Here is a 55,095-nt window from a genome sequence, read left to right as displayed (position 1 = left end):
CGGCCGGCTGGGAGACGGTGGCGTCGATCTTCCCCTCCCGGATGGCGTCCAGTTCCTCGGGGATGCCGTCGTTGGAGATGATCGTGATGTGCCCCGGGGTGCCGGGCGCCTTGAGCAGCTTCTTCTGCTCCAGCAGCGCCAGCGTCGGCTGCAGGAAGACGCCGCCCGCCTGCATGTAGATGCCGTTGATGTCGGGGTGCGCGGCGAGCGTGGACTGGAGCTTGGCCGACGCGACGTCACCCTTCCAGTCGGTGGCCAGCTCGAAGACCCTGATGCCGGGGAACTTCTGCTCCATGCAGGACTTGAACGCCTCGGAGCGGTCACGGCCGTTGATGGAGGAGAGGTCGCCCTGGAACTCGACGACCTTGCCCTTGCCCTTGAGCTGCTCGCCCAGGTACTGGCAGGCCTTCTCGCCGTACGCGCGGTTGTCGGCCCGTACGACCATGTAGACGTCGCCCTTGTCGGGCCGGGTGTCCACGCTGATGACGGGGATCTTCTTCTCGCTCAGCGTCTGGAGCGTCTCGGCTATCGCCCCGGTGTCCTGCGGGGCCATGATGACGGCCTTGGCGCCCTGGTCGGTGAAGACCTGGACATTGGAGACGAGCTTTCCGATGTCGTTCTGCGAGTTGGTCAGTGAGAGCGCGTCGACCTCACCGGCCTTGACGCCCTTCTCGACGTACTGCTGGTACGAGTTCCAGAAGTCGCTGTCGCTGCGCGGCAGGTCGATACCGACCTTGCCGCCGCCCGCGGCCCCGCTCTCCTGTTCACGGTTGCAGCCCGCCAGGGCCGTGACGGCCAGCAGCACGGCACAGGCCGAGGCGCTCGTCGTACGGAGTCGGCGGAGTGGGGGGCGCCCCACGGTCTGTCGCGGCATGGATGTCCCGTCCTTCAAAGGTGAGTGTCGGCTCAGCGTGCTCTCAGGTGGCGGGGCGCAGGCGCAGTCCCTGCATTCCGCCGTCGACCGCGAGCGCCGTTCCCGTGACGGCGGCCGCGGCGGGGCTTGCGAGATAGGCGACGGCCGCGGCGACCTCGCCGGCGCCGACCAGCCGTCCCGTGGGCTGGCGGGCTTCGAGCGCGGCCCGTTCGGCCGCCGGGTCCTGGGCCTGATCGAGCAGGCGGCCGACCCAGGGGGTGTCGGCGGTACCGGGGTTGACGCAGTTGACGCGGATGCCCTCGCGGACATGGTCGGCGGCCATCGCCAGGGTCAGCGACAGGATCGCGCCCTTGCTCGCGCTGTACAGGGCGCGCTGCGGCAGCCCGGCGGTGGCGGCGATGGAACAGGTCTGGGTGATCGAGACACAGCCCGGCCGGTCGGCTGCGGAGCGGCGCAGATGGGGCAGGGCGTGGCGGGCGGTGCGGACCATGCCGAGGACATTGATGTCGAGAACGCGCCGCCACTCCTCGTCGGGGTTGTCCAGGACGGTGCCGATGGCGCCGACGCCCGCGTTGGAGACGACCGTGTGCAGCCCGCCGAACTCGGCGGCCGCCGCGTCCACCGCCGCCCGTACCGCCGCGTCGTCGGTGACGTCGGCCGTGAGCGCCAGCGTCCCGGCGGGTGCTCCCGCGGTCTCCCGGTCCAGTACGGCGACCCGGGCGCCCCGCTCCAGCAGCAGGGTCGCGATGGCCGCGCCGATGCCCGAGGCGCCTCCGGTCACCAGGGCGCCGAGCCCCTCGAAGTCCCGTACCTGTGGTGCCGTCATGCGCCGGTCTCCTCGGTGGTGCGGCGGGCCTGCCAGACGGGCCCGTCCGGATAGCTGTGTTCGGCGATCGACTCGGGGAGCATCCGGGCGGAGAAGCCCGGCGCGCTCGGGGTGACGTACCGTCCGGAGTCGATCACCACGGGGTCGGCGAAGTGTTCGTGGAGGTGGTCGACGTACTCGATGACCCGGTCCTCCCAGCTGCCGGAGACGGCGACGTAGTCGAACATCGAGAGATGCTGGACGAGTTCGCAGAGTCCGACGCCGCCGGCGTGCGGGCAGACGGGCACGCCGAACTTGGCCGCGAGCAGCAGGATCGCCAGATTCTCGTTGACGCCGGCCACCCGGGCCGCGTCGATCTGGACGAAGTCGACGGCTTCGGCCTGGAGCAGCTGCTTGAAGACGACCCGGTTGGCGACATGCTCGCCGGTGGCCACCTTGACCGGCTGGCCGGCCCGGATGGCGGCATGGCCGAGGATGTCGTCGGGGCTGGTCGGCTCCTCGATCCAGTGCGGTTCGTACGGGGCGAGGGCGGACATCCAGCGCAGCGCGTCGGCCACGTCCCAGCGCTGGTTGGCGTCGACGGCGATCCGGATGCCGGGGCCGACGGCGGCGCGCGCCAGCTTCATCCGCCGTACGTCGTCGTGGAGATCGCCGCCGACCTTGAGCTTGATCTGGCGGAAACCGTCGGCGACCGCCTGCTCGGCGAGCGTGACCAGCTTGGTGTCGTCGTAGCCGAGCCAGCCGGGTGAGGTGGTGTACGCGGGATAGCCCTCGGCCCGCAGCCGGGCGGCGCGCTCGGCCCGGCCCGGCTGCGCGGCGCGCAGGATGGCCAGCGCCTCGTCCGGGGTGAGGGCGTCGGTCAGATAGCGGAAGTCGACCAGCGAGACGAGTTCCTCGGGTGTCATCGCGGCGAGGAACTCCCAGACCGGCTGGGACGCGCTCTTGGCGGCCAGGTCCCAGGCGGCGTTGATGACGGCGCCCGCCGCCATGTGCATCACGCCCTTCTCCGGGCCGAGCCAGCGCAGCTGCGAGTCATGGGTCAGCTCGATGTGGAGCGCGGCAAGATCGGCCGCGGTGCGCGGGGCCGGGCGCCCGACGACATAGGGGCGCAGTGCCTCGATGGCGGCGGCGGTGACCTCGTTGCCGCGGCCGATGGTGAAGCAGAAGCCGTGGCCCTCGGCGCCGTCCTCGGTACGCAGGACGACATAGGCGGCCGAGTAGTCGGGATCCGGGTTCATGGCGTCGGAGCCGTCGAGCTGTTCCGAGGTGGGAAAACGGATGTCGTGAACCTCGAACCCCGTGACGGTCTGACTCATGCACGCCCCCCTGTGAAGAACATCGGACCTCTTCCGGTCATCCGATGTATAGCGCCGTTGACGCCGGATCGTCCAGGGCCGAGACGAAATTCAAGGTCACAGCTCGGATGAATCTGCTTCCGGATGGATCAGTTCTCGGACCTATGCCCCACTACGGCGAAGTTCACCCGGGCGGGCACGCGACTGCGGGCGGGCACCGGGAAAGCCGTAAGGTTGGTGCGTACGAAAGGGAACTTCGGAAGGAGGCACTGGGTGATCGAGCTCGAGGGGGTTCCCGAGCTGATCGACCCGGTCATGGTGGCCGCGTTCGAGGGCTGGAACGACGCGGGCGACGCAGCCTCCACCGCGGTGGCGCACCTGGACCGGGAGTGGAAGGGCGAGGTGTTCGCGGCGCTCGACGCCGAGGACTACTACGACTTCCAGGTCAACCGGCCCACGGTGTGGCTGGACGGCGGCACGCGGAAGATCACCTGGCCGACCACCCGGCTCTCCGTGGTGCGGGTCGGCGGGGAGAAGCCCCGTGACCTGGTGCTGGTCCGCGGTATCGAGCCGTCCATGCGCTGGCGCTCGTTCTGCAACGAGATCCTGGGCTTCGCCCATGAGCTGGGCGTGGAGATGGTGGTCATCCTGGGCGCGCTGCTCGGTGACACCCCGCACACCCGGCCGGTGCCGGTCAGCGGGATCACCTCGGACGCGGACCTGGCCAGGACGATGGACCTGGAGGAGACCCGGTACGAGGGGCCGACCGGCATCGTCGGCGTCCTCCAGGAGGCGTGCACGCACGCCGGCGTACCGGCGGTGAGCCTGTGGGCCGCCGTACCGCACTATGTGTCGCAGCCGCCCAACCCCAAGGCGACGCTGGCGCTCCTCAACCGCCTGGAGGACCTCATCGGCCTGCGGATCCCGCTGGGTGAGCTGGCGGAGGACGCGCGGGCCTGGCAGCTGGGGGTCGACCAACTGGCCGCCGAGGACAGCGAGGTGGCGGAGTACGTCCAGTCGCTGGAGGAGGCGCGGGACACCGCCGAGCTTCCGGAGGCGTCCGGCGAGGCCATCGCCCGGGAGTTCGAGCGGTATCTGCGCCGGCGCGACGGCGGTCCCGGCCAGCCGCCGGGGGGCCATGCCACGGAGAGCGGTGACGGACCGTCGTATCTGCGCGACGCCTCGGGCGGCCGCGGCAGACCCCAGCGGCCGCCGCGCGGCCCCGAGGCGGGTACGGACCCCGAGCAGGGGCCAGGTCCCGACCCGGGTGACGAGGAAGATTCATCCGAGGACTGACCCGGAAGACCGGAAGGGAAGCGGGGCGACGCCATTGGGCGCCGCCCCGCTTCCGCGCTCGGGCGGTCCGTCCGGCCGGCCGACGCGGGTCGTCGTGTCCGGCGCCGGCCCACGGCACACCGGCGCTCACACTCCCTCACACCGCCCGCGGCCGCGTGGTGTTCGGCCGCAGAGTCTCCGGCCCGGCCGAACACGGACATGTGGGTCCGTGACCGGCCGGGCCCGAAACTCCGCGGCCGGCCGGGGAGTCTCCGGGATCGCTAGCGGGCCGCCGGGATCGCTACAGGGCGACGCCGAGGAGCGCGTCGACCGCGCGCGACGCCACACCCGGCGCCCCCTCGTCCGTACCGCCCGTGGAGCCCTGCAGAGCCGCCCAGCGGTCGACGGCCGCGAGGGCCGCCGGGGCGTCCAGATCGTCCGACAGCGCCTCGCGGATCTCCTCCACGAGCGCGTCGGCCGAAGGACCGTCGGGCCGCGACACCGCGGCCCGCCAGCGCGCCAGCCGCTCCACGGCGTCCTGGAGCACCTGGTCCGTCCACTCCCAGTCGGAGCGGTAGTGGTGCGCGAGCAGCGCGAGACGGATCGCCGCCGGGTCCACGCCGTCGCGGCGCAGCGCGGACACGAAGACCAGATTGCCCTTGGACTTGGACATCTTCTCGCCGTCCAGGGCGACCATGCCGGCGTGCACATAGGCCCGGGCGAACGGATGCTCACCGGTCAGCGCCTGGGCGTGCGAGGCGCCCATCTCGTGGTGCGGGAAGGCCAGATCGCTGCCGCCGCCCTGGACGTCGAAGCCCATGCCCAGATGGTCGAGGGCGATGGCCACACACTCGATGTGCCAGCCGGGCCGGCCGCGACCGAGGGTGCCGCCGTCCCAGCTCGGCTCGCCCGGACGGGCGGCCAGCCAGAGGATCGGGTCGAGCGGGTTCTTCTTGCCGGGGCGGTCGGGGTCGCCGCCGCGCTCGGCCGAGAGCAGCCGCATGGCTTCGGCGTCGAGGCGGGAGACCTCGCCGAAGTGCGGATCGGCCGCCACGGAGAAGTAGACGTCGCCTTCGAGGTCGTACGCGGCTCCGGTCTCGCGCAGCCGCTCCACCAGCGGCACGATGCCCGGTATCGACTCGACGGCGCCGATGTAGTGCTGGGGCGGCAGCATCCGCAGCGCGGTCATGTCCTCCCGGAAGAGCGCCGTCTCGCGCTCCGCGAGCCCGACCCAGTCCTCTCCGTCGCGCTGCGCCCGCTCCAGCAGCGGATCGTCGACGTCGGTCACGTTCTGGACGTAGTGAACCTGCCGCTTCGTGTCGAGCCACACGCGCTGAACGAGGTCGAACGCGTTATAGGTCGCCGCGTGACCCATATGGGTCGCGTCGTACGGCGTGATGCCGCAGACGTAGATACGGGCGACGGGACCGGGCTCGAGGGTGACTCGGCCATCGGTCGAGGTGTCGTGAATCCTGAGGTCGCGGCCTTTGCCAGGCAGGGCGGGGACCTCGGAAGCGGGCCAGGCATGCATGCCATGAGCGTAACCGGATGGATGTTCCGGATACGAACCGGATGGGAGGTCCTGGCCGGTTGGGCCCTCTTGCGCGACCGGCCGCGAGCTGGTTCACGCTCTTGGAGCGGTTCTCAGACGGGGGGCCAGGGGATGGCGGGCCACTGGCCGGAGGGCTCAGGATGGCGGCCCGTACCGCGCAGCGCGCGGACCCTGGCCCGTACGGCCTCGGTCTCGGCCGCGGTGATGAGTTCGGCCAGTCGGGTGGCGAGCGGCGTGCCCTCCGCCAGTGCGCCGTCCAGGCGGGCCAGCACCGCCAGCACCTCGGCGCTGAGGGGTTCACCCGCCCACCCCCAGAGCAGGGTGCGCAGCTTGTCCTCCACATTGAAGGTGACGCCGTGATCAATGGCGTACAACCGCCCCTCGGGCGCCGGCAGCAGATGGCCGCCCTTGCGGTCACCGTTGTTGATCACCGCGTCGAGTACGGCGAGGCGGCGCAGCCGCTCGTCGTCGGCGTGCACCAGCAGCGCCGTACGCCCCTCGCCCACCTCGGCGAAGCCGACCGCCTTCCAGCCCTCGCCCGGCTCCTCGTCCTCGACGAGCGCCAGCAGTTGGGCCGCGTCGTCGCCGGTCTCCGCCTCGATCCAGAGCTGGCACATGCCCTGCCCGTACGGACCGTCCCGCAGCACGGTCGGCGGCACCAGCTCCCAGCCGGTCGCCTCGGAGATCTCGTAGGCGGCCACCTCGCGCTGGGCGAGCGTCCCGTCGGGGAAGTCCCACAGGGGCTGCTCCCCCGCGACGGGCTTGTAGACGCAGTGGGCCTCCAGGCCCTCGTACGAGACGGAGCAGTAGAGCACCGCGTTGGACGCCTGACGGATCCGTCCGCGCACGGTCAGCTCACCCTTGGCGAGCAGATCGGCGACGCTCACGCTCCCCGGCGGTATCCGTTCTGGCGCGGGCATACGTGTCCTTCCGGATCGAGCGGCAGGCTGCACAGCGGACACGGCGGCCGCCCGGCGTTGACCACGTCCAGGGCGCGCTTGGCGAAGGCACGGGCCTGGGCCCCGGACAGCCGGACGCGGAGCATCGGCGGGCCGTTCTCCTCGTCCTGGAGCAGCCGCTCCTCGGCCTCGGCGAGATCCTCGTCCGTGTCGGCGTCCAGCTCGACGAGCGCCTGCGCCTCGACGATCATGCGCTGCTCGTCACCGTCCCAGGCGAGCGCCATGGTGCCGACCCGGAACTCCTCCTCCACGGGGGCGTCGAGCGGGGCGGCGTCACCGTTGTCGGAGGGCGCCACGGCCGGGACCGGGGCATTGCCGCCGGTGCGGCGTACGACTTCGTCGAGCAGCTCGTCGATCCGCTCGGCGAGCGCGGCCACCTGGGTCTTCTCCAGGGCGACGCTGGTGACGCGCCCTGCGGCGGAGGCCTGCAGGAAGAACGTACGGCGTCCAGGCAGCCCGACCGTACCGGCCACGAAGCGGTCCGGTGGGTCGTAGAGGTACACCTGACGGGACACGTCCTGTCTCCCTTGGGAATCGGCGGAAACAAAATAGGGCGGGCCGGGAGTCCTGGGAGGTTCCCCGGGATCGCGCGGACGGCGCGTCCACCCTACTGCGCTGAGCGATCACGGTGCTCCCGCGCCGCCCCCTACGACACCGGTCCCGCCGCTCGCGCTCTCACGCGGCGCCAGTCCGCCGAGATCGCCCGTGTCGCCGAGCCGCACCAGAAAGGGGCGCAGGCGCGTGTAACGGACGGCTGTCACCGAACACGGGTCGACATGGATCCGCTGAAAGAGATCTAGATGCATCCCTAGGGCGTCCGCGACGAGCGCCTTGATGATGTCCCCGTGCGAGCACATGAGAAAGACGGCGTCCTCGCCGTGCTCCTCCTCGACGCGCGTGTTCCACTCCCGTACGGCTTCCACGGCGCGCGCCTGCATCGCGCGCATGGACTCGCCGCCCGGGAACGCGGCGGCGGAGGGGTGCTGCTGCACGACCGTCATCAGGGGCTCGTCGGCCAGTTCGGCGAGCTTGCGGCCCGACCAGTCGCCGTAGTGGCACTCCCCGATCCGCTCGTCGGTGTGCGCCTCCAGACCGGGCCGGGCGTCGAGCAGCGGCCGCAGGGTCTCCTGGCAGCGCTGCAGCGGGCTGGTGACGACGGCGGCGAGCGGCACCCCGGCCAGCCGGCCCGGCAGCGCGGCGGCCTGCTCGGCGCCGCGCTCGTCCAGGGCGACCCCCGGTGTCCAGCCCGCGAGGAGCCCGGCGGTGTTGGCGGTGGACCGCCCATGACGTACGAGGATCAACGTGGCCATGCCCGCCAGCGTAACGGCCCGGTGCGCGAGAGGCGGTGGCCGTCCGAAGGTGCGTACGGGGCCCGGAAGGGGGCAGAATGCCCGCCGTGATCGTGGACTGTGCTATTTACCGCGACGGGCGCCGCACCGACGGGCCCGCCGATTTCTCCGATGCCCTGGACGAGGCGCGCGCGGAAGGGGACGCCTTCCTCTGGATCGGCCTGCACGAGCCGACGGAGAAGGAGTTCGGACTGGTGAGCGACGAGTTCGGGCTGCACCCGCTGGCGGTGGAGGACGCGCTCACCGCCCATCAGCGGCCGAAGCTGGAGGTCTACGACGACTCGCTGTTCATGGTCCTCAAGCCGGTGGAGTACGAGCCGGAGAGCGACACCGTCACCACCGGCGAGCTGATGGTCTTCATAGGTGATTCCTTCGTGGTGACGGTCCGGCACGGCGAGGGCGCTCCGCTCGCCGCGGTACGGCAGCGGCTCGAAGCGGAGCCCGATGTCCTCAAGCACGGACCCACCGCGGTGCTGTACGCGGTCAGCGACGCAATCGTGGACCACTACATCGAGGTGGCGGGGGAGCTCCAGGTCGACCTGGAGGAGACGGAGGCGGAGGTCTTCGCGCCGGCCGGGAGCGACGGCGGCTCGGGGCACTCGCGGTCCGCGACGTCGACCGCGGCGCTGATCTACAACTTCAAGCGGCAGGTGCTGGAGTTCCGCCGCGCCAGCGGGCCGCTGGCGGCGCCCATGGCCCGGCTGGCGGGCGCGGGCGTGCCGTTCGTCCATGAGCGCTCGCAGCCGTTCTTCCGGGACGTCAACGACCATCTGCTGCACGCCAACGAGCAGGTGGAGGGGCTCGACCGGCTGCTCTCCGACATCCTGTCGGCGCATCTCGCGCAGATGGGTGTGCGGCAGAACGACGACATGCGGAAGATCTCGGCGTGGGCGGCCATGGCCGCCGTACCCACACTGATCGCGGGGATCTACGGCATGAACTTCGACCACATGCCGGAGCTGACGTATGTGTGGGGGTATCCGGCCGTGCTCGGCCTGATGGCGCTCCTGGTCATCGGCCTGCACCGCACGTTCAAACGCCGCGGCTGGCTCTGAGCGCGCGTAACAGGAGCGGGGAGACGGGACACGTGGGAGGCGGACATGTGGGAGGCGGACATGTGGGAGGGGCCTAGAAGGCGGGGGCCGGGGGCGCGGGGCCGCCGAGGGCGTCGCGCCGCTCCGGCATCGTGAGCCTGACCATCCGGCGCCAGCCGGCGAGCCGTTCGTACGCGTACAGGACGTGGATCGCCGCCGCGAGCAGCGCGGCCTTGGGGGCGGGCCAGCCGAGGAGGCGGCCCATCCGCTCCATCACCGCGAGGCTCACCTGCCGGTAGATCCGGATCTCGCTCAGGGCGCACTCCCGCAGGGTGCGCTGGATCATCCGGCCGTGCCCCTCCTCGGCCAGCCGCAGCAGTTCCTCGTGGCAGTAGGCGAGGTGGTTGTCCTCGTCATCGCTGATCATCTTGATGGCCCTGCCGACCTCGGCATCCCCGCCGAAGTACTTGACCAGCATCACCATCTGGTCGGCGGCCCGCTGTTCGGTGATCCGGCTGTGCGCGAGATAGACGACGATGTCCCGCTCCGTCAGCGGCTCTTCGCGGCGCAGCTTGTCGTGGGTGAGCCCGATGCCCCGCCGCTCCAGCAGCATGGTGTAGTCGGTCTCCGGCGGGACCTCGACCGGGTCGAGACCGCGCTTCCTCAGCAGGGCGTGGAAGATCCGCCCGTGCTTGTCCTCGTCGGCGCCGTGCCGGGTGATCTTCGGGGCGAGGCCCCGCATGCTCTCGGGCACCAGAGCGGCGATCCTGCCGTTCTCCCAGCCTCCCTGGGCCTCGCCACTGGCCGCGATGGAGCAGAAGAGCCGGAAGGAACGATCGTCGTCCAGGATTTCCTGAAACAGGCTTCGGGCCGAGAACATCACTGCCACCTCCATACAGACGTCCGCAGAAACGAGTCAAATGGGGTGGACGGCAACAGGCAACAGGTGCGTCGGCCGGCTGAGCCGAAAGAAGGAGCGCCCAAGGGCCGTCCCCGGCGCGTAACCAAGCGGCACCCGGGCGCGTTGCAGTACATGACGGCCGTGGCGGGGAAGACCCCCCGAGCCCCCACCACGGCCGCGGACTTCTCATCCGTTCATCCGTGCGTGTCCGCGCGCCGGTCATAGCCCGTTCGGGCCAGGACGAGCTATGACCGGCCACGGGCGGCCGCTAGGACACCAGGCCCGCGCGCTCCAGGGCGTCCGTGCCGACGCGCAGCGCGGCGATCCGCTCGTCGAGCGTGAATCCCGCCGGGGCGAGGGTGAGCGTGGTGACGCCGGCGGCGGCGTACGCCTGCATCCGGTCGGCGATCCGCTCCACAGGACCGAGCAGCGTCGTCGAGTCGATCAGCTCGTGCGGTACGGCCGCCGCCGCGCCGGCCTTGTCGCCGGAGAGGTACTTGTCCTGGATCTCGGCGGCCTCCTTCTCGTACCCCATGCGCCGCGCGAGCTGGTTGTAGAAGTTCTGCTTGCGGCTGCCCATGCCGCCCACGTACAGCGCGGTGTAGGGACGGAAGACATCGGCCAGCGCGTGGACGTCGTCGCCCACCGCCAGCGGCACCGTGGGACACACGTCGAAGCCGTCCATGGTCAGACCGGCCTTCTCGCGGCCCGCCCGCAGCGGACGGATCGCGGTGTCCTCCAGATGGTCGGCGGAGGGGAAGATCAGCAGCGCGCCGTCGGCGATCTCACCGGTCTGCTCCAGGTTCTTGGGACCGATCGCGGCGATGTAGAGCGGGATGTGCTCGCGCTGCGGGTGCACGGTGAGCTTCAGCGGCTTGCCGGGGCCGCCGGGCAGCGGCAGCGTCCAGTGGTCGCCCTCGTACGACAGCCGCTCACGGGACATCGCCCTGCGGACGATCTCGACATACTCCCGGGTGCGGGCCAGGGGCTTGTCGAACTTCACGCCGTACCAGCCCTCGGAGACCTGCGGGCCCGAGACACCGAGGCCGAGGCGGAACCGGCCGCCGGAGAGGGAGTCGAGGGTGGCCGCGGTCATGGCGGTCATCGCGGGCTGGCGTGCCGGGATCTGCAGGATCGCGGAGCCGACGTCGATGTTCTCCGTCTGCGCGGCGACCCAGCTCAGTACGGTCGGGGCGTCGGAGCCGTACGCCTCGGCGGCCCAGCAGACGTCGTAGCCGAGCCGGTCGGCCTCCTGCGCGACCGCGAGGTTGTCGCTGTCCATCCCCGCGCCCCAGTAGCCGAGGTTGATGCCGAGCCGCATAACCACTCCCTTACTGATGAGTAACGTCCCTGTGCCGGGGACTCTAGCGCGCAGTGCGGGCATCCGTCAGGGGCGGGTTGTCCACAGGCTCTCTCCGCGTGGGGTCCTGGCCAGTAATCTCAGCAGCCATGGAGCAGAGGCATCTCGGCCGTACCGGCCTGCGTGTGTCCCGGATCGGACTCGGCACCCTGACCTGGGGTCGGGACACCGACGAGCATGACGCCGCCGATCAGTTGAAGGCCTTCTGGGAGGTGGGCGGGACACTCGTCGACACGGCGGATGTGTACGGCGGAGGGGAGGCCGAATATCTGCTCGGCCAGCTCGTCGAACGGCTCGTACCGCGCCGCGATGTGATCATCGCGACCAAGGCCGGCAGTGTGGCGGATCCGTACCGGCGCTTCGACGGATCCCGCGGGCATCTCCTCGCCGCGCTGGACGCGTCGCTGGAGCGGCTCGGGACCGACTATGTCGATCTGTGGCAGATCCACGCGTTCGATACGGGGACTCCGCTGGAGGAGACGCTCCAGGCGCTGGACATCGCCGTCAGCAGCGGGCGGGCCCGGTACGCGGGAGTGTCGAACTTCTGCGGCTGGCAGCTGGCCAAGGCCGCCACCTGGCAGCTGGCCTCGCCCGGGATACGGACGAGACTGGCCAGCACACAGATGGAGTACTCACTGCTGCAGCGCGGTGTGGAGCGGGAGGTGCTGCCCGCCGCGAGGGATCTGGAGGTCGGGCTGCTGCCTTCGTCGCCGCTCGGGCGCGGGGTGCTCACCGGTAAGTACCGGCACACCACGCCGCCGGACTCCCGGGGCGCGTCCGAGCAGCTGGCGCCGTTCGTCGAGCCCTATCTCGACGAGGCGGCGAGCCGGATCGTGGACGCGGTCGCGACGGCGGCGGACGGGCTCGCCACGACGCCCCTGGCGGTCGCGCTGGCGTGGGTCAGGGACCGGCCCGGGGTGGTGGCCCCGATCATCGGTGCGCGCAACGCGCAGCAGCTCACGGCCGCTTTGTCAGTGGAGAGCCTTAGTCTTCCTGACGAGATCTGCCAGGCGCTCGACGATGTGTCGGCGCCCGTGCACCGCTATCCCGACCAGGACTGGAGCACGCTGTGAGTACGGACCGCGACACCGCTGCCGAGGAGGAGGCCGAGTCCATGGCCGACACAGGCCGGCACCCCGCGGCACCGGCGCCGGACCCGGACCCGGGGCCCGCCGAGACGGACCCGGAAACGGACGGCGGGGCGGCCGAGAACGGCGCCTCGGCTGACGGCGCCTCGGCTGACGGCGCCTCGGCTGACAGCGCTGCGACTGACGGCGCTGCGGCTGACAGCTCCTCGGCCGACGGCGCCTCGGCCGACGGCACGTCGACGGAGCCGGAGGCGGGCGGGGCCGAGGCGGCAGAAGCCGCGGCGGCGTTGTCCGAGAGCCAGGCCGAGCTGGCCGCGCAGCGGGAGCTGCGCGAGCGGATCGAGCAGCGGAAGGCGGAGAAGGCCGGGCCCATCGCCGCCGGCGCCAAGCTCAGCGGGCAGGCCGCCGATCTGCTCGCCGCCGTACGGGCCGTGGAGAGCGGCGCCGAGGTCGACCCGTCCCTGCTGCGCGCCCCCGCTCCCCCCGCGCCGCCGCCGGCCCAGGACACGACGCCCGCGCGCGCCCCGGAGGCCCCGTCGGCACCCCGGGCCGCCGCGCCCGGGGCCGTGTCCGCCGTGCGGGCCGTGCTCGCCGAGGGAGGGGCGCCGGAGGCGCTCGCGGGGCAGGTCGCCACCGTGCTCGGGGAGCAGGCCCCGCACGTGCTGCGCGAGGACCCGTGGCAGCTGCTGGCCGTCCCCGGTGTGCGACCCGAGCAGGCCGACGGGTTCGCGCGGGCGCTGCTCGGGGCGGCCTGCGGCCCCGGCGACGAGCGGCGGGCCGCCGCGCTCGTCGGCTGGCTGCTGGAGCGGGCCGCGCTTCAGGGCCACACCGCGCTGGAGGCGTCGTCGGTACGCGGCGCGCTGGCCGGGCATGCCGTGCCCGAGCCCGATGAGGCCGTGCAGCACGCCATCGCCGAGGGCGCCGTGCTGGTGTTCCAGGACGGTCTGGACGAGGACGTGGAGGGGACGGAGAGCGAGACGGGGGAAGCGGAGGACGGCGAGCAGGAGGCCGCGGCACCGGTCCCGGTGCTGCTCGGGCTCGACCGGTACGCCCTCGCCGAGGAGAGCCTCGCCGACGGACTCGCGCGGCTGGTCAAGACCGGCCCCGACGCATCCTGGGAGGAGGCCGCGGCGACGGCCGCCTCACCCTCGGCCGCCGAGCTGATCCGCGCCGTCGCCGGCCATGGACTCGTCCTGCACACGGGCGGTGAGGCCGCGCGCGCCGAGCCGGTCGCCCTGGCCGAGGCCGCCCGAGCGCTCGGGATGCGCGCGGTCGTCGCGGCCCACGGCGAGAACGGCCGCGGCCGGCTGGGCGCCGGCGCGGTCACCGTGGCCGGGCTGCTCGCCGGCGCGGAGGGCCCGGGACGCGACGCGGACGGCACGTTCGCGCTGGATCTCCTCGTGGTGCTGGACGCGCCACAGCTGGATGTGGAGACGGCAGCGGTGATCGTGGAATCGCTGCCGGACGGCAGCCGCCTGGTGCTCAGCGGTGACCCCAGGGTGCTCTGGTCGGCGGGCGCGGGCCGGGTGTTCGCCGATCTGCTGGCCGCCGGGGTATGCCCGCGGATCGCCTCCCGTACCCCCGACGCGGGACCGATCGGCGAGCTGGTCTCCGGGATCGGCATCGGTGAGCTGAGCCAGGTGGAGGCGCCCGGCAAGGAGGTCGTGATCGTCCCGGTGCGGGACGCGGGCGAGGCGGTGCACCGCACGGTGCAACTGGTCGCCGATTCGGTGCCGCGCGCCTTCGGGGTGACCGCGGGGCAGACGCAGGTGATCACCGTGGGACACGGCGGCTCGGCCGGCACCCGCGCGCTGAACGCGGCGCTCAAGCAGCGGCTGAATCCGGGGCCCGGCCGGTTCGGCGGCTTCGACCCGGGGGACAGGGTCGCGTATGTCCCGTCGCCCGGCAGGACGCTGCAGGGCTCGGTGGTCTCCGCAGACACCGAAGGGCTGCGTCTCGACTGCGAGGGCGAGGCCGTCGTCGTACCCAGGGAGCGGGTCGAGTCGGCCGTACGCCACGGCTGGGCGCTCACCGCGCATCAGGCCGCGGGGATGCGGTGGCCCGCGGCGGTCGTGGTGCTCCCCGGCGACGCCGCCCAGGGGCTGAGCCGTCCTTGGGTCTATACGGCCTTCAGCCGGGGCGAGCGCCATCTGTCCGTGGTCCATGGCGTGGACCAGGCGCTTCCGCAGGCGGTGGCCGATGTCCCGTCCCAGGAGCGCACGACCAGGCTGCGCCCGCTGATCGAAACCCTGCTGGCCCCGGCGGCCCAGCCGGGGTGACCGCGCCGCCGACTCGCCTCATGGCTGAGCGCCTCATGCCCTGAGCCCGCGTCGACCTGTCGTCGGCGCGGGCCGGAGCGGGCGCCGCAGGATCAGGCGTGCTGCTCCTCCAGATCGTCCAGATCCGGGTCGAGGTCGTCCTCGTCGAAGACCGCGCTGACATCGAAGCGGCAGACCACCTGCTGGGGGTCGGCCTGGTCGAAGGGGGCGCTCAGCCACTCGCCCGGTTCGGGCAGGTCGTCCGCCGCCGCCACCCAAAGGGTGGAATCGCCCTCTTCGAGTCCGAATTCCTTGTGCCGGGAGGCGATCTCGTCCGGTTCGTACTCACCGAAGAGCACCCCGAGGGCGGCGTGCACACTGCTGCCCACCACGGCCCCGGTATCGGTGTCCCCTTCCACATCGGCGATGCGCTGTGCCTGTGCGAGCAGCCGCTGCGGCTCCACCACCGCGTAATCACGCCTGATCAGCACGGAGAGGGCATTCGGTTCCTCGGGGCCGTTGTACGGCGGCAGCGAGTCGTCCGGTTCCGGGATCTCGAAGGGGGTGACTTCGTCGTACCGGTTGTAGAGCAGCTCGTCGTAGACCTCGGCCGCGACGGCCAGGGCGTTGAACGCATCGGAGACAGCCGGGTCGTCCTCGCCCGTGCGGTGTTCGACCGCCGCGAGGTGGCGGTCCAGGGCTACCTTGACCGCCTCGGCGGCGGCGCGTACCTCGGCAGCAGTGGGCTGCGCAGCATCAGACATAGTGCAGACGCTATCCGTACCGGGGCTCTGCCCGCACAATAGATGCGATGCCGGAATACGAATTTGTCGACGTGTACGTGCCGCGCGGGGTCTCCCGCAAGGAAGCGGCCCGTCTGCTGACCGACCATGCCGAGTACGGACACTGGGAATTGGACCGCTTGAGCCTGCACCGGGACGGCAGCCGCAGGGTGCGGCTGCGTCGGCGCATCATCCGTCAGGTGCGCGCCACCTGGTGAGAACGGCGGAGCGGGCCCCGCTGTCGCGAGGCCCGCCCCTGTCCGTCCGTACGCTTCCGACTACGCGGCGGCGCGGGCGCGGCGGTAGAGGATGCTGCCCGCGAGCAGCAGTCCGGCGGCCGCCGGAATCGCCATCCCGAGTGAACCGGCACCGGTCTGAGCGAGTACGTCGTGGCCCGCGGGCTGCGCGACGATCTGCGTCTCAGGGGTGTTCGGGGTCGGACGGGTAATCGGGTTGTCGGGCTGCTCGGGCGTGGCCGGCGGCGCGACAGCTGAGTCGTTCTCGCAGTCGCTGCCCGTAGTGGGGTTGAGCAGGCCACCGATGGTGACGCTGTTCCCACAGGCGTTCACGGGAAGGTCGATCGGCACCTGGATCGAATTCCCGGAACCGATACCGGGTGAGTTCGACGTGCCCCCCTCCGCGTGCGCCCCGCCGGACGGCGCGGTGTGCGATCCGCCCTGGTACGAGCCGTCGGCCTGCGCACCACTGCCCGGCGTGGTGGCGTGCGATCCGCCGCCGTAGCCGTCGGACGAGGCGCCCGACGTGGTGTCCGACGTGTTGGCACAGGTGTTGCCGAGCGCCGGGTTGAGCAGCCCGACCACATTGACGGTGTTCCCGCACACGTTCACGGGGACGTGCACCGGGGCCTGGACGGAGTTCCCGGACAGCACGCCCGGAGAATTCGCCGCGATGCCTTCGGCACCCGCATCCGCTTGTGCGTAACCGCCGCCGAGCGCGAGCACTCCACCCGCGGCCGCAACCGTAATCAGGCCTTTGCGCGTGACCTGTCTCATAACTTCGATCCCTGCCTTCTGCCTTCAGGACTGCCCCTGGGCTTCGATGCCGGGGCAGGATGCCCAGCGGCCCCGAAGTGCATGGCGCGCACTCCGGGGCCGCCAGGGCTCAAACCCATACGGGTCGGAGGTACGACGTCACGCGTTGACGCAGGCGCTGCCGAAGGCGGGGTTCAGCAGCCCGACCGCGGAGACCGTGTTGCCGCACGCGTTCACCGGCACGTGAACGGGGGCCTGGATCACATTGCCCGAGGCCACACCCGGGGACCTGACAGCGGCACCCTGGGCACCCGAGTCGGCGACGGCCATACCCGCGCCCGCGAGCACCAGACCACCAGTGACAGCCGCAGCAGCGACGACCTTCTTGATCATTATTCCTCCTTGTTGGCAAATGCGGTCCCAGCCGCGGACCGCAACACCTGTAACGAAGAGGAACGAAATGAGGCTACGAGCCTATGGTCGCATTCACTCTTTTCAGTCGGGTGTGCACACGCTGTCGAATAGACGTGCGTCGCTCAGCTGTGGTCGATGAACCGGTCCAGGACGCGCACACCGAATTTCAGGCCGTCCACCGGCACCCGCTCGTCCACACCGTGGAACATCCCGGCGAAGTCCAACTCCGGCGGCAGCTTGAGCGGCGCGAAGCCGAAGCCGCGGATGCCGAGCTCGTCGAAGGACTTGGCGTCGGTGCCGCCCGAGAGCATGTAGGGAACGGCCCGCGCGATCGGGTCCTCCGCCGAGAGCGCGGTCTGCATGGCATCCACCAGCTTCCCGTCGAAGCTGGTCTCCAGGGCCTTGTCGCCGTGCACGTCCTCGCGCGTGACACGCGGGCCGAGGATCCGGTCGAGGTCGGTCAGGAACTCCTCCTCGTACCCGGGCAGGAAGCGGCCGTCGACATGGGCGGTCGCCTGGCCGGGGATCACATTCACCTTGTAGCCGGCGCCGAGCATGGTGGGAGCCGCGGAGTTGCGCAGGGTGGCCCCGATCATCTTCGCGATGCCGCCGAGCTTGGCGAGGGTGGCCTCCATGTCCTCCGGGTCGAGGGGGGTACCCAGCGCGTCGGACAGCTCGTCCAGGAAGGACCGTACGGTCTTGGTCACCCTCACCGGCCACTGATGACGGCCGAGCCGGCCCACGGCCTCGCACAGCTCGGTGATGGCGTTGTCGTTGTTGGTCATCGAGCCGTGCCCGGCGGTGCCGTCCACGGTCAGGCGCATCCAGTGCATCCCCTTCTGCGCCGTCTCGACCAGATACAGCCGCAGGTTCTCGTTGACGGTGAAGGAGAAGCCGCCGACCTCGCTGATCGCTTCCGTGACGCCTTCGAAGAGACCGGGGTGCTTGTCGACGAGATACCGCGCGCCGTAGGTGCCGCCCGCCTCCTCGTCGGCGAGGAAGGCCAGCACGATGTCGCGCGGCGGCTTACGGCCACTGCGCATCCGGTCGCGTACGACCGCGAGGGTCATCGCGTCCATGTCCTTCATGTCGACCGCGCCACGGCCCCAGACACAGCCGTCCGCGATCTCGCCGGAGAAGGGGTGGTGCTGCCAGTCGTCGGCGTTGGCGGGGACGACATCGGTGTGGCCATGGATGAGCAGGGCGGGCTTGGAGGGGTCCTCGCCCTCGATCCTGGCCACGGTGGAGGCGCGGCCCTTGTGGGACTCGAAGATCTTCGGTTCGAGGCCCACTTCCGCGAGCTTCTCCGCGACATACTCGGCGGCGGCCCGCTCCCCGGGGCCCGAGTGGTCGCCGTAATTACTGGTGTCGATCCGGATCAGATCACGGCAGAGGTCCACGACCTCGTCCTCGCCCGAGACGGTCCTGCCCGCGTTCGGCTCGCCCACGCTGCTCACTCCCACGGTCGTTGCTGGTGGTCCTCACATCCTCCGCGATCCCGGCCCGCTTCCCAAGGGCGGCCCCCGGCCGTCATACGCCCGTCACACGGGACGGGCACGTGATCGGGCACCGTTGAATGTTTGCTATGGTTTTCCACGTCGGAACGGCCCACAGCCGTCCGGCAGACACCTTGTCCGGGTGGCGGAATGGCAGACGCGCTAGCTTGAGGTGCTAGTGCCCTTTATCGGGCGTGGGGGTTCAAGTCCCCCCTCGGACACCAGGGGTAGCTCACACAAATACCCTGTTTGGCTTCACAGAACTCCCAGCACGGACTCGTCCGGGCTGGGAGTTCTGCTGTGTTGGGGGATCTTGTCCGGCGAGGATGCGCCGACGATGCCTGGTCGGGGTGCGCGGGGTCGCTGGTGACTGGTCGCGAGGGGCGCAGCAACAGGACGTAACGGGTCGATCGCTGTGCTGAATCACCCGCTCAGCCTGTGGCACACCGAGCACATCGGGGTGCGTATCACGGCGTCATTCCCACACCTTCCTGGCCTTTCCCGGATTCACCGTAGCCCTCTGCTGCTACAAGCGGCTCGTCCGCCTCACCACATGGGAAACGGTCTCCATGGCGGAACAAGTGACGCTCACTCATTCAGTCGATGGGCAATTCGCTCGCCACCGCCTACCCTGTGTGCGGATCAGCGACGGGCCAAAACCGGGCGAGACCTCCCCATCTCGCTCATGGCCAGCAAATCCAATCAGCGGTCATCACCATGGGAGATCACGCATGCATGATCACAAGAATTCGAACGAGGTTTCTCGGCGTCAATTCGTCGCGTTCTCCGGCGTCATGGGTGCGGCGACGCTCCTGGCCGGTGCGGGAGCGAGCGGGAGCGCGGCCGCGGCAGTCGGCCCGGTGCACGGAGAGCCCTCGTCCGACTCATGCCCCACCTCCCCTCCCGGGGCAGGCCCGAGCCCCTGCCCCCCTGCTCAGCTTCAGTCCGTCTGCGGCAGTCCCACCGACAATGATCCGCTGTGGAACGATGTCCGGTACTGCACTCACGGGACAGTCCCGCCGCCGCAGTCCAGGCCCAACTGCTTGAAGACAACACCGAATTACGTCGTGCTGCACGGCAAGCCCGAGAACCAGCACAATTATCTCCTGGCCCCCAGTTGTCGGATCACAGGTATCGAATGCCCGTTTCTCACGACCTCTGGGGCGGCGAACTACTGGAACGACGCATGGGAGAACGCGAGGAGCGGGGGAAGCGTCCCCGTGCAATATCCCAATATCGGATTGGGGATCAACTCGCAGAACGCCCGGCGCTTCAACCAGTTGCACATTCACATGGCCGGCGTCAGGGCGAGCACGCAGAGGCGACTGCAAGAACTCGAAATGATGGGCCGCATCGCCACCCACCCCGCACAATGGGGTGCACCGCCCTACCAGGTACCCATCTCGGGCCCCCAAGGCACAGGGGATCGCACGTACCGAGCCCTCAAGCTGCCCAACCTCGGACAAAATCTTTTCATGCTGCTGCACCGGTATGTGGTGGTGCCGTCCGGGCTGGACATGGCGAATCAGACACTGATCGTCGTGCCGAAGATGACAACCGCCGGATTCGCTGGGACCTTTTATGTCCTCAACAGCGACAATTCGCTCCACGACGGTACGAGCACCTGTGACTACTTGCTTGTGTACAGCTGACGCCGCCGCTCGTGTTGGCGGCGGTACTCGCCAGGGGCTTTCCCGTACTCGCGTTTGAAGGCGCGGTTGAACGCGGATTCCGAGGTGTAGCCGGTCAGCCGGGCGATGGTGTGCAGGGGCGTGTCGTCGAGGCGGAGCAGGGTGCCGGCCGAGGTCATCCGCCACCAGGTGAGGTACGTGAGGGGTGGTGTGCCGACGAGGGTGGTGAAGCGGCGGGCGAATGCCGCTCGTGACAGCCCCGCGCGTGCGCCCAGTTCCTCCACGGTCCAGGGGTGGGTGGGGTCGCCGTGGAGGTGATGCAGTGCGCTGCTGACCGCCGGATCGGACAGGGCTGCCGCCCAGCCGGTGGTGGCGCTCGGGGCTCGCTCCTTGTACCAGGTGCGCAGGATGTACAGCAGCATCGTGTCCAGCAGGCTGGAGACGATGGCGTCGGAACCGGGGTTGCGCTCGTTGAGTTCGTCGCCGAGGAGCGCGACGACGGCCGAGAGGGGAGCCTGCCGGCTGACGCGTGCCGGCAGGTGGATGAGATCCGGGAGCTCCGCCAGGAGCGGGTGCGGGCGGGCTCGGTCGAGTTGGTAGGAACCGCAGATGAGTACGGTGGCGGCCGCCGCGCCCTGAATTTCGGTACGGGGGATCCAGGCGTCGTCCAGGTCCTGAGTGGCGTCGACGAGCGCACTGGACGGGTGGTCGGCGAGGGCGAGTTCCTGCCCGTGAGACACGAAAACCACGTCACCCGCCGCGAGAGCCGCCGGTGCGGCGTTGCGCGACAGCAGCCAGCACCCGCCCTCAAGCACCACGTGGAACCCCGGGCCGCTGGTCGGCGCGAAGCGCAGGCCCCAGGGTGCGGTGAGGTGGGTACGTGCCGAATGCGGCCGGCCGGTCCGGATCGTAGCTACCGCGTCACTGACGACGTCCATGAGGGAAACTCTACCTGGGAGGGCTCATGCGAGACGCACGGTCAAAGAAGCGAGACTTTTAGGCATGGATCGTCTCGTCGGACGGCTCTAACGTCGGAATGCGTCAGGTGCTCCGGATCGGCCGGCCACTGACAGCATCCCGAGACCGAGGAACCATGACCCCCACCCTTTCTTCAACCGTGTCCCGTTCTGCCGCGGAGGGCGGCGAGTTCGCCGGAAAGCGTGCCCTGGTGACAGGAGGGACGCGCGGGATCGGCGCAGCGATCGTCGACAGGCTCACCAGGGCCGGCGCCGCGGTCGCCTTCACCGCCCGCTCCGCGTCCGCGCAAGAAAGCGAGCTGTTCGTGCGGGCCGACATCGGCACCCGGGAGGGGATCGACGTGGTCACCCGGCATGTGAACGAGCGGCTGGGCGGGGTCGACATTCTCGTCCACAACGTGGGCACCGACGGAGACCAGCACGTTCCGCTGCTGACACAGGAGGACGCTGTGTGGCAGTTCGTCATGGACATCAATCTCTTCGCTCCCGCACGGCTCGACCGGGCGCTGGTGCCCGGCATGGTCGAGCGCGGCGCGGGAGCTGTTGTCCACATCTCCTCGCTCTCCCGCTCGATCCCGAGCGCGAACCGAGTTCCGTACGGATCGGCCAAGGCCGCTCTGTCCCACTACAGCAAGGGGCTGGCCAACGAAGTCGCTCCGAGCGGGGTCCGCGTCAACAGCGTCACTCCTGGTTTCACCGAGAGTGACTGGGGCCGTTCCTTCGTCGCGGCCTTCGCGGACGAGGCGGGAGTCGACTACGAAGAAGGCCGCCGGATGGTCATGAACGGGATCGGCGGCATTCCCCTCGGCCGGCCGGCCCGCCCCGAGGAGGTGGCCGAACTGGTGGCCTTCCTGGTCTCGGACCGGGCGTCATCGATCACCGGCGCCGAACACGTCATCGACGGCGGCACCAAGCCCACGGCCTGATCCAACTGCCTGATCCAACTGTCTGATCCAACGCCCAGCAAGGAGCTGCACCTCTTATGAACGCCACCCCCATCGAGCTGCCCGACGCGGTGAGCCGCTATCTGGAGGCTCACCTCGTCCGGAACACGCCGACCGCCCTCTCGGCATTCCACGAGAGCGCCACCCTCACCGACGAGGGCGTCACCCACACCGGCACCGCCGCCATCGAGACATGGCTCAGCACAGCGGCGAGCGAGTTCACCTTCACCACCGAACGGCTCGGCGCCGAGCGACTGGACGACACCCACTGGGTGGTAACGAACCGGCTGGAGGGCGACTTCCCCGGCGAGCGCGTCGATCTCCGCTACCGCTTCACGCTCCGTTCCGGCCTGATCGAGGACCTCACGATCGCCCCCTGACCACGGCCACCGCCGGAAGACTCGCTGTCCCTCACGCAGTGGCCGACGAAGGTCAGGTGCGGGGGGCGGCTATGAGGGCGGTGGTTTCCATGGGGAGTCCCGCGATGTGGTCGATGTCGAAGCCGGCCCGGTCGAGAAGGCTGCGGAACTGGCCGATGGAGCGGTGCCGGCCGCCGTTGGTCATGAGGAGGTGGAGATCCCACAGCGCGGGCAGCACGGTGGAGTTTTCGTCGGTCACGGTGCGGTCGAGGACCAGGAGCCGGGCGGCGGGGCCGGTCATGGCGTGGCGGCAGTGCTGGAAGGCTTCGACAACATCGTCGTCGCTCCAGCCCGCCAGGACGCGGCAGAAGAGGTAGACGTCGCCGCCCTGGGGGACGGCTTTGAACATGTCCCCGGCGTGGAGTCCGACGCGGTCGAGGCCGACGGTGCGGGAGAGGTACTCGCGGGCGATCGGTATCACGTGGTCGCGGTCGACCAGTTCGCCGCGGGCGTCGGGGGTGGCCTCAAGGATCACGGAGAGGAGGTGGCCGTTGCCGCCACCGCAGTCGACGATGGTCTTGCCGCCGGAGAAGTCGAAGATGTCCGGGACGTAGTCGAAGAAGAGGTTGCCGGCCTTCATGGTCCGCTGGAACCGGACAGCCATGTCGGCGTGGTCGTCGAGGTAGGGGTAGAGCGGCTGGCCGTAGGCGAGTTCGAAGCCCGCGGTCAGGGTGGTGAAGCATTCCGCGGCGCGGCCCCAGGCGGTGTAGAACTCCTCGCCGTAGAGCAGGCACATGTCCCGCATGGTCCCGGGCTGGTCCAGGAGCGCGGCGGAGACCGGGGTGTTCCGGTACCCGGTCCCGTGATCCCCCTCGAACACACCCATCGCCACCAGGAGACGCATCAGGCGGCGGATGCCCTCTTCCTCGGCGCCGGTGGCCTCGGCGAGTTCCACGCCGGTGGTCCGGCCGGCTTCGATGTGATCGGGCAGGCCGAGCTTCGCGGCGGTGTGGACGGCTTGTGCCCGCCATCCCCCGGTGATCAGCTCGACTACCTCTTGGGCCGCCTTCAGATCGGCTTTCACTGTGAATTCTCCAGGATGTCGAGGGATTGCTGCGTCGCGTGTGGGGAATCCCTCTGGGTTCAGGTGGGAATCTCGCCCCGCCGGATCACCGGAATTTCTATGCCCAACGCCCGGAGCTGGTTGTACGGGTTCATGAATTCCCGATTCTGGACGATTTTTCCGTCGTCGAGCAGGAACGAATGGATGAAGTGGTTCTTGTAGTGCCCCGGCGGGTAGCCCGGGAAGAGAATCGCACCCTCGCCGTCGCACTCGACCCAGAACCGGTTGGGATCCTGCGTCTCGAAAATCTCGACGTTGTACCAGACCCAGTCGGGGAAGCACTCCAGTGACCACGCACCGTGTGCCTTCAGCTTGTCCTGGCCGCGCGAGACGATCGGCTCCTCGGTGTCGGCCGTGTACAGGCCGCCGCTGCCGTCCTCGGTGAAGAGGAGATAGCGGCTCCGGCGCCCCTCGCCCTTCCTGCTCATGTAGTCCTCGACCACGGCTCGGTGGCGGCGCCGGAGTTCCGCTTCATCGTCGGACGCCGGTTTGTTCACGGTGGCTTCGGCCATTGCCAGACCTCACAGGAGAGACGACGGATGGTAAATCCAGGAATTCGCTGGCGGGTCTGGAATACCTTATACGGGGCGCCGGGTGTCCAACCGGCGATTTCCGTCCGTTGGACACCCGGCACCCCGCCACTTGGACGGACCCGACTTCTTGCGGGCTCCGGACCGGCCCGGTATTTTGCGTGAATGCTTGATTATGTAGTCGCCGATGTTTTCACCGATGAGCCTCTCTCGGGAAATCCGGTGGCCGTCTTCCTGGACGCCTCGGAGCTTTCCGCCGTACAGATGCAGCGCCTGGCCCGGGAGCTGAATCTCTCGGAGACGACATTCGTCCTTCCGCCACGGGACGGAGGTGATGTGCGGGTCCGCATCTTCACCCCGGTGAACGAGCTGCCCTTCGCCGGCCACCCGACGCTGGGCACCGCGATCGTCCTGGGCGCGTCCACCCGGCGAGAGCGGATACTCATGGAAACCGCGGTGAGTACCGTTCCGTTCGAATTCGACCGGGGCCCGGACGGCGCAATCCGCTCGGCCCGCATGCGGCAGCCGATCCCGACCTGGGAGATGTACGAGGAGGCCGAGGACCTGCTCGCCGCGCTCGGTGTGAAGTCCTCCGTCCTGCCGGTGGAGGTCTACCGCAACGGCCCGCGCCATGTGTTCGTCGGACTCGACAGCGTGGCGGCGCTGTCCGCGGTGCGGCCCGATCTACGGGCGCTGGCCAAGCACTTGGACATGGCGGCCAACTGCTTCGCGGGGTCGGGAAGCCACTGGCGGATGCGCATGTTCTCGCCCGCCTACGGCGTCGCCGAGGACGCCGCGACGGGGTCGGCCGCCGGGGCGCTCGCCGTGCACCTGGCGCGGCACGGTCTGATCCCGTACGGACATCAGATCGAGATCCTCCAGGGCGTCGAGATGGGCCGTCCCTCCACGATGCTCGCTGCCGCCGGCGGCAGCGAGCATCGGGTCGACACGGTGGAGGTCGCGGGCTCTGCGGTCATCGTCGCCCGTGGGGCGTTCCAGCTCTGAGGCCGGACGATGTCATGGCTGGAGCCGGCCGGCGGTCCAGCCGGTGTCGGCGCGGTCGTAGCGCAGCCGCCGGTGCAAACGGTCGAGGCTGCCGTGCCAGAACTCCACCGCGGACGGCTTGAGCAGGTAGCCGGCCCAGGCCGGCGGTCGTGGCAGCGGCTCTCCGCTGTCCGCGAGGATCCTGGCCTGTGCCCGCAGCGTCTCCTCGTCCCCCAGGGGTTCGCTCTGCCGGGCCACGGCCGACATCGGATGGGTGGCGCGGGGGCGGGCGTGCCACAGCGCGTCCGACTCGGCGTCGGAGAGCCGGCCGGTCGGCCCGGTAAAGATGATCTGCTGCCTGGTCTCCCGCCAGTACCAGACGCCCGAGGACCATCCGGTGGCCGCGATGTCATGGCCCTTCGGGCTGGTGGCGTGGCTGGTGAACACCAGTCCCTCGTCGGTGAGTTCGATGGTCTGGACGATCCGGTTGGAGGCATGGCCCGCGGTGTCTGCGGTGGCCAGCGACAGGGCCCCCGGTTCGCGTACTCCCAGCTCCTGGGCGGTCTTGAACCAGTCGCGGAAGAGGGCGATCGGGTCCGCCGGCGGCTTGTCGAACTCGGGCAGCGCCAGATCGACGGAACCGGCGAACGTCTGAGGATTGTCTTCGGGCATGTCGTGTCTCCCTGGGTCGACGGGATCGTTGAGGTTCGCGCGCGTTCAGGCGTCCGGGTTCAGGCGTCCGGGTTCAGGCGTCCGGTTCAGCGTCGTAGACCAGTCCGAGGCCGGACAGCGCGGCTCTGCTGTACTCGCCCTCGACCGTGGCCTCGACCTCGAACTGCACCCGCTCGGTGGGCGGATAGCCGATCAGCTGGGCGGCACGGTGCGGCGGCAGCGGCTGCTCGCGGGCCCCGGCCGATTCCCACAGCATGACCGCCCCCCAGCGGTTGCCCGGGCGGTCCGAGATCCAGAACTTCAGGCGCAGGCCCTTGACCGAGGTCCACGGCGGCACCCCCTCGTCCCGCAGGTACTCCCGCAGTGAGTCGATGCTCTGCTCGGACTCGGTCAGATCCCACCAGGCGATGGTGACGATCATGCGCGTAACACCTCTTCCATGTGTGTGGCCCAGATGTGCTGCCCGTCGCGGGTGAGCACCGATTCGGCGTGGAACTGCATCGAGGCGAAACGCGGTCCGCGCAGCGCGTGCACCTCGCCGCTCCCGGCGTCCCTGCTGACCTCGATCCGGCCGACGCCGGGGTGGTGGATCTCGTCCTCGCCGCAGCGGGCGGCGAACGCGTTGTAGAACCCGGCGAGCACGCGGGTGCCGAACAGGTCGATCTCGCGCCGGGTGCCCTGGTTGCAGACGTCGCAGCGCCGCACGTCCAGACCGAGGCGCCGACTGAGCACCTGGTGGCTGAGGCAGACCGCGAGGAACGGGCGCCGCCGCGCCAGCAAGGAGCCGATCGCCGCGTGTAGATGGGCGATGCGGGGATCGCCGGTGACGTTGGGATCGCCGGGGCCCGGGCCCATGACGACCAGGTCGTGGTCGTCGAAGGAGTACTCCTCGTCGAACCGGCGCACCGTCACCTGAGGTCCCAGGGAACGCAGCTGATGGCCGATCATCGCGGTGAAGGTGTCTTCCGCGTCGACGACCAGCACACGGCGGCCGGCCAGGGCCGGCACCGGCCTTCCGCGTGCCGCGTCCCCGGCGAGCCAGAACCGGGCGAGGTCCGTGTTGCGGCTCTCCAGGGCCGACCGTACGGCCGGGTGGTCACCGAGGCCGCCCCGCCGGGCGCCCTCCGGGGCCGGCCCTGTCGCGGGGTGCTCTCCGGCGCCGTCCTGGCGGCCACTGTCCAGGGCGGACAGCAGACCGGCCGCCTTCGCCCTGGTCTCGGCGGCCTCGGAGACCGGATCGGAGTGCCGTACGAGGGTGGAGCCCACCCCGATGCTCATGCGGCCGGCGCGGTCGATGTCCGCGGTGCGGATCAGAATGGCGGAGTCCAGGGACCGGCGGCCGCCCTCCCGGCCGATCAGGGCCATGACGCCGCTGTAGTACCCCCGGCCCTGCGGCTCGTACCTGCTGATCACGCGGCACGCGCTCTCCAGCGGGCTCCCGGTCACCGTCGGCGCGAACAGCGTCTCGCGCAGGATCTCCTGCGGCTCCCGGCCGGACCTGCCCTCGATGAAGTACTCGGTGTGCGCCAGCCGCGCCATCTCCTTCAGGTGCGGACCCACGACCCGGCCACCGGCGTCACAGACGCGGGCCATCATCTTCAGCTCTTCGTCCAGCACCATGTACAGCTCGTCGCTCTCCTTCTCGTCGGAGAGGAACTCCAGTACGTCGGAGAGCACGGGCCCGCCCGGCGGGTACCGGTGGGTACCGCTGACCGGGTTCATGACCGCCGCGCCCGCGCGCAGGCTGATGTGCCGCTCCGGGGTGGCGCCGACGAAGGTACGGGCGCCGGTGTGCACGATGAACGTCCAGTACGCGCCCGACTCCCGTTCGCACAGCCGGCGGAAGAACGTCAGCGCGCCGGCCGGGCCGTAGCCCTCGATGTCGGCGACGAACGACCGCTTGACGACGAAGTTCGCCCCCTCGCCGCTGCCGATCTCCTCGGCGACCACCGTGCGGACGATCTCCGCGTACTCCTCGTCGGCCACATCGAAGCGGCCGTTCGCCAACCGGATCGGGACATCGGGGATCCGCCCCAGCACCTCGGGCAGCGACAGCACGGCCTGTTCCGTCACCCGCAGCGCGAGGAGCGGGGCCCCGTCGTCGACGCAGGCGAAACCCCGTTCGGCGATCTGCCGGTAGGGGACGATCACCAGGACGTCCTGGCCCTCCCCACCGGCTTCCCCGGGCACCGGAATGCCGGCGAGAGAGTCCAGCTCCGACAGGTCGCCGACCAGCACGTCCAGCCGGTCCTGGCCGGTCGACTCCGGACGGTGCAGCAGCGCGAACGGCGGCGGCCGACCGCTCAGCACCCGGGCCAGCGGATCCCCGGTCACGCCAGGACCTCTGCGTGGCCGACCACCATGGCGCAGCGCTGCGCCGCGTATTCCAGGGTCAGCCGGTGGTGGTTCGCGGAGAAATCCCCGATCGCGTCGGCCACCAGGAACGTCTGGATGTCGTTGGTGAACGCCTCCACCGCGCTCGCCAGTACCCCCACATGCCCGTACACGCCACAGACGACGAGCTGGTCACGCCGGCGCGAGCGCATCCATTCCAGCAGGTCCGAGCGGTGGAACGCGCTGTAGCGCCACTTGGTGAACAGCCGGTCGTCCGGTCCGGGAGCCAGCGGCCCGACCACCTCCCGGTCCGCCGGGTCCGTGCGCATCCCCGGACCCCAGAAGTCCTTCAGCAGGCCGCGCTGTTCGTCGGTCATGCCACCGGGCTGCGCCGTGTACGCCACCGGCACGTCCAGCTCGCGGCAGCGGTCCCGCAGCGCGGCCACGTTCCGTACCAGCTGCTCCCGCAGCCCTTCGGGTAACGGCCGCAGGAAATATCTCTGCATGTCGTGGATCAGCAGCACCGCACGCCCGGGATCGGCGGCCCAGTCGGCGGAGTTGGCCGGGAGATCGGCGGCGGTGGGCAGCGCGTACGGCTCTATGAGGGGAATACTGGACATGCGTGGCTGTCTCCTTGAGAAGGCATACGTCCCGTCCGGGAGGTTCGTGGCGCTATGTCGAGCGTGGGGCGTTCCGGGCCAATTGCTCGGCGACCACCCTCCATCCCCGGGCGCACTCCATCGCCAGGTTCGCGATGGCGTGCCGACGGTGGGCGGGGACGCTGTTCGCGAGGTTCGCCCATGTCTCACTGCTCATGGCATGGGCTTCCATCAGGCGCAGCAGCGTGCGCCCGTTCTCGCTGTAGCGGAGCGAGGGGTCCGTCCTGAGCCGCTGGACCACCGCCGCGCGATCCGGTGGCTCCTGGTCAGGCCCCGCGTCGGCTCGCGCGTCGCCCGTATCCGGCCGCGGGGGCTGCTCGGGCGTCCACCGCACAGCGTCGGGCTCCCGTTCGGCCGGCTCCTCGTCGCTCAGCAGCCGGGTACGGACGGACCTCGCCGTCTCCGGTGAGATTCCCACCGCCTTGGCCACCTGACGGAGGGACAGCTCGGGTTTGCGCAGGATGAGTTCGGCGGCGAGCCTGCGCTTCTCCGGCGCGTCGGCGGGCCGTACGCGCCCGTCCCGCCCGATCCTGCTGCCGGGCCGGCGTGTCGTCTCGGCGGGGTGCCGGCGGCGCACCTCGGCGACCGTCTTGGCGGAGAGGCCGGTGACGGAGGCGGTCAACCGGTCCGACCACTGCGGATGCGAGGCGATGATGCGCGCCGCGGCCGCCTTGCGGTCGGCCACGGAGAGCGGCAGCCCGCCCGCCAGGTTCGCCTGCACCGCGAGGACGAACGCCTCGGCCTCGTCCCCTTCGAACATCCGGGCCGCGATGAACTCCTGGTTGCGGAGTTCGGCGGCGCGCAGCCGGTGCAGGCCGTCGACGACGCGCATGGTCGCCCGGTGCACGATGATCGGCGGGAATTCACCCAGGGCTCCGGCCAGCGTACTGATGTGCTCCAGGTTCTCTCCCGTGGTGCGTGGCGTGTCGGCGATCACCAGTGACCCGATGACGACCTTGACCACCGGCCCCCGCATCTTCCGCCGGCGCCCCGGAATCGCTTCCTCGCATTCATATGGAAGCCCGCTCTCCCCGGCGAGAGGACCAACCGCTGAATTCGTCACCATCCACACCCCAAACATCGCAAGGAAAGAAAATAAACCTCCGATGAGGATCGGCCGCCACAGTAGGGAGTGAATGCCGAAAGCGTCAATATCACAAATGACGCAGACGGTGCACCGCAGCACGGGCTCCGCCGGAAGCGCCGCCGGCCCCGCCGCACCACCGGGATCCGCGGCGCTGCGGGGATCGGGCCGGAATCCAGTTCCGCTCGACTTTCGCTCTAGGCCCGGTCGAAAACATTCGTTTTCCGGCCGGAGCCCCCGGCGGCGCGGCAGGGACCTCCCAGGGCAATGCGCCGCATATGAGGGTCAGGAATACCGCCGTACCGAACCGTCCAACTGACATCTTTCCCCGGTTGGACACGCGTTGATCACGGGCGCCGTTCACCAATCCGACCCTGGACAGCCACCTGGGGACCTGATAAAAGAATTCACGCAGCCCAGGTGGGAACTGCTGCCGCTTTTCGGACGCATTTCATTCCCCACACCTCGAGAGGCTCACCGATGGCCGACATCGCCGTGAATGCTCCGCTTTTCGGATCCCCGTTCCCGCACGATCATCCTGCGACCAGGAGTGACTCCTTATGTGTGGTATTGCCGGCTGGGTCGCCTACGACTCCGATCTCACCAAGCGCCGCGATGTCCTGGACGCGATGACGGGCACCATGGCCTGCCGGGGCCCGGACGACTCGGGCACCTGGGTCCGGCCGCACGTGGGCCTGGGCCATCGGCGCCTGGCGGTCATCGACCTCGCGGGCGGCAGGCAGCCGATGGAGGTACGGACGCCGGGCGGCACGGTCGCCATGGTCTACACGGGCGAGGTGTACAACTTCACCGAGCTGCGCGCTGAGCTGGAGCGCAAGGGGCACCGCTTCCGGACGGCCAGCGACACCGAGGTCGTGCTGCTCGGCTACCTGGAGTGGGGCGAGAGCCTGGCCGATCACCTCAACGGCATGTTCGCGCTCGCGATCTGGGACGAGCGGGAGAACAAGCTCGTGCTGATCCGCGACCGGCTGGGCGTCAAACCGCTCTACTACTACCCGACCCGCGACGGCGTGCTGTTCGGCTCCGAGCCGAAGGCGATCCTGGCCAACCCGTTGGCCCGCAAGGCGGTCGACACCGCGGGCCTGCGGGAGCTGATCGGGTTCACCATGACACCGGGCTGGGCCCTGTGGAAGGACATGTACGAGGTCGAGCCGGCCACCGTCGTCACCGTCGACGCACGAGGCATCCGCAGCCGCGCCTACTGGAAGCTGGACGCCAGGGAGCACACGGACGACCGGGAGACGACGGTGGCCAGGGTCGGTGAGCTGATGACCGACATCGTGCGCCGTCAGCTCGTCGCCGACGTACCGCAGTGCGTGCTGCTCTCCGGCGGACTGGACTCCAGCGCGGTCACCGGCCTCGCCGCGGCCCGCCTGGCCGAGCAGGGTGAGCGACTGCGCACGTTCTCGGTGGACTTCGCCAACCGGGAGGAGACCTTCCAGGCCGACGCCAACTGGGACAGCGCGGACACGCCCTACATCCGCGACGTCGTGGAACTGGTCGGTTCCGACCACCGGTTCGTGACACTCAGCCCGCACGAGCTGACCAACCCCGAGCTGCGCCGTGCGGTGATCACCGCACGGGACATGCCGGTCGGCTTCGGCGAGACGGACACCTCGCTGTATCTGCTGTTCAAGGCCATCAGGGCGGAGTCGACGGTGGCGCTGTCCGGGGAGTCCGCGGACGAGGTGTTCGGCGGGTACCGGTGGTTCCACGACCCCGTCGCGGTCAACGCCGATACGTTCCCCTGGCTCGCCTTCCGGAGCCCGATGAGCGGCGACCGGTCGGCGCCGCTCCATCCGGACCTGCGCCGCGCCCTCGATCTCGACACCTACGTCGCCGACCAGTACGCGACCGCGGTGGCGGGGGTCGAGCACCTGGCCGGGGCCAGCGCCCACGAGCGGCGGATGCGCACGATCGGCAATCTGCACCTGAGCCGGTTCGTCCGGATGCTGCTGGACCGCAAGGACCGGGTGTCGATGGCGGTCGGACTCGAGGTGCGGGTGCCGTTCTGCGACCACCGGCTGGTCGAGTACGTGTACAACACCCCGTGGTCGCTGAAGAGCTTCGACGGCCGGGAGAAGAGCCTGCTGCGGCACGCCACCGCGCATGTGCTGCCGGAGTCGGTGCGGGGCCGGCTGAAGAGCCCCTATCCGTCCACCCAGGACCCGGGGTACGGGGCGGCCCTGCAGCAGCAGGCGAAGGAGGTGCTCGCCGACGACGGCCACGCGGTGTTCACCATGATCGACCGGACTTGGCTGACCGATGCCGTCGCGAGGGATGTCACTATGCCCAGCGGCGACCGGCGCGGCCTCGAACGGGTGCTGGATCTGTATCACTGGATCGACCTCTACCAGCCCGAGATCCACCTCGACTGACCGTCCCGCTCAGGGGCCGGCCTCCCCCGGGCCGGCCTCCCCCCGGCCGGCCTCCCCCGGGCTGACCTGGGAGCACCGAAGGGGCGCCGGCGATCCGCTCGCCGGCGCCCCGTACGCTGCGCCCCGTACTCACCCCAGGCGGAGGCTCACGCCATGAGCGGGGCGAAGGGGTCGATCACCCGGTCGTCGGCGCCGCCGCGCAGGCCCCGGCTGCGCCGGAGATCCCGTACGACGGTGAGCCGGCGCATCCAGCGGTCGGTGCCGTCGTAGCGGGGCTGGAAGGTGCCGCGTCCGTGCAGAGCGCGGTAGTTGTCCACCAGCAGCAGGTCGCCCTCGTCCAGGTTCACCGTCGTGGCGCCGCGGCCCAGCTGCTCGGCCAGCTTCTCAAGAGCCCGCGCCGCCCGTTCGTCCCCCGGCCTGGCTCGCGTGTACGGGAGGTCGACCCGCAGGTACGGCGCGTGCCGGGAGCCGAACATCACCGGGCGCAGCCGTGCCGCCGACTCCGGGGTATCGCCCGTCCTGCGCAGGTGCTCGGCGTCGGGCGTGATCAGGAACCGGGGCGAGAACAGCGTGTCGACGTCCAGCCGGCCGAGATCCAGGGCCGCGGTGGTGACCAGGCTGCTGGGTACCCGGTCGTGGTTCCTGAGGCAGAGCAGGGCGAGCGCGTCGCACCGCTCGTCGCTGAAGCAGTCCTCTATGTGCAGTTCGAGGTCGGCCTCGCTGCTGTGGCCGGTCTGCTGGAGCTCCTCGCCCTCGATCGGCAGCATGTCGTTGAACAGCCGGCCGTCCTGCAGGCTGGACCAGCCGATGGGGTCGCCCAACCGGGCGGTGACCAGAGCGAGCCAGAAGTCCTGACGGACCGTGGCGGCGGGGTCGCGTTCCTTCCAGTGGGCCGGGGTCGGACCGTCCGCGCCGCGCACCGGTCCGCCGCGGATCACCAGGGCGGCCACCGACTCCGCGTACCGCAGCTCCTGGACGGCGTCCCGTACCCCGGCCGGCAGCCGCGACGCGAAGTCGCCCGCCTTCCGCAGGAAGAGCGGATCGTCGGCGGCGTCGAACTCCTCGCCCACGGCGTCGAGCACGGCCGCGCATTCCCGCGCGGCCTGTTCCGTGAGGGACAGTTCCCGGATTCCGGGGGCCGCGTCCGGTACGGCGCCGCGGACGTCTCCCGCGCTCAACGCGGTGTCACCTCCCGTGCCATGGCGGCGAAGTGGGCACGCCATGGCTGCGGATCGAACGACCGCAGCACGTGTTCCCGGTCCCGGTCGAGGCTCCGCACCGCCGACGGATCGGCGTCGGCGTTACGGTCCATGAGGTCCTGGAGCTCCTGCGCCGCCGCCGCCAGATACCGCTGCTCCTGGCCCTTGATGACGACGCAGCCGCTCTCGGTGCCGTAGAAATCCTCGAAGCAGGTGTACGCGGTGACCGCGCACGGCACCCCGGCGACGGCGGCCAGCGCGGGGCCGAGCCCGACACTCTCCACATCCGCGGTGTTGGGGGTGAAGAGCACCGCGCCCCCGCCGGAGCGGCAGAGCCGCAGCAGGTCCACCTCGTCAAGACGCCACTGCCCGGCCGTGTCCCGGTGGCTGGCCAGCGGGACACCGTCCAGGAAGACGATGTCCTTCTGCACACCCAGTTCCTGGGCCAGCGAGAGCACCTCGCGTGCGTACGGCGGATCCTCGTCGAGGCTGCCGAAGGCCACCAGATACGGCGCGGGGGTGCTGCGGCTCTCACAGATCTTCTTGATCTCGGCGAAGAGCGCGACGGATATCTCCACGCCCTTGACCCGGAACATCCGCACCGGCACGAGCAGCAGCGGACGGCGCGGGTCGAGTCCCCGCTGCGCGAGGAACTCCGTGTGGCGGTCCTGGAGCTGACCGCTCTCCACGGTCGGCAGGACGTTGGGAAGGATGGCCGCCGTGAGGGGCGACGGATAGCCGCTGACCTCTTGGGCGAGCGCCGGCGAGACAACGGCCCAGCGGTGGCACGGATGGGAGCCGGGGACGGGCGTGAACTCGTTCGGCTCCACGGGGTAGAGACGTACGCCGTCCTCGAATATCGCGCAGCTGCCGAACAGGTCGTGGTCCCAGAAGAGGACGCCGCCCGGCCGTCCGTCGGACCAGCGCTTCGCCGCCGCCCGGTGCAGGCCGAGGGTCACCGGCACGGCGTCGGAAAGCGTCATGTTGACCGCGCACACCCAGTCGATGTCCTGCTCGTCGAACCAGCGGGTGAAGTACTCCTCGTAAGGCCCCGCGAGCGACTCCACCGCGCGGCGCAACTCCGCCCGCTCCGTGTCGTCCAGGGAGTCGGCGCGCGCCACCCCGGCCCGGATGTCGGTGAGTTGGCGCATGAGCTCGGCTCGCTCCAGGTCCACCGGCACGACGTCACTGACCGACATCCACTCCGGATAGCCGCTGTCCGGGCGTCCGCCGGGGAAGAAGTGTTCCTTGTCGGGCCGCCACGAGTACCCGAGATCCGCGGCGACGGGCAACTCGAGCTGCCCGGAACCGAGTTCCGCTTCGACCACATTCCGGAAGATGGTGAGCAGTCCGCTCACCGGAAGCCCGTCCCCCGACACCAGAGCCAGTTTCATCGAACCCTCTCTCCGTGAAAGGACGCCCGGTGCGACGCGGCGCCGGGCGTGTGCGGAGAGGCTTCTTCCCAACTCCGTCCGGCCCATGCTCAGTTACCGGTTCGGATGCGGTACGCCACGCTGCTCCCGCGCTCCCTCAGCGGACGCGGGAGGTGGGTGGCGGGCCGCCGCTCGCCAGCGGGGAGCGGGCCAGTTCCAGACAGCCCGCGGTGATCAGGGCGATGGCGACGAGCTCGGGCAGCAGCCACCAGCCGGTGCGCAGGGTCTCGCCGAACAGCGTCACGCCGTAGGTGATGCTGATGAGCGCATCGCCGAGGGTGAGCATCGGCTGAGAAGCGACGAGCGAGCCCGCCTGGAGCGCGTTCTGCAGCAGGAACAGCGCCCCCACCCCGGCGACAGCGGTGGCGTAGAGCTGCCAGGAGGTGAAGAGCGCGACCGCCCCGCCGCCGTCGTCGAGCCGGGCCACGGCGTCCTTCATCAGCGCGGCGGTCAGGGCGTATCCGCAGGCGGCCGCGAGCCCGAGACAGGCGGCTCGCGCGTTGCCGTGCAGCCGCATCGACCAGATGATCAGTACGGCCTCGAAGATCCCGGTGAAGATGAGCGCCGGGATCCAGGCCGCGCCCGCCACCCGCTCGCTGCCCCCGTTCGGCGCGGCACTGGCCAGGCCCAGGGCCAGCCCGCAGGTCACCGCGGCGACACCGAACCAGGCGGAGCGGGGCAGCCGGGACCGGAAGACATACCCGGCGATCAGCAGGGTCGACGGCAGCTCGATGACGAAGATCGGCTGGACCACGGCGATCGGACCGGTGGCGAGCGCCACCGCCTGGCACACCGCGGCCACGATCACCAGGCCGATCCCGGCCAGCCACACCTTCTGCCGCAGCAGTTGCCCGATCAGCGAGAGGTGCATCGCCTTGGTGTCGGGGACGGTGGACGCGGCGCGGCGCTGGAGCACCGAGGCGGAGCCGTTGCTGATCGCGGTCAGGACGGCGAACAGGACACTGATCACCCGCCCATCATGCGGGTGGCGGGGAACGGAACCGGTCTCATCCCGGCCCGTGCTGTCGGCCGGGGGCCGAATGGCGGATTCCGGCCCGGCCGGCGGGACACGGGCCTCGTCACCACCGAGGGTGACCGGCCGGTACACTCGCGGCGCTGATGGACCGTGACCGGGGCTGATGCTTCGTGAGCCGTGGCTGATGTTCATGAGCCGGGGCTGATGCTCCGTGAGCCAGGAAAGACGCGAAAACCCGTGGGACGCAGACACAGACCCCCGCCGCCCTCGCCGCTGCCCCAGCGGGACGGCATCGACCCGGTGCGGCTGCGGCTGCCCCCGGATCCCGCCGGCGCCTGGCCGACCGTGCGGGACCATCTGATCGCGCGGTTCGGCGAGGCCATCGGCGCCGAGCGGGTCGACGCGATGTTCCGGGAGGGGCGCTTCGTCGGGGCGGACGGACCGGCCGGGCCCGCGGAGCCGTACACCGCCGGGCGCTACCTCTGGTTCCACCGGGACTTCGCCGCCGAGGAGCGGGTGCCCTTCGGGATCGGGATCGTGCACCGCGACGAGCGGATCGTCGTCGCCGACAAGCCGCACTTCCTCGCCACCACCCCGCGCGGGCGGCATATCACCGAGACCGCCCTCGCCCGGCTGCGCCGTGATCTCGGTCTGGCCGAGCTGCAGCCCGCGCACCGTCTCGACCGGCTGACGGCGGGCCTCGCGCTCTTTGTCGTACGGGCCGGGGACCGGGGTGCGTATCAGACGCTGTTCCGGGACCGGCTGGTGCGCAAGGAGTACGAGGCGGTGGCGCCGTACGATCCCGGTGTGGCCCTGCCGGTCACGGTGCGCAGCCGGATCGAGAAGGAGCGCGGGGTGCTGGCCGCCCGGGAGGTGCCGGGCGAGCCGAACAGCGAGAGCCGGATCGAACTGCTGGAGCACCGGGGCGGGTACGGCCGGTACCGGCTGCTGCCGGCCACCGGCCGTACCCATCAGCTGCGGGTCCATATGAACAGCCTGGGGCTGCCGATCCTGAACGACCCTGTCTACCCGGTCGTCGAGGAGCCCTCACCCGCCGGACCGGCCGACTACTCCAGGCCCCTGCAACTCCTCGCGAGGGTCCTGGAGTTCACCGATCCGGTGACGGGCGAGCCGTACCGCTTCGAGAGCCGGCTGCGGCTCTCTCAGTGGCCCCGCTGAATCCACTCCTCCAGATGCGGTGCCTCGTCGCCGATGGTGGTCGGGTCGCCGTGGCCCGTCCGCACCACGGTCTCCGGAGGCAGGCCGAGCAGCCGGTCGCGGATCGAGTCGATGATCGTCGGGAAGTACGAGAACGACCGCCCGGTGGCGCCGGGACCGCCCTGGAAGAGCGTGTCGCCGGTGAAGACCGTGGACAGCTCGGGGGCGTACAGGCAGACCGCGCCCGGTGCGTGCCCGGGGGTGTGGAGCACGGTCAGCGTGGTGCCCGCGACGGTGAGCGTGTCGCCGTCGGCCAGCTCGCCGTCCGGGATCTGCTCGGGGTAGGTCTGCTTCCAGAGCGGCAGGTCGTCCGGGTGCAGCAGCACCGGCGCGCCGGTCGAGGCGGCCAGCGCCGGGGCGGCGTCGATGTGGTCGTTGTGCGCGTGGGTGCAGACGATGGCGCGCAGCGTACGGCCGTGCAGCGCCGCCTCGATGGCGACGGCGTCATGGGCGGCGTCGATGACGATCGCCTCGATGTCGTCGCCGATGATCCAGACGTTGTTGTCGACTTCCCAGGTGCCGCCGTCGAGCGAGAAGGTGCCGGAGGTGACCAGATGGTCGATACGGGCGGTCATCACAGCACCACCACCGAACGCAGGACATCGCCTTCGTGCATCCGGGCGAAGGCCTTCTCCACGTCGCCGAGGCCGATGGTCTCGGTGACGAAGGCGGCCAGGTCGATCCGGCCCTGCTGGTGGAGGTCGATGAGCATCGGAAAGTCGCGGGACGGCAGACAGTCGCCGTACCAGGAGGACTTGAGGGAGCCGCCGCGGCCGAAGACGTCGAGCAGCGGCAGTTCGAGCTTCATCTCGGGGGTGGGGACGCCGACGAGGACGACGGTCCCGGCCAGGTCGCGGCCGTAGAAGGCCTGTTCGTACGTCTCCGGGCGGCCGACCGCCTCGATGACGACATCCGCGCCGAACCCTCCGGTCAGCTCGCGGATCGCCTCGACGGGGTCAGTGGAGCGGGAGTTGACGGTGTGGGTGGCGCCCATCGACTTCGCCGTCTCCAGCTTGCGGTCGTCGATGTCGACGGCGATGATCCGGGCCGCGCCGGCCAGGCGCGCGCCGACGACGGCCGCGTCTCCGACGCCGCCGCAGCCGATGACCGCGACGGAGTCGCCGCGGCTGACCTGGCCGGTGTTGATCGCGGCGCCGATGCCGGCCATCACTCCGCAGCCGAGCAGCCCGGCGACGGCCGGTGAGACGGTGGGGTCGACCTTGGTGCACTGTCCCGCCGCGACGAGGGTCTTCTCGGCGAAGGCTCCGATGCCGAGCGCCGGGGAGAGTTCCGTACCGTCGGTCAGGGTCATCTTCTGCGCGGCGTTGTGGGTGTTGAAGCAGTACTGGGGCCGCCCGCGCCGGCAGGCCCGGCAACTGCCGCACACGGCACGCCAGTTGAGAATGACGAAGTCGCCGGGGGCGACCTCGGTGACGCCGTCGCCGACCGACTCCACCACGCCCGCGGCCTCATGGCCGAGGAGGAAGGGGAACTCGTCGTTGATCGCGCCCTGCTTGTAGTGCAGATCGGTGTGGCAGACGCCGCACGCCTGCACCTTCACCACGGCCTCGCCGGGGCCGGGGTCGGGTACGACGATCGTCTCGACCCGCACCGGCTCGTTCTTGCCGGGGGCGATGACCCCTTGCACCTGCTGCGCCATGCCAGGACCTGCCTTTCCTCACACCTCGAACGGTTCGTCCGTCCCCCACTATCCCGTGCCTGAGGCGTGCCGGCGGTACGCGCGGGCGGACATCGGCGCTCGTCAGGGGGCCAGGACGTCCAGTTCCTGGAGGGCGCCGACGGCGATCTCCCTGGTCAGTTCCTCGGCCCGGACCGCGTCGCCCTCCCGGACGGCCTCCGCGACGCCCACATGCAGGGTGACGGCGGCCGGATCCGGGTCGTCGAACATCACCTGATGGTGCGTACGGCCGGTGAGGACCTCGGCGACCACATCGCCGAGCCTGGCGAACATCTCGTTGCCCGAGGCGTTGAGCACCACCCGGTGGAAGGCGATGTCATGGACGAGATACTCCTCCAGCCGGCGGCCCCGTGAGGTGGCGACCATCCCGAGCGCCTGCTCGGTGAGAGCGGCGCACTGCTCGGGCGTGGCGTGGCGGGCGGCGAGACCGGCGGCGACCGGTTCGACCGCGGACCGCAGCACGGTCAGCGACCGCAGCTGGCGGGGCCGGTCGGTGCCGGCGAGGCGCCAGCGGATGACCCGCGGATCGTAGACGTTCCACTCCTCGGTGGGGCGTACGGTCACGCCCACCCGGCGCCGGGACTCCACCAGGTGCATCGATTCGAGGACGCGGACCACCTCGCGGACGACGGTGCGCGAGACGTCGAAGCGCTGGGCCACCTCGTCGGTGCGGACCACGCTCCCCTGCGGATACTCGCCCGCGGTGATGGCGAGACCGAGGGTGTCCAGCACACGGGTATGCAGGCCCCGGCCTTCTGTGGTCATGGGGGCAAGCCTACGGGGCGCACCCCTCGGCTAAAAAGTACGACGTTTACATCACAGGCTCTTGAATATGTCGTACCTAATAGGTTTCAGTAGCGCGACGGACCGAGGTCGACGAAGACAGCGAGGCACGAGATGAGCACCCCCCACGTCGTCGTGGTGATGGGCGTGGCAGGCACCGGCAAGACCACGGTCGGGCCCCTGCTCGCCGCCGCGCTGGGCGTTCCGTACGCCGAGGGCGACGACTTCCACCCGCCGGAGAACATCGCGAAGATGTCCGCCGGCACCCCCTTGGGTGACGCGGACCGATGGCCCTGGCTGGACGCGATCGGTACCTGGGCGCACGGCAGGGCCGGGCTCGGCGGTGTGGTGAGCAGTTCCGCGCTCAAGCGCGCCTACCGTGACCGGCTGCGGGCCGCCGCGCCCGACGCCGTCTTCCTCCATCTCACCGGCGACCGGCCGCTCATCGAGCAGCGGATGGCGGAGCGCAAGGGGCACTTCATGCCCACCGCGCTGCTGGACTCGCAGTACGCCGCCCTGGAGAACCTGGCGGACGACGAAGCGGGCGTGGCCGTCGATGTGTCCGGTACCCCCGAAGAAATCACCGACCGGGCCGTCGCCGCGCTGCGCCGGCTCAAGAGCTGAAGGAATTCCCCGTGAGCAGTCTCAGTGTCGAGACGCTGGCAGCGGACGCCGTCGAACCGATCACCTCGGCGGGCAACGCGCAGCTGGGCATAGCCGTCCTCGCCGGCATAGCCGTCATCGTCGTCCTCATCAGTGTCTTCAAGCTCCACGCCTTTCTGGCGCTGACCATCGGCTCGCTGGCGCTCGGCGCCTTCGCGGGCGCCCCGCTGGACAAGGTCATCGTCAGCTTCTCGACCGGTCTCGGCTCCACCGTCGCGGGGGTGGGCGTGCTGATCGCGCTCGGCGCGATCCTGGGCAAGCTGCTCGCCGACTCCGGCGGAGCCGACCAGATCGTCGACACCATCCTCGCGAAGGCGAGCGGACGGGCCATGCCCTGGGCGATGGTGCTGATCGCCTCGGTCATCGGGCTGCCGCTCTTCTTCGAGGTCGGCATCGTGCTGCTGATCCCGGTGGTGCTGCTGGTCGCCAAGCGCGGCAACTACTCCCTGATGCGCATCGGTATCCCGGCCCTGGCCGGACTCTCCGTGATGCACGGCCTGATCCCGCCGCACCCCGGTCCGCTGGTCGCGATCGACGCCATCGGCGCCAACCTGGGCCTCACGCTGGCGCTGGGTGTGGTGGTCGCCATTCCGACCGTGATCATCGCGGGGCCGCTCTTCTCCAAGTACGCCGCGCGCTGGGTGGACATCCCGGCGCCCGAGCGGATGGTGCCGCAGCGCCCGTCCGAGGATCTTCAGACCCGTCCGAGCTTCGGCGCCACCATCTCGACGGTGCTGCTCCCCGTCGTCCTGATGCTGGCCAAGGCGCTCGTGGACATCGTCGTCGACGACCCGGAGAACCCCGTCCAGCGGGTGACCGACGTGATCGGCTCGCCGCTGATCGCCCTGCTCGCCGCCGTGCTCGTCGGGATCTTCACCCTGGGCCGCGCGGCCGGCTTCAGCAAGGGCCGCATCTCCGCGACCGTCGAGAAGTCCCTCGCCCCGATCGCGGGCGTGCTCCTGATCGTCGCCGCGGGCGGCGGCTTCAAGCAGACGCTGATCGACGCCGGGGTGGGCCAGATGATCCTGGACATCTCCAAGGACTGGTCGATCCCGGCGCTGCTGCTGGCCTGGCTGATCGCCGTCGCGATCCGGCTGGCCACCGGCTCGGCGACCGTGGCGACCATCTCCGCCGCCGGTCTGGTGGCGCCGCTCGCCGCGGACATGTCCAGCACGCACACCGCGCTGCTGGTGCTGGCGATCGGTGCGGGCTCGCTCTTCTTCAGCCATGTGAACGACGCCGGGTTCTGGCTGGTGAAGGAGTACTTCGGGATGAGCGTCGGCCAGACGCTCAAGACCTGGTCGGTGATGGAGACGATCATCTCCGTGGTCGGACTCGGCTTCGTCCTGCTGCTCTCGCTGGTGTTGTAACGCCGGCCACCGCGCCGGCCGGGGCGGGGCGGGTCACTCCTCTTTCCAGTGGGGGTGCTCCCGCTCCGCCCACGCGCGTTCCACCGATCCGGTGCGCATCCCGCGCCGGGCCTGCGGGTCGCCGTACGCCATCCCGATGTGCCCGATGAGCACGACGCCGATGGCCAGGGCCAGCCAGTCGTGGACGAAGGTGGCGCTCGTACGCCACAGGATCGGGGCGAACCCGGTGAACCACATGAGCAGGCCCGTACCGAGCATCACCAGCACGGCGCCCGCGATCCAGGCCGCGTAGATCTTCTGCCCCGCGTTGAACTTTCCGGCCGGCCGGGAGCCCGGCCGGGCGTCGCGCCGCCGTACCGCGCGCAGCCACTCCCTGTCGTACGGCAGGAAGCGGTTCAGCCGGCTCAGATCGGCGCGGAAGGCGCGGGAGCCGAGGCCGAGAACGACGGGCACGGGCAGCAGCAGCCCCGACCACTCGTGGACGGTGACGACGAGATGGCGGCGGCCGACGAGCTCGGCGAGCTGGGGCACGTACAGAGCGGCCGCCGTCGCCACGCACACCAGCATCAGCGCGCCGGTGGTGCGGTGGATCCAGCGCTCGGCGCGGCTGAAGCGCCGTACCCGCCCGGCCGGCTCAGACGGGCTCTCGGACGGTGGGGGTGTCGTCGCGGCCGTTGGACCGGCCGACCCAGGCGTCGACGTCATAGCCGAGCTCCTCCCAGTAACCGGGCCGGACGTCGGAGGTGACGGAGATCCCGGAGAGCCATTTCGCCGACTTGTAGAAGTACATCGGCGCCACATAGAGCCGGGCCGGGCCGCCGTGCGCGTGCCCGATCGGCTTGTCCTGCATGTTCAGTGCCACCAGCACATCGGCGCGGCGTGCCTGCGGGAGTGTCAGGCTCTCGGTGTACGTGCCGTCGAAGCAGGTGAAGCGGACGGCCCTGGCCTCGGGGCGTACCCCGGCGGCGTCGAGAAGCCTTGAGAGCCGCACGCCTTCGAACGGGGTGTCCGGGACGCGCCAGCCGGTGACGCACTGGACATCGCGGACGATCCGGGTCTGCGGCAGCTTACGCAGCGCGTCCAGGGTGTACGTGGCGGGCCGGTCGACCAGGCCGTCGATCTTCAGCCGGTAGGTGTCCGGGCCCTTGCGGGGGACGGAGGACGTGACCGAGTAGTAGCGGAAGCCGCCGCCGTTGGGCAGCAGTCCGGTCAGTCCGGTCGGGTCCTTGTCGGCGGCCGAGCCGAGGAACGCTTCGAGGCCGCGCTGGAGATAGGGCGCCGTGACGAGTCCGGCGGCGCCCAGGCCGAGCATGGAGAGCATCAGACGCCGCCCGACGGGCGTGCCCTCGGGCTCACTCTGTTGTCGGTTCACACACCGATTCGAACACCCGCGGCCTCCGGAAGCCAGCGGTCGCGGGTGTTCGTCAGACTTTCGTCAGGTCCGGTGGTGGCCGTCAGACCCTCGCCGTCTCCGACTCGGCGGCCTTCTCCAGCTGGAAGGCCTCGTTGCCGAGTCCGATGCGGGCGTGCACCTCGGGCTTGACGGACCGCAGGACCAGTCCGTACACCAGCCCGCCGACCAGTGCGAGGCCAATGATCCCGGGCAGCACCCAGCTGAGCGCGGAGCCGGGGCCCGCGCCGACGAGGACATCGAAGTCCTTGACGGTGTAGACGGCGATGACCACCAGCGCGACACCCGCCAGTCCCGAGGCGATCAGGCGCGGCGCCTGCGCGCCCCCGGCCCCGCGCCGTACGAAGAAGGCGATGACGGCGAAGGCGGCCGCCGCCATCAGCACGATGACGCCGAGCGCGCCGACATTGCCCATCCAGGTGAAGAGGTGCAGCACCGGCGCCGTCGGGTCGCCGGTGGGCTTGTCGTCGGTCACGGCGAAGGCGACGATGACGGCGACGGAGACCAGGGACTGGAGGACGGAACCGGAGGCGGGCGCACCGCTGGACTTGTTCGTCCGGCCGAACGCGGCGGGCAGCAGCCCCTCACGTCCCATCGCGAAGGCGTAGCGGGCGACGACGTTGTGGAAGCTGAGGAGCGCGGCGAACATACCGGTCACGAACAGCACGTGCAGTACGTCGGTGAAGGTGGCGCCGAGACGGCTCTCGGTGAGTCCGAAGAGCAGTCCAGGACCCTGCTCGCTCGCGGCGGCGACGATGGAGCCGGGACCGGCGGCGACGCTCATGGCCCAGGCGCTGAAGGCCAGGAACAGGGCGGCGTAGCCGACGGCCAGGAACATGACGCGGGAGACGACGACGTGGGGACGGCTGGTCTCCTCGGCGTAGACCGGCGCCTGCTCGAAGCCGACGAAGGCGGCGATACAGAAGCAGAGCGCGGTGCCCAGGCCCGCGCCCGTCAGGGTGTCGGGGTTGAACGCCGCCAGGGAGAGGCCCTCGCTGCCCGGGTCAGCGACGGCGGCGAAGTCGAAGATCACGACAAGGGCGCACTCGATGAGCAGCAGGACGCCGAGCACCTTGGCGTTGAGGTCGATCTTCAGCCAGCCGAGCAGACCGACGATCAGGGCGGCGGCGAGGGCGAACACCCACCAGGCGACGGTGATGTCGAGGTAGGTGGCGAAGAGGCCGGAGACCTCGAAGCCGAGGATGCCGTAGATGCCGACCTGCATCGCGCTGTACGCGACAAGGGCGACGAGCGAGGCGCCGGCGCCCGCGGTGGGACCGAGACCACGGGCTATATACGCGTAGAACGCGCCGGCGTTGTGGATGTGGCGGCTCATCTCTGCGTACCCGAAGCTGAACAGCACCAGGACGACGCCGATGATGACGTACAGCAGCGGCTGACCGACGATGCCCATGACCCCGAAGATGGTGGGCATGACGCCGGCGACGACCAGCATCGGCGCGCTCGCGGCGAGCACGGACAGCAGCAGGCCCAGGGTGCCGAGGCGGCCCGCGCGCAGCGCCCGCTCCTGCCCCTTGTAAGTATTGATCTCGCTCGTACTCGAACTGCCCGTCGACATGACAGGGGTGTCCTTTCGGGAATCGATTGAGCGCGTCGATGGTGCGAATCGGTGGCGCGCATCGGTGGACGAGTCGCTCAGGCGGAGCCGAGCGCGGCATTGCGCGCGGCGGTGAACGCTTGGTGCGGATCCCGGTCGGGGTACGACCAGGGAGCTGGGGTGAGGTGCGGACCGATGCGCTGGAACAGCGCGGCGGCCTCGGCGATCCGGCCGTCGTGGAACTGCGCGTGGGCCAGGAAGTTGAGGTCGACGCGGCTGCGGGGATGGTCCTCGCTCTCCCACTCCAGCCACCAGTCGAAGGCGCCCTTGAGCACCTGTCGGGCGCGGCGCCCGGTCCAGTGGGCGGAGGCGGCCGGATCCGCGGGCTCCCGGCCCGCCGCGGCGAGGACCCGGTAGCGCTCGGCGTGGGCGACCACGGGGAGGATCGCGAGCGGCGAGTCGGCGGGGGCCTGTTCGGCGGCCCAGGCGGCGAAGTCGTAGACCTCGTGGAGGGGGTCCTGACCCGCGTCGGCGTGCCGTTCCGCGAGCCGGGCGGCCATCAGGTGATGGGCGTGGTGGTGATCCGCGTGCCGGGTCCTGACCTCGTCGAAGAGCTGCGAGGTCTCTTCCTCGGTGCCGAGCGTCCTGGCCAGGAGCAGCAGCGCGAGCCAGGGCGTGGGATCGGCGGGGGCCCGCCGGATGGCCTCGCGGCAGGCGTCCCGGGCCCCCTGTTCGCGTTCCTTGCCGCGCAGTGCGCCGATGACGGTGGCGCAGGCGAGGAGGGTGACCGCGTCGGGGCTCTCGGGCTCGGCGAGCAGCCAGTCGCGGGTCCAGGCGAGGGCGCCGGAGGCCTGGGCGAGGACGACGACACGATGGCCTCTGCGGTCCCAGTCGTCGCCGGTGCCGGCGAGCAGGGTACGGGCCTCGGACCAGCGGCCCTGGGCCAGTTGGTCTCGTACCGAACCGAGTTCGGCGTCATCAAGGGCCGGATCGAAGAACTGATCGGAGCGTGAGCCCCGTCTTCGGGAGCGGCCCAGGGGTGGCGGAGGCGGGGACATCCGCTGGTTCCTCCAGGACACATAAACGAGCGATGATCGCGCACAGCAAACCGGTAGGCAAGGCTTCCCGTCAAGAGTTGACTTGGTGCGAGATGAACCAACTGTCCCCGGGAACCGTACGGTTGATTCGTCCCCCGGCCCCCCGCGATCCCGCCCGCGACCGCTCCGTCCCAGCTCGGAGCCCGGATGGGGCCCCTTTCGGTCAGCCGACCGCCTGGGCCGCGGCCCGGCCGGCCGTGCGGCCCGAGAAGATGCAGCCGCCGAGAAAGGTGCCTTCCAGGGAGCGGTAGCCGTGCACGCCGCCGCCGCCGAATCCGGCCGCCTCGCCCGCCGCGTAGACGCCGGGCAGGGGGTCGCCGGCCTCGGTGAGGACCCGGGAGGACAGGTCGGTCTCCAGGCCGCCGAGCGACTTGCGGGTGAGGATGTTCAGCCGTACGGCGATCAGCGGGCCTGCCCCGGGGTCGAGGATGCGGTGCGGGGCGGCCGTACGGATCAGCTTGTCGCCCAGGTACTTCCGGGCTCCCCGGATCGCGGTGATCTGGAGGTCCTTGGTGAAGGGGTTGGCGATCTCCCGGTCGCGCGCGGTGATGTCGCGGCGCAGCGCGGCCTCGTCGATCAGCGGCTGCTCGGTGAGCGCGTTCATTCCGCGTACGAGCGCGCCGAGGTCCTTCTCGACCACGAAGTCGACGCCGTGGTCCATGAACGCCTTCACCGGCCCCGGGATGTCGGCGCGCGCCCGCCCGAGCACGTCGCGGACCGACTTGCCGGTCAGATCGGGGTTCTGCTCGGACCCCGAGAGCGCGAACTCCTTGCCGATGATGCGCTGGTCCAGGACGAACCAGGTGTAGTCATAGCCGGAACGCATGATGTGCTCCAGCGTGCCGAGCGTGTCGAAGCCGGGGAAGAGCGGTACGGGCAGCCGCCGGCCGCGCGCGTCCAGCCAGAGCGAGGACGGGCCGGGCAGGATGCGGATGCCGTGCCGGGCCCAGATGGGGTTCCAGTTCTCGATGCCCTCGGTGTAGTGCCACATCCGGTCGCGGTTGATGTGGTGGCCGCCCGCCGCTTCCGTGATGCCGAGCATCAGACCGTCGACATGCGCGGGCACCCCGGAGAGCATGGTGCGCGGCGGGGTGCCGAGCCGCTCGGGCCACTGGGCGCGGACCAGGTCGTGATTGCCGCCGATGCCGCCGGACGTGACGATCACGGCCTGCGCCCTGAGCTCGAAGGCGCCGGTGACCGTACGGCTGCTCGCGGCGCCCCGCTCGGCGTCGCTCGGCTCCAGTATCTCGCCGGTGACGGTGTCCACGGCGCCCGCGGAGGTGCCGAGGCCGGTGACCCGGTGGCGGAATTTGAAGGTCACAAGCCCCTTGGCGACGCCGTCGCGCACCCGGCGTTCGAACGGCGCGACAACCCCGGGCCCGGTGCCCCAGGTGATGTGGAAGCGCGGCACGGAGTTGCCGTGGCCGGTGGCGTCGTATCCGCCGCGCTCCGCCCAGCCCACCACCGGGAAGAACCGCATGCCCTGCCGGTGCAGCCAGGCGCGCTTCTCACCCGCCGCGAAGTCGACGTACGCCGCGGCCCACTCACGCGGCCAGTGGTCCTCCCGGCGGTCGAAGCCGGCCGCGCCGTGCCAGTCCTGGAGGGCCAGCTCCCGGCTGTCCTTGATCCGCATCCTGCGCTGCTCGGGCGAGTCCACGAGGAAGAGCCCGCCGAAGGACCAGTGCGCCTGACCGCCGAGCGACTGCTCGGGCTCTTGGTCGAGAACGAGGACGGAGCGGCCCGCGTCGACCAGCTCCGCGGTGGCGACCAGGCCGGCGAGGCCCGCCCCGATCACGATCACATCGGCGTCGTACGCCATGGCGTCCATCCTTCACGGGGCGAGCTGCACGGGGCGAGTGGGTGGTCCGATCTTCCGTACGCGCGAGTAACGAGTCAACAGTCCGGCGCCGGGAAGGGCCGCGGGGAGGGCTGATTGCCGCCGGGAGGACTGATTGGATGGGCGCCATGAGAGCGGCAGACGAAATCCTGGACATCGTCGACGAGAACGACCACGTCACCGGGCAGGCGCCGCGCGGTGAGGTGTACGCGAAGGGCCTGCGCCACCGCTGTGTCTTCGTGCTCGCGCGGGACGCGCAGGACCGGGTCTTCGTCCATCGCAGGACCCCGGTCAAGCTGGTCTTCCCTTCGCTGTACGACATGTTCGTGGGCGGTGTCGTCGGCGCGGGCGAGAGCTACGACGACGCGGCGCTGCGGGAGGCGGAGGAGGAGCTGGGGGTCTCGGGGCTGCCCCGTCCCGTGCCGCTGTTCCCGTTCCTGTACGAGTCCGCGGACGGCGCGGGGAGCTGGTGGTCGCATGTGTACGAGGTCCGCTGCGAGCTGCCGGTGAACCCGCAGGCGGAGGAGGTCGCCTGGCACACCTTCCTGCCGGTGGCGGAGCTGGAGCGGCGGCTCGCCGCAGGCCCGGGCGGGTGGGAGTGGGCGCCGGACGGCCTGGCGGCGTACGAGCGGCTGCGCGCGCTCCGCGCGTAGGGTGCGGGAGGTGATCGAGTTTGTGCGGAGCCTGCGGCTGTGGTTCGCGCCGCAGCGCATCAGCGAGGAGGGTGAGACCCCCGATTACCGCTTCTCCCTGGCCAATGAGCGCACCTTCCTGGCCTGGCTCCGCACCGCTCTCGCCCTCGTCGGCGGCGGCTTCGCGGTCGATCAGTTCCTGCCGGATCTGCGCTGGGGTGTCCGGGTCGGTCTCGCGGTGGCGCTGCTCGCGGCCGGGGCGCTGTGCGCGCTGCGGGCGGTCGATCACTGGGTGCGCTGTGAGCGGGCGATGCGGCGCGGGGAGGATCTGCCCGTGTCCAGGTTCCCGGCGCTGCTGAGTCTCGCCGTGGGGGCGGTCGCGGTGGCGATGCTGGTCATCGTGGTACTGGGCCGGGCGGGCTGATGGCCGCGCCGGAGCGGGACGACGGAGCGGGGCCAGGGGCGAAACCGGGACCGGAGCCGGGGCTCCAGCGGGATCCGGGGCTCCAGCCGGAGCGGACCCGGCTGGCCTGGCGGCGTACGACCCTCGCGTGCACGATCGTGGCGGTGCTCGCGGTCCGGCAGGCGATCCACGACGGCGCCGCGGCGGCCGGGCTGGTCGCCGCCGCGCTGAGCGCCCTCGTCTGGCTGGGCTTTCTGGGCGTGGCGCACCGGCGTGTGCTGGCGCTGGGCGCGGTCAGGCCGCCACCGCTCCCGGCGCGCGGGGCGCTCGCGGCGGCGGCCTGTACCGTCCTGCTGGCCCTGTTCGCGGTGACCGTGATGATCTGACCCGGCGGTCCGGCCACGCGGTCCGGCCACGCGGTCCGAACCGGCGGTCCGAACCGGCGGTCCTGAGCGAGGGTCCGAACCGGCGGACGAGCCGCGCCGGGCCGGGCCCGGCTTTCGCTCCCGCGCCGTCAACTGGCAGGCTCAGGACGACCATCCGGCCCTGACCTGGAGCATCCCCCATGCCTGCCACCGATCCCTACACCGTCCGACTCGCCCCCGGCGTGTATGCCTACGTCCAGCCGGACGGCGGCTGGTGCCTGAACAACGCCGGATTCATCAGCGACGGGGAGTCGACGCTCCTCGTCGACACCGCGGCCACCGAACAACGGGCGCGGCTGCTGCGCGAGGCGGTCCTCACGGCCGGCGTCCCGCTCCCCCGCACCCTCGTCAATACGCACCACCACGGCGATCACACCTACGGCAATGGCGTGTTCGTGCCGGAGGCCGTCGTGATCGGCCATGACTCCTGCCGCGGTGAGCAGATCGCGGCGGGACATCAGCTGCATCTGATGTGGCCGGGGACGGACTTCGGCGACATCCGGATCACCGCGCCGACGGTGACGTACAACGACCGGCTCACCGTGTGGGTGGGTGAGACCGAGGTACGGGTGATCCACCCGGGCCCGGCGCACACCATCGGCGACTCGGTCGTGCATCTGCCCGAGCGGGGGATCGTCTTCACCGGCGATCTGATCTTCCAGGGCGGTACGCCGTTCGTGCCGATGGGCTCCCTGAGCGGATCGCTGCGCGCCCTGGAGCTGCTTCGCTCGCTGGACGCGACGGTCGTCGTCCCGGGGCACGGACCGGTCACGGATCCGTCGGCGTACGACGCGACGGAGAGCTATCTGCGGTACGTCGCCGAGCTGGCCCAAGAGGGCCACACCAAGGGCCTTTCCCCGCTGGAGGCGGCGCGGCAGGCCGATCTCGGGGAGTTCGCGCGGCTGCGCGAGAGCGAGCGGCTGGTGGCCAATCTGCATCGCGCGTACGCCGAGCTGGACGGGGAGCCGGAGGGCTCGCCGCTGGACCCCGTCGCCGTCTTCACCGACATGGCCGTGATGAACGGCGGGGTACCCGTGGCCTGTCACGCCTGAGGCGTCGTCGCGGGGCCGCCCGGACCCGCGCCGGACAGACACTGGACTACATACCGACTGGTCGGCATCATGTGGAGCGACCGTATGACCGCCACCGGCCGCCCGGGCCGGCCGCCCGGAGCCCCACGGAGGTACGCACGATGAGCCCAGCCCCACCGCCAGGACTCGATCCCGAGCAGCTGCGCGGCCATCTCGACCGCGAGCGTCCTGGCCTGGTGAGCGGACCGCTCGACGCGCGTCTGATCGAGGGCGGCCGGTCGAACCTGACGTACACCGTCACGGACGGCGCCCACCGCTGGGTGGTCCGCAGGCCCCCGCTGGGCCATGTCCTGGCCACCGCGCACGACATGAGGCGTGAGTACCGGGTGATCGAGGCGCTGCACCCGACGGCCGTGCCGGTGCCGGAGCCGCTGCTGCTGTGCGAGGACGAGTCGGTGCTCGGGGCGCCCTTCTACGTCATGGAGTACGTGGCGGGCACTCCGTACCGTACGGCCGAGCAGCTCGCCCCGCTCGGCCCCGAGCGCACCCGCGCCGCCGTCCTCGCGCTCGTCGACACGCTCGTCGAGCTGCACGCCGTCGACGCCGGGGCGGTCGGTCTGGGTGACTTCGGCCGGCCGGACGGCTTCCTCGACCGGCAGCTGCGGCGCTGGGGCAAGCAGCTCGACGCCTCCCGCAACCGCGAACTGGCGGGCATCGACGAACTGCACGCGGCTCTGGGCCGTTCGCTGCCCGTCTCCCCCGCGCCCACCGTGATCCACGGCGACTACCGGCTCGACAACGTCCTGATCGGCGAGGACGACCAGATCAAGGCGGTCCTCGACTGGGAGATGTCCACGCTCGGTGATCCGCTGACGGACCTGGGGCTGCTGGTGATGTACAGCGCGCGGCTGGAGCTGACGGGCTCCCCGATCAGCACGACGGCCGGGGCGGCGGGACACCCCGGGCCCGGCGAACTGATCGAGCGGTACGCCGCGGGCTCCGGCCGGGACACCACCGCCATCTCCTGGTACACCGCGTTCGCCTGGTTCAAGCTCGCCGTGATCCTGGAGGGCATCCACTACCGCTACACCCTCGGCCAGACGGTAGGACCTGGCTTCGACCGGATCGGCGATCTCGTTCCCGTCTTCATCACGCACGGCCTCACCACCCTCCAGGAAGGCTGAGTACACCCCATGGACTTCGCATTCGACGCCCGCACCGAAGAGCTGCGCACGAAGCTGCTCGCCTTCATGGACGAGTATGTGTATCCGGCGGAGGAGGTCGCGCGGGAGCAGCGGTCGCGGCTGGACAGTCCCTGGGACACCCCGGCGGTCGTGGAGGAGCTGAAGGCGCAGGCGCGTCGGCAGGGCCTGTGGAACCTCTTCCTCCCCGACGCGGAGTACGGCGCCGGGCTGACCAATCTCCAGTACGCGCCGCTCGCCGAGATCACCGGCCGCTCCCCGCAGCTCGCCCCCACCGCGCTGAACTGCGCGGCGCCCGACACCGGCAACATGGAAGTGCTCGCCCAGTTCGGTTCCGAGGAGCAGCAGAAGCAGTGGCTGGAGCCGCTGCTCGCGGGCGAGATCCGGTCGGCGTTCGCGATGACGGAGCCCGAGGTGGCCTCCTCGGACGCGACGAACATCCAGACGCGGATCCTGCGCGACGGCGACGACTACGTCATCAACGGCCGCAAGTGGTACATCTCCGGGGCGATGAACCCGGACTGCAAGATCTTCATCGTGATGGGCAAGACCGATCCGGACGGCGAGGACATCCGCCGCCAGCAGTCGATGATCCTGGTCCCGCGCGACACCCCCGGTGTCGAGGTCCGCCGCGCCATGCAGGTGTACGGCTACGAGGACCACTCCCACGGCGGCCATGCCGAGGTCGTCTTCGACGACGTCCGGGTGGACGCCTCCCAGCTGGTCGGCGAGGAGGGCGGCGGCTTCGCCATCGCCCAGGCCCGGCTCGGCCCCGGCCGTATCCACCACTGCATGCGGCTGATCGGGATGGCGGAGCGGGCGATCGAGCTGATGTGCCGGCGGGCCGTGTCCCGTACGGCCTTCGGGAAGCCGATCGCCCAGCAGGGCGTCGTCCAGAACTGGATCGCGGACGCCCGGGTGACGGTCGAACAGCTGCGGCTCCTCGTACTGAAGACGGCCTGGCTGATGGACACCGTCGGCAACCGCGGCGCGCACACGGAGATCCAGTCCATCAAGATCGCCACTCCGCGCGCGGTCGTCGACATCATCGACCGAGCCGTCCAGCTGCACGGCGCGGGCGGGGTCAGCCAGGACTTCCCGCTGGCCGAACTGTGGGCCGCGGCGCGGACGCTGCGGCTGGCGGACGGCCCCGACGAGGTGCATCAGCGCTCCCTGGCCCGGCGGGAGCTGAAGAAGTACCTCTGAGGTCCGCCGCGCGCGGGGGCGTCCGGTGCACCTCATCGGGCGCACCGCGTGGCGCCATCTCGCCGTACATTTAAGCCTTTACGGTGACAATCGCCCTGCGTGCCACCGCCTGGGCGGCTCCCCTGGTTAGCGTCATGTGCCCTCTCCTGACCGAAGCAGTACCAGAGCTCTGGGGAATCACCCATGCGTAAGCGTTTCTTTGCCGCCGTGGCCGCGTCCGCCGCGTTCGCGGGTGTCATCGCCACCGCGCCCGCCGCGTCCGCCGAGCCCAGCCCGCCCGGCTGTCCCAAGCAGTATTTCTGCGCGTACTCCGGGCCGGGGCTGACCGGCAGGCTGCTGCTGAAGGCCGCGGGCAGATGGTCGGGCAGTGTGGCCGGCGTCCGCTCCGTCATCAACAACGGTGTCCGCCATCCCGGCGCCGACCATGTGCAGCTCTCCTGGAGGTACAACGGCAGCAGCTGGAACAGGTGCCTCCACTACAACCCGGGCCCCGGCGCGTACCGGATCGACTTCGACAGCGTGAGGATCACCAGGGTGGCCTGGCGCGGCGAGTGCTGAGCCGGCGTTAGGGGCGCAGCGCCCGTAGGAGCAGATCCGCGAGATGGTCCGCCACCTGCTGCGGGGTGAGCGGGCCGTCCGGGCGGTACCACGTGGAGAGATGGTGGACCGAGCCGAAGTGGTAGTCCACCACCAGGTCGGACGGGGTGGCGGTGGAGAAGACGCCGCTCCGCTGCCCCTCCTCGATCAGCGCGCGGAACCGCTCGTGGTAGCGGCGCCGCTCCATCCGTACCTGCTTGTTCTTCTCCGGGCTCAGATGGTGCATCGAGCGGAAGAAGATCGAGGCGTCGTCCAGGTTCTCGATCGTCGTGACGACGACATCGGCCGCGGCGGCCCGCAGCCGCCGCTCCACCGGCTCGTCCGCCTCCGCGAAGGCGTCGAGGCGCTCCTGCTGGAGCCGCAGGACCCGTGCGTAGACCTCCTGGAGGAGATCCTCCTTGGAGCCGAAGTAGTGGTAGAGCGCGCCCTTGGTGACGCCCGCCGCCTCGACGATCTCCTGGACCGAGGTGCGGTCGTAGCCGCGCTCGGCGAAGAGCCGGGTGGCGGCGGCCAGCAGTCGCTGGGGGACGGGGGTGCCGCTCCCGTCCGTCGTCCTGGCCATGTGCCGCCACCTGCCTTTCGCTCCGTACCGCCCGCCCGCGCGTCACCGTGCGCGCCCGGGCCGTCTATGGGTGGGAACGCAGTTCCCGCCTGAGGATCTTCCCACTTGTCGTCTTGGGCAGCTCCGGCAGGATCTCCACTTCACGCGGGTATTTGTAGGCCGCGAGCCGCTCCGCGCAGTACGCGCCCAGCTCGCCGGGCTCCACCGTCGCTCCGGGGCGCAGACTGACGTACGCCTTCACGCTCTCCCCGCGGTAGGCGTCCGGGATGCCGACCACGGCCGCCTCGCGCACCGCGGGGTGGGTGTAGAGCACATCCTCGACCTCGCGCGGCCAGACCTTGAAGCCCGAGGCGTTGATCATGTCCTTCTTGCGGTCGACGACATAGAGCCAGCCGTCCTGGTCCATGAACCCGATGTCGCCGGTGCGCAGTTCGCCGTCGGGGAAGGTCTCGGCGGTCGCCCGGGGCAGCCGCCAGTAGCCGGAGACGACCTGAGGGCCGCGTACGGCGATCTCGCCCTGCTCGCCGAAGGGCAGGTCCTCGCCCTTCTCGTCGATGATCCGTACGACGGTGTCGGCCCCCGGTACCCCGACGGAGAGCGTGCCCGACACCGGGTCGACCGGGGCCTCCTTCTCCGGCGGCACGGAGGCGCAGGGGGCGGTGCACTCGGTGAGTCCGTAGCCGTTGCGGAGGTAGGGACCGAGGGCCGCGCGGAACCGCTCGACCAGTGCGGGCGGCAGCGGCGCACCCCCCGACGAGATGACCTGGAAGGAGCTGAAGTGGTCGCGGGTGACGTCCGGGTGGGCGGCGAGCGCCATGAAGGCGGTGGCGGGACCGACGGTGTAGGCGGGGCGGTGCTCGGCGAAGGCATCGAGGACCACGCCGGGTTCGAAGCGGTAGGCGAGGGCCAGGGTGCCCGCGTTGGCGACGCACACGGCGAGCTCGCAGACCATGCCGGTGATGTGGAAGAGGGGCGCGAGCGCGAAGTAGCAGGCGCCCTCCTCCAGGGGGTGGCCGGTGCGCTGGCGCTCGGCGTTGACCATGATGTTGCCGTGGGCGTTCATGGCGCCCTTGGGGGTGCCGCTCGTACCGGACGTGTAGCTGATCAGCGCCACATCGCCGGCGGCCGGGTCGCGTCCGGCGGGCGCGGGCAGGCCCTGCCGGGCGACGGCCAGCAGATCGTCGGTGTCCGCGGGCGCCGGGAGACGCGCGAAACCGAGGACCCGGCTGTCGTCGCGGGTCTGCAGATCCCGTTCGCAGGCGGTGAGGGTGATCCGTACGGGCGAGGCCGCGGCCGTCTCGCGCAGAAACGCGTCCCATGCCCGGTCCGCGCAGACCAGCGCCGTCACCTCGGCGTCCGCCAGCACATGGGCGACCTCGGCGGACTTGTACATGGGGTTGAGCGGCACGACAGTGGCGCCGGCCTTCCAGGCGCCGAGCAGCGCGAGGACGAAGTGCGGGCTGTTCTGGAGCATGATCGCGACCCGGTCGCCGCGCTCCAGGCCCCGGGCGGCGAGGTGACCGGCCACGGAGTCGGACAGCTCATCGGCTTCTCGGTAGCTGATCCGGCCGTCGAAGTAGGCGAGCGCGGGATGCTCGGGAGCCCGGGCGACGGCGGAGCGGAACGCGTGCACCACGGACGC

Annotated in this window: 54 protein-coding genes and 1 tRNA gene (2 of these 55 only partly in view); 21 read left to right on the top strand and 34 right to left on the bottom strand. The window is 70.6% G+C overall.

Going from position 1 to position 55,095, the window contains the following annotated elements; all coding sequences use genetic code 11:
• The 3 genes in view from ACZ6MZ_RS22790 to ACZ6MZ_RS22780 are tightly spaced (at most 43 nt apart) and all read right to left on the bottom strand, a layout consistent with a single transcriptional unit that may run on beyond the window.
• On the bottom strand, window positions 1-874 hold the 5' portion of the coding sequence (locus tag ACZ6MZ_RS22790; protein ID WP_384190614.1) for a sugar ABC transporter substrate-binding protein. Its footprint begins 200 nt before the window's first position; 874 of the gene's 1,074 nt are visible here — the first part of the coding sequence; its start codon is at window positions 872-874; its stop codon lies beyond the left edge, outside the window.
• A gap of 43 nt (window positions 875-917) precedes the next feature.
• Window positions 918-1,700: an SDR family NAD(P)-dependent oxidoreductase gene (locus ACZ6MZ_RS22785; protein WP_384337774.1), complete on the bottom strand. Its 783-nt coding sequence runs from the start codon at window positions 1,698-1,700 to the stop codon at window positions 918-920.
• The gene (locus ACZ6MZ_RS22780; RefSeq protein ID WP_384190620.1) at window positions 1,697-3,016 is read right to left on the bottom strand and encodes an enolase C-terminal domain-like protein; all 1,320 of its coding nucleotides are present in this window, start codon (window positions 3,014-3,016) and stop codon (window positions 1,697-1,699) included. The genes ACZ6MZ_RS22785 and ACZ6MZ_RS22780 overlap by 4 nt, the downstream gene beginning before the upstream one ends.
• 252 nt (window positions 3,017-3,268) lie before the next feature.
• On the opposite strand from ACZ6MZ_RS22780, the gene ACZ6MZ_RS22775 reads away from it, so the two are divergent.
• Window positions 3,269-4,291 (top strand): PAC2 family protein, encoded by a 1,023-nt coding sequence (locus tag ACZ6MZ_RS22775; protein ID WP_384190623.1) that lies wholly within the window; start codon window positions 3,269-3,271, stop codon window positions 4,289-4,291.
• A 280-nt stretch (window positions 4,292-4,571) separates the two neighbouring features.
• On the opposite strand, the gene mshC is transcribed toward ACZ6MZ_RS22775, so the two are convergent.
• The 4 genes from mshC to ACZ6MZ_RS22755 all read right to left on the bottom strand — a co-directional run bounded on the left by mshC (window position 4,572) and on the right by ACZ6MZ_RS22755 (window position 8,091).
• Complete coding sequence (gene mshC / locus ACZ6MZ_RS22770; protein WP_389783392.1) at window positions 4,572-5,801, bottom strand: cysteine--1-D-myo-inosityl 2-amino-2-deoxy-alpha-D-glucopyranoside ligase; 1,230 nt, start codon at window positions 5,799-5,801, stop codon at window positions 4,572-4,574.
• Window positions 5,802-5,914: 113 nt separating this feature from the next.
• A complete protein-coding gene (locus tag ACZ6MZ_RS22765) occupies window positions 5,915-6,742 on the bottom strand; it encodes an SCO1664 family protein (RefSeq protein WP_389783391.1) in 828 nt (275 codons plus the stop codon).
• A complete protein-coding gene (locus tag ACZ6MZ_RS22760; protein ID WP_384183045.1) occupies window positions 6,706-7,296 on the bottom strand; it encodes a DUF3090 domain-containing protein in 591 nt (196 codons plus the stop codon). Before ACZ6MZ_RS22760 ends, ACZ6MZ_RS22765 begins: the two co-directional genes overlap by 37 nt.
• Window positions 7,297-7,404: 108 nt before the next feature.
• Window positions 7,405-8,091, bottom strand: a complete 687-nt coding sequence (locus tag ACZ6MZ_RS22755) for a histidine phosphatase family protein (protein ID WP_389783390.1) — start codon at window positions 8,089-8,091, stop codon at window positions 7,405-7,407.
• Window positions 8,092-8,168: 77 nt separating this feature from the next.
• Between ACZ6MZ_RS22755 and ACZ6MZ_RS22750 the strand changes: the two genes are divergently transcribed.
• On the top strand, window positions 8,169-9,185 hold the full coding sequence (locus ACZ6MZ_RS22750) for a magnesium and cobalt transport protein CorA (RefSeq protein WP_384183039.1): 1,017 nt from the start codon (window positions 8,169-8,171) through the stop codon (window positions 9,183-9,185).
• A 73-nt stretch (window positions 9,186-9,258) separates the two neighbouring features.
• On the opposite strand, the gene ACZ6MZ_RS22745 is transcribed toward ACZ6MZ_RS22750, so the two are convergent.
• Window positions 9,259-10,044: a ferritin-like domain-containing protein gene (locus ACZ6MZ_RS22745; RefSeq protein ID WP_469353905.1), complete on the bottom strand. Its 786-nt coding sequence runs from the start codon at window positions 10,042-10,044 to the stop codon at window positions 9,259-9,261.
• A 289-nt stretch (window positions 10,045-10,333) separates the two neighbouring features.
• Window positions 10,334-11,386, bottom strand: coding sequence for an LLM class F420-dependent oxidoreductase (locus ACZ6MZ_RS22740; RefSeq protein ID WP_469353903.1), 1,053 nt, complete (start codon window positions 11,384-11,386; stop codon window positions 10,334-10,336).
• Window positions 11,387-11,514: 128 nt separating this feature from the next.
• On the opposite strand from ACZ6MZ_RS22740, the gene ACZ6MZ_RS22735 reads away from it, so the two are divergent.
• Window positions 11,515-12,498: an aldo/keto reductase gene (locus ACZ6MZ_RS22735; protein ID WP_384183034.1), complete on the top strand. Its 984-nt coding sequence runs from the start codon at window positions 11,515-11,517 to the stop codon at window positions 12,496-12,498.
• A gap of 41 nt (window positions 12,499-12,539) precedes the next feature.
• A complete protein-coding gene (locus ACZ6MZ_RS22730; protein ID WP_469354083.1) occupies window positions 12,540-14,792 on the top strand; it encodes a helix-hairpin-helix domain-containing protein in 2,253 nt (750 codons plus the stop codon).
• Window positions 14,793-14,884: 92 nt separating this feature from the next.
• Here ACZ6MZ_RS22730 and ACZ6MZ_RS22725 read toward each other — a convergent pair whose 3' ends face one another.
• Complete coding sequence (locus ACZ6MZ_RS22725) at window positions 14,885-15,535, bottom strand: hypothetical protein (RefSeq protein WP_384183031.1); 651 nt, start codon at window positions 15,533-15,535, stop codon at window positions 14,885-14,887.
• A gap of 47 nt (window positions 15,536-15,582) precedes the next feature.
• Between ACZ6MZ_RS22725 and ACZ6MZ_RS22720 the strand changes: the two genes are divergently transcribed.
• On the top strand, window positions 15,583-15,771 hold the full coding sequence (locus ACZ6MZ_RS22720; RefSeq protein WP_030354641.1) for a DUF5703 family protein: 189 nt from the start codon (window positions 15,583-15,585) through the stop codon (window positions 15,769-15,771).
• A 60-nt stretch (window positions 15,772-15,831) separates the two neighbouring features.
• Here the strand turns inward: ACZ6MZ_RS22720 and ACZ6MZ_RS22715 are convergent, their stop codons facing one another.
• From ACZ6MZ_RS22715 to ACZ6MZ_RS22705, 3 genes are all read right to left on the bottom strand, one after another.
• Window positions 15,832-16,566: a chaplin gene (locus ACZ6MZ_RS22715; protein WP_389792909.1), complete on the bottom strand. Its 735-nt coding sequence runs from the start codon at window positions 16,564-16,566 to the stop codon at window positions 15,832-15,834.
• Window positions 16,567-16,704: 138 nt separating this feature from the next.
• Window positions 16,705-16,938, bottom strand: coding sequence for a chaplin (locus tag ACZ6MZ_RS22710; protein ID WP_389792911.1), 234 nt, complete (start codon window positions 16,936-16,938; stop codon window positions 16,705-16,707).
• Window positions 16,939-17,081: 143 nt separating this feature from the next.
• Window positions 17,082-18,407: a M20/M25/M40 family metallo-hydrolase gene (locus ACZ6MZ_RS22705; RefSeq protein WP_469353901.1), complete on the bottom strand. Its 1,326-nt coding sequence runs from the start codon at window positions 18,405-18,407 to the stop codon at window positions 17,082-17,084.
• Window positions 18,408-18,591: 184 nt separating this feature from the next.
• Between ACZ6MZ_RS22705 and ACZ6MZ_RS22700 the strand changes: the two genes are divergently transcribed.
• Window positions 18,592-18,679: transfer RNA gene (locus ACZ6MZ_RS22700), tRNA-Leu, on the top strand.
• A 753-nt stretch (window positions 18,680-19,432) separates the two neighbouring features.
• A complete protein-coding gene (locus ACZ6MZ_RS22695; protein ID WP_389792925.1) occupies window positions 19,433-20,107 on the top strand; it encodes a CDP-diacylglycerol diphosphatase in 675 nt (224 codons plus the stop codon).
• Here ACZ6MZ_RS22695 and ACZ6MZ_RS22690 read toward each other — a convergent pair.
• A complete protein-coding gene (locus tag ACZ6MZ_RS22690; RefSeq protein WP_384183021.1) occupies window positions 20,086-21,024 on the bottom strand; it encodes an AraC family transcriptional regulator in 939 nt (312 codons plus the stop codon). The genes ACZ6MZ_RS22695 and ACZ6MZ_RS22690 overlap by 22 nt on opposite strands.
• 179 nt (window positions 21,025-21,203) lie before the next feature.
• On the opposite strand from ACZ6MZ_RS22690, the gene ACZ6MZ_RS22685 reads away from it, so the two are divergent.
• Both ACZ6MZ_RS22685 and ACZ6MZ_RS22680 read left to right on the top strand, forming a co-directional pair.
• A complete protein-coding gene (locus ACZ6MZ_RS22685; RefSeq protein ID WP_469353899.1) occupies window positions 21,204-21,989 on the top strand; it encodes an SDR family oxidoreductase in 786 nt (261 codons plus the stop codon).
• A gap of 56 nt (window positions 21,990-22,045) precedes the next feature.
• Entirely contained in the window at window positions 22,046-22,387 is a 342-nt protein-coding gene (locus tag ACZ6MZ_RS22680; RefSeq protein WP_389792917.1) for a nuclear transport factor 2-like protein, read from the top strand.
• A 52-nt stretch (window positions 22,388-22,439) separates the two neighbouring features.
• Here the strand turns inward: ACZ6MZ_RS22680 and ACZ6MZ_RS22675 are convergent, their stop codons facing one another.
• The gene (locus ACZ6MZ_RS22675; RefSeq protein ID WP_384183014.1) at window positions 22,440-23,450 is read right to left on the bottom strand and encodes a methyltransferase; all 1,011 of its coding nucleotides are present in this window, start codon (window positions 23,448-23,450) and stop codon (window positions 22,440-22,442) included.
• A 59-nt stretch (window positions 23,451-23,509) separates the two neighbouring features.
• Window positions 23,510-24,001, bottom strand: a complete 492-nt coding sequence (locus tag ACZ6MZ_RS22670) for a PhzA/PhzB family protein (protein WP_389792921.1) — start codon at window positions 23,999-24,001, stop codon at window positions 23,510-23,512.
• Window positions 24,002-24,184: 183 nt separating this feature from the next.
• Here ACZ6MZ_RS22670 and ACZ6MZ_RS22665 point away from each other — a divergent pair, with 183 nt between their 5' ends.
• Entirely contained in the window at window positions 24,185-25,024 is an 840-nt protein-coding gene (locus tag ACZ6MZ_RS22665) for a PhzF family phenazine biosynthesis protein (protein ID WP_384334053.1), read from the top strand.
• Between the two features lie 12 nt (window positions 25,025-25,036).
• Here the strand turns inward: ACZ6MZ_RS22665 and phzG are convergent, their stop codons facing one another.
• From phzG to ACZ6MZ_RS22640, 5 genes are all read right to left on the bottom strand, one after another.
• Window positions 25,037-25,675 (bottom strand): phenazine biosynthesis FMN-dependent oxidase PhzG, encoded by a 639-nt coding sequence (phzG, locus tag ACZ6MZ_RS22660; protein ID WP_469353897.1) that lies wholly within the window; start codon window positions 25,673-25,675, stop codon window positions 25,037-25,039.
• A 73-nt stretch (window positions 25,676-25,748) separates the two neighbouring features.
• Window positions 25,749-26,096, bottom strand: a complete 348-nt coding sequence (locus ACZ6MZ_RS22655; RefSeq protein WP_384183003.1) for a hypothetical protein — start codon at window positions 26,094-26,096, stop codon at window positions 25,749-25,751.
• On the bottom strand, window positions 26,093-28,009 hold the full coding sequence (locus tag ACZ6MZ_RS22650; RefSeq protein ID WP_469353895.1) for an anthranilate synthase family protein: 1,917 nt from the start codon (window positions 28,007-28,009) through the stop codon (window positions 26,093-26,095). Before ACZ6MZ_RS22650 ends, ACZ6MZ_RS22655 begins: the two co-directional genes overlap by 4 nt.
• A complete protein-coding gene (locus ACZ6MZ_RS22645; RefSeq protein ID WP_389791700.1) occupies window positions 28,006-28,629 on the bottom strand; it encodes an isochorismatase family protein in 624 nt (207 codons plus the stop codon). Before ACZ6MZ_RS22645 ends, ACZ6MZ_RS22650 begins: the two co-directional genes overlap by 4 nt.
• 52 nt (window positions 28,630-28,681) lie before the next feature.
• Window positions 28,682-29,632 carry a ParB/RepB/Spo0J family partition protein gene (locus ACZ6MZ_RS22640; protein ID WP_389791698.1) on the bottom strand — a complete coding sequence of 317 codons (951 nt, stop codon included), beginning with the start codon at window positions 29,630-29,632 and terminating at the stop codon, window positions 28,682-28,684.
• A gap of 680 nt (window positions 29,633-30,312) precedes the next feature.
• Here ACZ6MZ_RS22640 and asnB point away from each other — a divergent pair.
• Complete coding sequence (gene asnB, locus ACZ6MZ_RS22635; protein ID WP_469353892.1) at window positions 30,313-32,151, top strand: asparagine synthase (glutamine-hydrolyzing); 1,839 nt, start codon at window positions 30,313-30,315, stop codon at window positions 32,149-32,151.
• Window positions 32,152-32,297: 146 nt separating this feature from the next.
• Here asnB and ACZ6MZ_RS22630 read toward each other — a convergent pair whose 3' ends face one another.
• From ACZ6MZ_RS22630 to ACZ6MZ_RS22620, 3 genes are all read right to left on the bottom strand, one after another.
• Window positions 32,298-33,329 (bottom strand): TauD/TfdA family dioxygenase, encoded by a 1,032-nt coding sequence (locus ACZ6MZ_RS22630; protein WP_469353890.1) that lies wholly within the window; start codon window positions 33,327-33,329, stop codon window positions 32,298-32,300.
• Window positions 33,326-34,744, bottom strand: a complete 1,419-nt coding sequence (locus ACZ6MZ_RS22625; RefSeq protein WP_469353889.1) for a glycosyltransferase family protein — start codon at window positions 34,742-34,744, stop codon at window positions 33,326-33,328. Before ACZ6MZ_RS22625 ends, ACZ6MZ_RS22630 begins: the two co-directional genes overlap by 4 nt.
• Before the next feature lie 136 nt (window positions 34,745-34,880).
• A complete protein-coding gene (locus ACZ6MZ_RS22620; protein ID WP_469353887.1) occupies window positions 34,881-35,753 on the bottom strand; it encodes a DMT family transporter in 873 nt (290 codons plus the stop codon).
• Window positions 35,754-35,963: 210 nt separating this feature from the next.
• On the opposite strand from ACZ6MZ_RS22620, the gene ACZ6MZ_RS22615 reads away from it, so the two are divergent.
• Entirely contained in the window at window positions 35,964-36,938 is a 975-nt protein-coding gene (locus tag ACZ6MZ_RS22615; protein ID WP_469354081.1) for an RluA family pseudouridine synthase, read from the top strand.
• Here the strand turns inward: ACZ6MZ_RS22615 and ACZ6MZ_RS22610 are convergent.
• From ACZ6MZ_RS22610 to ACZ6MZ_RS22600, 3 genes are all read right to left on the bottom strand, one after another.
• The gene (locus tag ACZ6MZ_RS22610; protein WP_469353885.1) at window positions 36,923-37,552 is read right to left on the bottom strand and encodes an MBL fold metallo-hydrolase; all 630 of its coding nucleotides are present in this window, start codon (window positions 37,550-37,552) and stop codon (window positions 36,923-36,925) included. The genes ACZ6MZ_RS22615 and ACZ6MZ_RS22610 overlap by 16 nt on opposite strands.
• Window positions 37,552-38,637, bottom strand: coding sequence for an S-(hydroxymethyl)mycothiol dehydrogenase (locus ACZ6MZ_RS22605; RefSeq protein WP_469353883.1), 1,086 nt, complete (start codon window positions 38,635-38,637; stop codon window positions 37,552-37,554). Before ACZ6MZ_RS22605 ends, ACZ6MZ_RS22610 begins: the two co-directional genes overlap by 1 nt.
• Window positions 38,638-38,739: 102 nt before the next feature.
• Window positions 38,740-39,441, bottom strand: a complete 702-nt coding sequence (locus tag ACZ6MZ_RS22600) for a FadR/GntR family transcriptional regulator (protein WP_389791689.1) — start codon at window positions 39,439-39,441, stop codon at window positions 38,740-38,742.
• A 132-nt stretch (window positions 39,442-39,573) separates the two neighbouring features.
• Here ACZ6MZ_RS22600 and ACZ6MZ_RS22595 point away from each other — a divergent pair, with 132 nt between their 5' ends.
• Together ACZ6MZ_RS22595 and ACZ6MZ_RS22590 are read left to right on the top strand one after the other, a co-directional pair.
• On the top strand, window positions 39,574-40,083 hold the full coding sequence (locus ACZ6MZ_RS22595; RefSeq protein WP_469353881.1) for a gluconokinase: 510 nt from the start codon (window positions 39,574-39,576) through the stop codon (window positions 40,081-40,083).
• An 11-nt stretch (window positions 40,084-40,094) separates the two neighbouring features.
• Entirely contained in the window at window positions 40,095-41,492 is a 1,398-nt protein-coding gene (locus ACZ6MZ_RS22590; RefSeq protein ID WP_389677306.1) for a GntT/GntP/DsdX family permease, read from the top strand.
• Window positions 41,493-41,525: 33 nt separating this feature from the next.
• On the opposite strand, the gene ACZ6MZ_RS22585 is transcribed toward ACZ6MZ_RS22590, so the two are convergent.
• The 5 genes from ACZ6MZ_RS22585 to ACZ6MZ_RS22565 form a co-directional block, all read right to left on the bottom strand.
• Window positions 41,526-42,197 (bottom strand): cytochrome b/b6 domain-containing protein, encoded by a 672-nt coding sequence (locus ACZ6MZ_RS22585; RefSeq protein WP_469353879.1) that lies wholly within the window; start codon window positions 42,195-42,197, stop codon window positions 41,526-41,528.
• On the bottom strand, window positions 42,127-42,813 hold the full coding sequence (locus ACZ6MZ_RS22580) for a molybdopterin-dependent oxidoreductase (protein WP_469354079.1): 687 nt from the start codon (window positions 42,811-42,813) through the stop codon (window positions 42,127-42,129). Before ACZ6MZ_RS22580 ends, ACZ6MZ_RS22585 begins: the two co-directional genes overlap by 71 nt.
• A 133-nt stretch (window positions 42,814-42,946) precedes the next feature.
• Complete coding sequence (locus ACZ6MZ_RS22575; protein ID WP_469353877.1) at window positions 42,947-44,482, bottom strand: APC family permease; 1,536 nt, start codon at window positions 44,480-44,482, stop codon at window positions 42,947-42,949.
• Window positions 44,483-44,559: 77 nt separating this feature from the next.
• Window positions 44,560-45,519 carry a hypothetical protein gene (locus ACZ6MZ_RS22570; RefSeq protein ID WP_389791681.1) on the bottom strand — a complete coding sequence of 320 codons (960 nt, stop codon included), beginning with the start codon at window positions 45,517-45,519 and terminating at the stop codon, window positions 44,560-44,562.
• Window positions 45,520-45,721: 202 nt separating this feature from the next.
• On the bottom strand, window positions 45,722-47,377 hold the full coding sequence (locus tag ACZ6MZ_RS22565; RefSeq protein WP_469353875.1) for an FAD-binding dehydrogenase: 1,656 nt from the start codon (window positions 47,375-47,377) through the stop codon (window positions 45,722-45,724).
• Between the two features lie 146 nt (window positions 47,378-47,523).
• On the opposite strand from ACZ6MZ_RS22565, the gene ACZ6MZ_RS22560 reads away from it, so the two are divergent.
• The 7 genes from ACZ6MZ_RS22560 (at window position 47,524) to ACZ6MZ_RS22530 (ending at window position 52,852) form a co-directional block, all read left to right on the top strand.
• Window positions 47,524-48,048 (top strand): NUDIX hydrolase, encoded by a 525-nt coding sequence (locus ACZ6MZ_RS22560; RefSeq protein ID WP_384182953.1) that lies wholly within the window; start codon window positions 47,524-47,526, stop codon window positions 48,046-48,048.
• Between the two features lie 10 nt (window positions 48,049-48,058).
• Window positions 48,059-48,451: a YidH family protein gene (locus ACZ6MZ_RS22555; protein ID WP_389791675.1), complete on the top strand. Its 393-nt coding sequence runs from the start codon at window positions 48,059-48,061 to the stop codon at window positions 48,449-48,451.
• The gene (locus ACZ6MZ_RS22550) at window positions 48,451-48,816 is read left to right on the top strand and encodes a DUF202 domain-containing protein (RefSeq protein WP_469353874.1); all 366 of its coding nucleotides are present in this window, start codon (window positions 48,451-48,453) and stop codon (window positions 48,814-48,816) included. The genes ACZ6MZ_RS22555 and ACZ6MZ_RS22550 overlap by 1 nt, the downstream gene beginning before the upstream one ends.
• Before the next feature lie 179 nt (window positions 48,817-48,995).
• Window positions 48,996-49,907 (top strand): MBL fold metallo-hydrolase, encoded by a 912-nt coding sequence (locus tag ACZ6MZ_RS22545; protein ID WP_469353872.1) that lies wholly within the window; start codon window positions 48,996-48,998, stop codon window positions 49,905-49,907.
• 140 nt (window positions 49,908-50,047) lie between these two features.
• A complete protein-coding gene (locus ACZ6MZ_RS22540) occupies window positions 50,048-51,070 on the top strand; it encodes a phosphotransferase family protein (RefSeq protein WP_469353870.1) in 1,023 nt (340 codons plus the stop codon).
• Window positions 51,071-51,079: 9 nt separating this feature from the next.
• Window positions 51,080-52,294: an acyl-CoA dehydrogenase family protein gene (locus ACZ6MZ_RS22535; protein ID WP_469353869.1), complete on the top strand. Its 1,215-nt coding sequence runs from the start codon at window positions 51,080-51,082 to the stop codon at window positions 52,292-52,294.
• Window positions 52,295-52,477: 183 nt separating this feature from the next.
• Window positions 52,478-52,852 carry a peptidase inhibitor family I36 protein gene (locus tag ACZ6MZ_RS22530; RefSeq protein ID WP_384182935.1) on the top strand — a complete coding sequence of 125 codons (375 nt, stop codon included), beginning with the start codon at window positions 52,478-52,480 and terminating at the stop codon, window positions 52,850-52,852.
• Between the two features lie 7 nt (window positions 52,853-52,859).
• Here the strand turns inward: ACZ6MZ_RS22530 and ACZ6MZ_RS22525 are convergent, their stop codons facing one another.
• Together ACZ6MZ_RS22525 and ACZ6MZ_RS22520 are read right to left on the bottom strand one after the other, a co-directional pair.
• Window positions 52,860-53,453, bottom strand: coding sequence for a TetR/AcrR family transcriptional regulator (locus tag ACZ6MZ_RS22525; RefSeq protein ID WP_384333998.1), 594 nt, complete (start codon window positions 53,451-53,453; stop codon window positions 52,860-52,862).
• Between the two features lie 64 nt (window positions 53,454-53,517).
• Window positions 53,518-55,095, bottom strand: the 3' portion of a protein-coding gene (locus ACZ6MZ_RS22520) for a class I adenylate-forming enzyme family protein (RefSeq protein ID WP_469353866.1). 78 nt of this gene lie beyond the right edge of the window; only the last 1,578 of its 1,656 coding nucleotides appear in the window; its start codon lies beyond the right edge, outside the window; its stop codon occupies window positions 53,518-53,520.

The sequence above is a fragment of the Streptomyces sp. NPDC042201 genome, from assembly GCF_055582185.1.
This window is presented reverse-complemented; position numbering and strand designations above follow the sequence as displayed.

Coding starts and splice junctions, on each gene's coding strand:
- ACZ6MZ_RS22680 (WP_389792917.1), top strand. CDS start 22,046: ATGAACGCCACCCCCATCGAGCTGCCCGACGCGGTGAGCCGCTATCTG.
- ACZ6MZ_RS22725 (WP_384183031.1), bottom strand. CDS start 15,535: ATGTCTGATGCTGCGCAGCCCACTGCTGCCGAGGTACGCGCCGCCGCC.
- ACZ6MZ_RS22530 (WP_384182935.1), top strand. CDS start 52,478: ATGCGTAAGCGTTTCTTTGCCGCCGTGGCCGCGTCCGCCGCGTTCGCG.
- ACZ6MZ_RS22755 (WP_389783390.1), bottom strand. CDS start 8,091: ATGGCCACGTTGATCCTCGTACGTCATGGGCGGTCCACCGCCAACACC.
- ACZ6MZ_RS22585 (WP_469353879.1), bottom strand. CDS start 42,197: ATGACGTCGACGCCTGGGTCGGCCGGTCCAACGGCCGCGACGACACCC.
- ACZ6MZ_RS22715 (WP_389792909.1), bottom strand. CDS start 16,566: ATGAGACAGGTCACGCGCAAAGGCCTGATTACGGTTGCGGCCGCGGGT.
- ACZ6MZ_RS22670 (WP_389792921.1), bottom strand. CDS start 24,001: ATGGCCGAAGCCACCGTGAACAAACCGGCGTCCGACGATGAAGCGGAA.
- ACZ6MZ_RS22740 (WP_469353903.1), bottom strand. CDS start 11,386: ATGCGGCTCGGCATCAACCTCGGCTACTGGGGCGCGGGGATGGACAGC.
- ACZ6MZ_RS22690 (WP_384183021.1), bottom strand. CDS start 21,024: ATGGACGTCGTCAGTGACGCGGTAGCTACGATCCGGACCGGCCGGCCG.
- ACZ6MZ_RS22565 (WP_469353875.1), bottom strand. CDS start 47,377: ATGGCGTACGACGCCGATGTGATCGTGATCGGGGCGGGCCTCGCCGGC.
- ACZ6MZ_RS22605 (WP_469353883.1), bottom strand. CDS start 38,637: ATGGCGCAGCAGGTGCAAGGGGTCATCGCCCCCGGCAAGAACGAGCCG.
- mshC (WP_389783392.1), bottom strand. CDS start 5,801: ATGCATGCCTGGCCCGCTTCCGAGGTCCCCGCCCTGCCTGGCAAAGGC.
- asnB (WP_469353892.1), top strand. CDS start 30,313: ATGTGTGGTATTGCCGGCTGGGTCGCCTACGACTCCGATCTCACCAAG.
- ACZ6MZ_RS22745 (WP_469353905.1), bottom strand. CDS start 10,044: ATGTTCTCGGCCCGAAGCCTGTTTCAGGAAATCCTGGACGACGATCGT.
- ACZ6MZ_RS22655 (WP_384183003.1), bottom strand. CDS start 26,096: ATGATCGTCACCATCGCCTGGTGGGATCTGACCGAGTCCGAGCAGAGC.
- phzG (WP_469353897.1), bottom strand. CDS start 25,675: ATGCCCGAAGACAATCCTCAGACGTTCGCCGGTTCCGTCGATCTGGCG.
- ACZ6MZ_RS22560 (WP_384182953.1), top strand. CDS start 47,524: ATGAGAGCGGCAGACGAAATCCTGGACATCGTCGACGAGAACGACCAC.
- ACZ6MZ_RS22625 (WP_469353889.1), bottom strand. CDS start 34,744: ATGAAACTGGCTCTGGTGTCGGGGGACGGGCTTCCGGTGAGCGGACTG.
- ACZ6MZ_RS22550 (WP_469353874.1), top strand. CDS start 48,451: ATGGCCGCGCCGGAGCGGGACGACGGAGCGGGGCCAGGGGCGAAACCG.
- ACZ6MZ_RS22535 (WP_469353869.1), top strand. CDS start 51,080: ATGGACTTCGCATTCGACGCCCGCACCGAAGAGCTGCGCACGAAGCTG.
- ACZ6MZ_RS22665 (WP_384334053.1), top strand. CDS start 24,185: ATGCTTGATTATGTAGTCGCCGATGTTTTCACCGATGAGCCTCTCTCG.
- ACZ6MZ_RS22730 (WP_469354083.1), top strand. CDS start 12,540: ATGGCCGACACAGGCCGGCACCCCGCGGCACCGGCGCCGGACCCGGAC.
- ACZ6MZ_RS22545 (WP_469353872.1), top strand. CDS start 48,996: ATGCCTGCCACCGATCCCTACACCGTCCGACTCGCCCCCGGCGTGTAT.
- ACZ6MZ_RS22595 (WP_469353881.1), top strand. CDS start 39,574: ATGAGCACCCCCCACGTCGTCGTGGTGATGGGCGTGGCAGGCACCGGC.
- ACZ6MZ_RS22570 (WP_389791681.1), bottom strand. CDS start 45,519: ATGTCCCCGCCTCCGCCACCCCTGGGCCGCTCCCGAAGACGGGGCTCA.
- ACZ6MZ_RS22525 (WP_384333998.1), bottom strand. CDS start 53,453: ATGGCCAGGACGACGGACGGGAGCGGCACCCCCGTCCCCCAGCGACTG.
- ACZ6MZ_RS22720 (WP_030354641.1), top strand. CDS start 15,583: ATGCCGGAATACGAATTTGTCGACGTGTACGTGCCGCGCGGGGTCTCC.
- ACZ6MZ_RS22600 (WP_389791689.1), bottom strand. CDS start 39,441: ATGACCACAGAAGGCCGGGGCCTGCATACCCGTGTGCTGGACACCCTC.
- ACZ6MZ_RS22735 (WP_384183034.1), top strand. CDS start 11,515: ATGGAGCAGAGGCATCTCGGCCGTACCGGCCTGCGTGTGTCCCGGATC.
- ACZ6MZ_RS22575 (WP_469353877.1), bottom strand. CDS start 44,482: ATGTCGACGGGCAGTTCGAGTACGAGCGAGATCAATACTTACAAGGGG.
- ACZ6MZ_RS22580 (WP_469354079.1), bottom strand. CDS start 42,813: ATGCTCTCCATGCTCGGCCTGGGCGCCGCCGGACTCGTCACGGCGCCC.
- ACZ6MZ_RS22765 (WP_389783391.1), bottom strand. CDS start 6,742: ATGCCCGCGCCAGAACGGATACCGCCGGGGAGCGTGAGCGTCGCCGAT.
- ACZ6MZ_RS22645 (WP_389791700.1), bottom strand. CDS start 28,629: ATGTCCAGTATTCCCCTCATAGAGCCGTACGCGCTGCCCACCGCCGCC.
- ACZ6MZ_RS22610 (WP_469353885.1), bottom strand. CDS start 37,552: ATGACCGCCCGTATCGACCATCTGGTCACCTCCGGCACCTTCTCGCTC.
- ACZ6MZ_RS22780 (WP_384190620.1), bottom strand. CDS start 3,016: ATGAGTCAGACCGTCACGGGGTTCGAGGTTCACGACATCCGTTTTCCC.
- ACZ6MZ_RS22710 (WP_389792911.1), bottom strand. CDS start 16,938: ATGATCAAGAAGGTCGTCGCTGCTGCGGCTGTCACTGGTGGTCTGGTG.
- ACZ6MZ_RS22615 (WP_469354081.1), top strand. CDS start 35,964: ATGCTCCGTGAGCCAGGAAAGACGCGAAAACCCGTGGGACGCAGACAC.
- ACZ6MZ_RS22540 (WP_469353870.1), top strand. CDS start 50,048: ATGAGCCCAGCCCCACCGCCAGGACTCGATCCCGAGCAGCTGCGCGGC.
- ACZ6MZ_RS22785 (WP_384337774.1), bottom strand. CDS start 1,700: ATGACGGCACCACAGGTACGGGACTTCGAGGGGCTCGGCGCCCTGGTG.
- ACZ6MZ_RS22750 (WP_384183039.1), top strand. CDS start 8,169: ATGCCCGCCGTGATCGTGGACTGTGCTATTTACCGCGACGGGCGCCGC.